The following is a 57,671-nucleotide window of genomic DNA, read 5'->3' on the forward strand; positions in this document are numbered from 1 at the left end:
AGAGTCCGTAGATATCTATAATCAAATGAGGCCTCATACGGCTTTAAAATACAAAACGCCCGATGAAGTACATCGAGCGTTTTAGTTAAAAAGTGTCAACCCATATCAGGACGGGTCATTGCAGCTTGGTTAGAAACGGTAGTTTGCTTGAACACCGATTAGCCAAACATTACCCGTAGTTTCGCCTACAAATTGGCCGCCGACTTGTTCTGCAGTGTCGTCTGACTTGTAACCACGAGACTCAACGATTGGTGCGTCTTTCGCAAAAATATAGGTGAAGCCAGCGTCTAGGCTGAAGTCTTTCGTCCAATCGTACGTTGCGCCAATACTTAGCCAAGTGCGGTCAGTTTCTGGAATAGTAATCGTGCGGTTTTTGTCGCTTACCGCTGAAGTATCGTATGCAATACCAGTGCGTAGCGCTAGCTTAGGATCAAGCTGGTAAGTAGCACCAACAGCAAAGCGATAGTTGTCTTCCCAGTTTTCTACTTTAACCATATGCGTGCCAGCAGTATTTAGACGTGCTTCCAATTTCTCGAAAGAGCTCCAATCCGTCCAGTTAACGCTTGCGTGTAACGCAAGTTGGTCTGTTACTTGGTGGAAGCTTGCCAACTCAGCCGTTGCAGGCAGGTTTAGATACATGTAGCCGTTGTCGCGTTCAGAAGTACCGAAGCCAAAACCAAGACCTTCAGCATGGCCTTCAAGCTTCAGTTCAACTTCAGATTTGTACGCGAAGCCGATACGGTTATTTTCATTGATCTGCCATGCTGTACCAACTTGCCAGCCCCAAGCGGTATCGTCACCTTCCATGTATTTTAGAGCGGTACCTTGAGGAACACTGATTGGTTGATTAGTTTCAGGATTTAACCCTACAACGTTATTCTTAGGAGCTGCTGCGCCAAAGCTGCCTTCGCCGATGATGTAACGGATACCACCACCAACGCTGATTGATTCATTGACTTTGTAAGCTGCGTTTAAGTTCGCTTCCATTGTCGTTACGCTTGCTTCGTTACCGAAGTGCGATGCACCAAAGCCTTTACCTAAATCGGTTTCCATGCCGTAGTTGGTGCCAAATGCCAAACCAATCGCGAATTTCTCATTATATTGGTGTGATAGGTAGAAGTTTGGAATGATTGCATCATGTGCGAAGTCATCTGAAGATGCAGAAGAAGTGCTACCGTGGAAGTTTACATCACCTTCAATATCAATATTTGGGTTCACATAGATTGCACCAACGGACACTTGAGTGCCTTCCAAATAAGTTAGCATTGCTGGGTTACGCCATTGTGCACTTGCGTTGTCAGCCATTGCAGCTTCACCAGCATATGCTCGACCTAGGCCTGTTGCAGAATATTCAGCAAGTTGGAAACCTGCTGCGTTAGCCATGCCCGTTGTGCCAAGTAGGCTTAATGCCACTGCTGTTGATAGAAGAGTCTTGTTGGTTTTCATTCGAATGTTCGCTGATTTGTTTATAACGTGGGACGAAAGTTTAAAGGTAGAGTTTTTACTTTAGAAATGAAAATCCAGCGTAAGTGGTCTTTTGAAATATTATCCTTTCAAATGTTATTTTTGCGGTTTAATAATCTAACTGTGAAAGGCTTGTAAACGGAATTCAGCGAACAGCTGTGCGTCCTAATTGTGAGATTTAGATACACGTGTTCACTCAAATTGAGTGAGCAATAAATCGCAGATATGAAAAAAGGCTGGAAATCCAGCCTTTTATATAAAGTATTTTTCTACTAACTAACAGCGAAGCGTTTAGAAGCTACGGCTGTATTGTAAGCCGAATAGAATTGCATCAGCATGAGTTGTTGCTGTTACACCGGTAGAAAGACCAGGAGCTAATTGAGTATTCTCATTAACTTTTACATCTTCACCTAACAAGTACGTGAAGCCAAAATCGATGTTTGAGCTATTATCAATATGGTAAGAGAAACCTGTGGAGAACCACTGGCGATCTGAGTCTGGTACCGAGATAGACGTTACTTTATCTTGAGCGCTTGTGTCGTACATGTAACCAGCACGAAGTGTCCAGTTGTTGTTTAGGTAGTAAGTACCACCAATTGCGTAGTGCCAGCCATCTTGCCATTGATAGTCTTTCGAGTAACCACCTTTAAGTAAACCCTGATTTAGGTTCTCAAAATCAATTTGGTCGAAATCTTTCCAACCGATGTATTGGATGCTGTAGTGTACAGCAAACTTAGTGTCTTGGATTTTGTGGAAACCAGAAAACTCGGCCATATCTGGTAGAGGTAGCGTGATTTCCTGACCTTTGTCGTCTTTTGCCGTAAATTCAGGGCTGTAACGATACGCTAGACCAAAACGGTTGTTTTCATCTAGTTCGTACACAGTACCTACGTTAAAACCAACAGCCCAACCATCAGCTTTATCTACGTCCAGAATTTTTTGACCGCCAACCCTTGGGACTGAAGAGCTAGTTGTACGCTTCATTGTGCCTTGGCCGTAGATTAAATCTAAACCAGCACCAAAGCTCCATTGTTCGTTTAAACGGTAAGAACCCGCCAATCCAAAGTTGAAGCTTTTTACATCCGTAAGACCACCGTACTCTGTTGCGGTGTAGTTATCTGAAAATTCAGTTTTAGTGCCGAAATTAGAGTATGCGTTTACGCCCCATGCAAACTTGTCATTTACTGGAACGATTAGGTGAATGTTTGGAGCTATTGACGTATCACCCACATCATCAGTATCAGCAACACTTACAGTATTGGAGCCCAAAGGAGTATTAACGTTATATTTCGCATCTTTCACTTCAATCATTGAAGTAATGCTTTCGAAACCTAGCGACAGTTCCATTTTATCAAACAGAGCCATTGCTGCTGGGTTACGAGCCATTACTGCTGCATTATCTGCGATTACTGCATCACCAGCAAATGCACGGCCGATGCCAGTTGCTGATTGAGCGTTGATTTGGAAACCCGCTGCCATCGATTGACCTGAGGCAAAAGCTACCGTTACTGCTAGGAGAGTCTTTTTAAACAGACGCGTGTTCTGAGTCATTTGTTTTTCCTTATTAGATTCGTCTCTTTGGACGATAAATTGAGCTTTTGCTCAGTGGCGCAGATAGTAGTATCAATAATTGCTTGGACAAATCCGACCATTGGATAAAATTGAATAAAAATTGCAGAAATGATGTCTAAAAGACGGGAAATTGCACTTAAAATGCATAATTTAGAGTTTAAGCTCTAAATGCGATAGGGGTGGTGAATGTTTTGTGTTCTATTTATACAAAAATGCCGCTAAATAAGATCATTTAGCGGCATTTAACCTTTTGAAGGCTGGAAATCGTCGAAGTTGTTACATCGGCTTAATCATTGATGCAAGAGTCGTAGCGATAGCATCAATATTTTCACCTTCTTCCCCGACTAAAATCAGGCTTGAACTCCCGACGGGCTGAACGATTCCGGTCATGCCATCCTTATTAAAGTCGGTACTTTGTTCGCTTGGAATACCAGTAATAAATAACGTTACTTTACCTTTTGGACCTTGGAACACCATATGCACCGCATTGGATTCACCAAAACCGCAGTGGTTTAGGTAGTAAACGTGATATGGAAAGTTTTCACTAAACTGGTAATGAAATGGCGACATTTTCGCATTAATTTGCGAGCTCGGTACATCCTCATCAAGATGACGAACAAACGGTTCTTCATGAATAACGTGTTTCATCGCGGTATCTGCTAAACTGGCTTGTGCTGGAGACACCAAAACATTTCCCCAGTTTACTTGACCAACTAATAACCCTGCGGTGAACGCAATAGAAGCAGCAAGTGCCATTGCTTTGCGGACAAAGTTTGGTCTTACGACCTTCTCTTCATCAAGTGCACTCGACGTCTGGCTAAATAAAATCTTATCTGCGAGATCTTCGGGTACATCCACATTCATGGCTTGTTTAATTTTTACATCGAGATCCAAAACGTCATCAACAAACTTATTGTTGGCGTCGCTACCAGCTAAAGCTTGCAGAATCTCTTCATCCTTTTGTTTTGGATCCGACAAAATACGACGACGAAATTCTAAATCATCCATTCTTTTGTCCTCTCTTGGTATCTTGAGAATCCAACATCTCTTTAAGTTGATTACGAGCGCGAAATAGTCGAGTCATCACTGTGTTTTTATTTAAATCAAGAATGTCGCCAATTTCTTCTCCACTGAAACCACCGACAACTTGGAGAAATAAAGGCTCACGATATTCAACATCGAGCTTCATGATCTGTGCCTGCAGCCATTCTTGCTGATGATGTGAGTCATCGCTGACTTTAGCATCATTGCCGTAATCATCGATATCAACTAAATCAAATTGTTTACGTTCGAAGCGGCGCGCATTTTCTCGTCTCAATATTGTGATGAGCCAAGACTTGGCAGCTTTTTCGTCTTGGAGGCTATCGAGTGACTTCCAAGCTCTAAGACAGGTTTCCTGAACTAGATCTTCCGCGACCGCTTTATCTTTGCACAACCAATATGCGTAGCGGTACAAGTCACGATGATACCCTCGGACGAGCGCTTCGTATTTTCTTTGCTTGTCCATATCAGAGTTGACCGGACTGTTGGAATTTTTCTTTCCAAACATTTTTAATATGGCCACAGGAGCCTCCATCCTCGCTCTGTGAGTTTCTTATTTGTTCTGAGCATGACTTTACTTGCTTCATCGCTTAGCGGTTTTGGTTGCAGGATTTGTCATGCAACCCCTTTGACACAATAAGCCATGTGGTTACCTAAAAGTGTATACGCAAATGTCAGATATCATCGAACACGAATTGATATATATTGTTAACAATATCATCATTAGTAATCAATGGCTTGGATAAGTTCACTCGATGGAGCATTAAAAGGGACTTCTGATGGTGGATTCTTGAATTATTTTGAATCAATAATCGCTCTAGGTGAGCTTAAAACTCGTAAAATCACTATAAAATTGATCTATTTCAAAATATCAAGCAGTGAAGGGGTTATAGTACACCTTGTCATCTCGTTAGTCATTGCGACTAACATGTTGAGCAAGATGACACTTCCTTTTGAAGGCTGACTTTACTTTCTCCTAATCAGGAAACTGATTACTTTTCAATTGGCGTAAGTTAATTGTTTTATAGATATTCCGACCACACAGTTATGTGTGGTTTTTTTTTGCTTCGATTTTACTTTCCGTATACCTCTTACCGTTTTAACTCTCTATAGTTAACCATTAGTAATCGCATAAGAATCAAAGAAGTAGAGTAATTGAACTACTTGCTTCACGTTTATTTAAACGCACGTTTGATAAATTTAACAAATTCATTACAATGCATCAGGTCAGACCTCTTGTATTTAAGGAGAAACAATGGGCAAGCAGGAAGTAAAAACACGCAATGGTGAGCGTGTCGCTATTGTCGCGGGGCTTCGAACTCCCTTTGCTCGTCAAAGCACGGAATTTAGCCAAGTGCCAGCGGTCGATTTAGGGAAAATGGTAGTAAGCGAAATGCTTGCTCGAACAGATATTGATCCGAAGCTAATCGAACAAGTGGTATTTGGACAAGTAGTACAAATGCCTGAAGCGCCAAACATCGCACGAGAAATCGTGTTAGGCACTGGTATGAACATCCATACTGATGCATACAGTGTGACTCGAGCGTGTGCGACGAGTTTTCAAGCGGCGGTTAATGTCGCAGAAAGCATCATGGCGGGAACCATCGATATTGGTATTGCTGGCGGTGCAGACTCTTCTTCCGTCCTGCCTATTGGCGTATCAAAGAAACTGGCCGCTAATCTGCTTGCTCTTAGTAAGACAAAAACAATGGGTCAGAAGCTTAGTATCCTCAAAAACTTGAGCTTTAAAGACCTGATGCCAGTGCCACCAGCAGTAGCAGAGTACTCTACGGGTTTATCCATGGGACAAACTGCAGAGCAAATGGCTAAAACACATGGTATTTCTCGCGCAGAACAGGATGCGCTTGCACATCGTTCTCATACGCTGGCTTCTCAGGCTTGGAAAGAAGGAAAAATCCAAGATGAAGTGATGACGGCTTTCCCTGAACCATACAAAAAATGGATTTCGGAAGACAACAATATCCGTCATGACTCAACGGTTGAGGGATACGCGAAATTGCGACCTGCGTTTGATCGTCAGTATGGCAGTGTTACGGCAGCGAACAGTACGCCATTGACTGATGGTGGTGCGGCAGTGATGTTGATGCGAGAAGGTAAAGCGAAAGAGCTCGGAATGGAGATCCTTGGTTACATCCGAGGTTATGCATTCTCTGCTATCGGCGTGGAAAAGGACATGCTGATGGGGCCGACTTATGCCACAGCGAAAGTGCTTGAAAATACAGGCTTGGAACTGTCAGACCTGACGTTGATCGACATGCACGAGGCCTTTGCTGCTCAAGCATTGGCGAATGTGAAGATGTTTGCTTCCGATAAGTTTGCTCAAGAAAACCTTGGTCGCTCAAAAGCGATTGGTGAAATTGATATGGATAAGTTCAACGTGCTTGGCGGATCAATTGCTTATGGTCACCCATTTGCTGCGACTGGTGCGCGTATGATGACGCAAACCCTACGAGAGCTAAAACGCCGTGGCGGTGGTATTGCATTGAATACTGCATGTGCTGCTGGTGGTCTTGGTGCGGCAATGATTCTGGAGGTTGAGTAATGAGCGAGCAAAAAGCATTTAGTCTAAAGGTTGATGAGCAAAATATTGCTTGGTTAGCCATCGATGTTCCTAATGAAAAAATGAATACGCTGCAGGCGGCTTTTGCTGACGAAATGAAAGAAATTTTTGCTCAGCTAAAAGACTCCAGTGGTATTAAAGGGATGATCATCCACTCCCTAAAACCGGACAATTTTGTTGCGGGTGCTGATGTTCGAATGCTAGAAGCATGCACCACAGCAAGTGAAGCGGAAGCCTTAGCAAGGCAAGGTCAGGAGTTGTTCCAGCAGCTATCGGACTTACCTTATCCTGTCGTTGCGGCTATTCATGGCCCATGTTTGGGCGGTGGTTTAGAACTGGCTCTTGCATGTGATTATCGTGTTTGTACGGATTCTGACAAAACGCGTTTAGGTCTGCCAGAAGTACAACTTGGTTTATTGCCAGGTTCTGGTGGTACTCAGCGTCTGCCACGTTTGATTGGCCTGTTACCGTCGTTGGACTTGATCCTGACGGGTAAACAACTTCGTGCGAAGAAAGCTAAAAAATTGGGCGTTGTGGACGCCTGTGTACCTGACACCATTTTGCTCGACGTAGCAAAACAGTTTATCGACAAAGGTAAAAACAAGGGCACGAAAAAGCTATCGACGAAAGAAAAGGTGATGTCTGGTAGCGGGCTAGGGCGCAAGTTTGTATTTGAGCAAGCTGCGAAGAAAACGAATCAAAAAACTCGCGGTAACTATCCAGCAACGGTTGCAATTCTAGAAGTTATTCAACATGGCTTAGAGAAAGGCTTCGCTAAAGGTCAAGAACTTGAAGCGAAGCGCTTCGGTGAGCTTGTGATGAGCTCAGAGTCAAAAGCGCTCCGTTCGATCTTCTTTGCCACAACAGAAATGAAGAAAGAAAATGGCACGGATGCGAAACCAGCACCAGTTCATAAAGTTGGTGTGCTTGGTGGTGGTCTGATGGGCGCCGGAATCAGCCATGTGTCTGTTGCAAAAGCAAAAGTACCTGTTCGCATCAAAGACGTTAGCAACGATGGCGTTTTAAATGCGCTCAACTACAACTACAAGTTATTTGAGAAACAGCGCAAACGTCGCATTCTATCCAAGGCCGATCTGCAAGCGAAAATGCTGCAACTGTCTGGTGGTGTCGATTTTACCAGTTTTAATCATATTGATATCGTAATTGAAGCCGTTTTTGAAGACTTAGATCTTAAGCAAAAAATGGTGGCGGACATTGAAGCAAACGCTAAGACAGAAACTATCTTTGCGACCAATACTTCTTCGTTGCCTATCCACAAAATTGCAGAAAAAGCGGAGCGTCCAGAAAACGTAGTGGGTTTGCATTACTTCAGCCCGGTAGAAAAAATGCCGTTGGTGGAAGTGATTCCGCATGAAACGACGTCAGATGAAACCGTTTCAACAGTTGTTGCACTTGCTAAGAAGCAAGGTAAAACCCCGATCGTAGTGAAAGACAAAGCGGGCTTTTACGTGAACCGCATTCTTGCTCCATACATGAACGAAGCGGCGCATATTTTGTTGGCTAACGAACCGATCGAAAAGATTGATACGGCGTTGCTTGATTTTGGTTTCCCTGTTGGCCCGATTACCTTGTTGGATGAAGTTGGTGTCGACATTGGCGCGAAAATTATGCCGATCCTGGTTAATGAGTTAGGTGACCGATTCAAAGGGCCGGATGTGTTTGATATCTTGTTAAATGATGGACGTAAAGGACGCAAGAGTGGTAAGGGGTTTTACACTTACAAGGGCAAGAAGAAAGATGTCGACAAATCGGTTTACAAACTGCTTAAGCTCGACCCTGAATCTAAGCTAAGCGATAACGATATTGCGTTGCGCTGTGTGCTGCCAATGCTGAATGAAGCGGTACGTTGTTTGGATGATGGCATCATTCGCTCGCCACGTGACGGTGATATTGGCGCGATATTTGGTATTGGTTTCCCACCGTTCTTGGGTGGCCCGTTCCGTTACATGGACCAATTTGGTATTAAGGAGCTCGTAGAGAAAATGAATGAGTTTGCATCGAAATATGGCGATCGTTACGCGCCATGTGATGGTTTGCTTACTCGAGCTGGTGAAGGGACAACGTTCTATTAAAGGTTGCTTCGGTAGAGAAAAAGGCTTGCCAGTGGCAAGCCTTTTTCATAAAGAAGAAATGGTTACTTCTTCTTGTCTTTCTTATCTTTATTGTGGCCTTTACCAGGGTTGTCGTCCCCATGAACGCTGCTATTACCTTTTTTGTCTTTATCATTCCACTGTTTTGAAGAGCAATCATCTGATTTGATGGATACATTGTCTCCGCTAAGGCGCACACAGTCGTCACTTAGTTCGAAACCATCGCCTTTGACTGAGATTTCAGCGTGAGCAGATGCCAATGGCAGTATAAGAGCCACAAGTAAAAGTGCTTTTTTCATGATTACCTCATTAAGTTATTTTTAGTGCGGTAATTAGAGCATAAGCCGCAATGGCGCAATTTCAATTTTCTGCCAATTATGGTGCCGATTCAATCTATGAGACCGACAACCTAATGGGTTTGTAGGTTCATTCTAGTAATCGACAATTTTATTTCTGCGCAACTAGATCACCCCAAGCCGCAATCTTTTGGCCGAAGTTGGAACTCTTCAATCGATCCTATTTCTTGTCCTAGATGGATGCGCGGAGCCTCCGAATGCGCTTGACCTTGAGAGTGCATGATCAAACGATTTGCAGTACGAGGTTTCAATTCGTTCACAACGAAGCGAATCATGTCTGCGCGCGTCAGCTTCTTCAACTCCGCCAGTACCTTGTCACGTTGGTTAAACTCAGTGTCCTTATTTCCTATCGCAACCCAAAGACGTTGAGCCCGTCCTCGAAGTGTGGTGTCCGGCGTTGCTATTTGGTTCCACAAGCCGCGCTTACTGCTGTGCCATTGGTAATCGTTTAACTCTAACAGCACCATATAAAAGGCATTTAAAAACTCATCGATTGAGGTAACCAGCTCGGCAGGTGCTGCATTAGGTGACTGCACATACAGTACAATACCAGGGTGACGATTTAGCGGCATATTGCCAGTGCCTACCATGTAACCTAATTGCTGCTTGGTACGGATTTCGTGGAAAAACGTTGCCGACATAAGGTGATTGGCCAATGAGTATAGCGCGATACTACGAGGCTCAATATCCTCGCACTGGTGGTAAATAACGACCGCGGAATCTTGCTGGTTACAATGCACCTCACGTTGAAAACTGCCATTTTTACCTAGCATAATGAGCGGACGAAGTGCCTCTTCATAACGTTGCTCGTTAACTCTTAGAGCATCCTTCAAGGTCGTAGCCATGTCATGGGCTTGCTGGCGTTGCCAGTCTCCGTAAACAAACATTTCAACGTGCAGTTCTGCAAGAATGGATTCTACGAATACCGAGAGTTCATCGACTTCGATTTCTTCTAGCGCTTCGACTAAGGTTGCGAAAGGCGGGTTATTGGGTTGAAGTAACCCAGTAAGTGCGTTAAACAGCTGCGAAATAGGGCGATCTTGTGAAGCATTTCTCCAGTTTCGTAACAGTTGTTGTTTGATGGTTTCAAAGCGAGCAGGGCTGAAATCTCGAGAAGCAAAACGGTGCAGAATCATTTCTAGCAACTGAGGCAGCTTTTGACTGAACCCTGAGAGGGTTAAGGTCACGCCACCTTGGTGAGCGTACATGTTGTAACCCATCCCTGCGATTTCTGCTTGATAGGTTTCTTTTGCTAGCGAATCGAGGAACATCTCTACACATAAGCGCGTTTTGACGATGTTCTTTGGTGATGCAACGGCATGAGAGCTGTCGATAGCGACATAAACGACACCTTTAGGCACGCGAAATTCGTCATCTTGCAAATGCCACAGCCGAAACCCTTCGAGATCCTCAATCAACTCTGGCAGCGAATCACCATTTTCGAGTGGCATGGGGTCGAGGTCGTAGCAAATATAAGGGTTCTTTTTCGGTAAGACGAATTGCCAGCTTGGGTCGATTTGTTGATAGAAACGACGTTGGTCTTCACTAAAAGGTGTGACGGAGTACGGGGTAAAGTACCATTCGGCAGTACGGTTGTATTCCAGGCCTTTAGCAATCAAAGTGACGCGCACATTATCGATGGTTAAGTATCGCAGCAATGAATGCTGTAACTCCTCATCGTAGCCCGCCATTTTGTAGTCACCATAAACCGTGTCTTCCGGTTGATAGTGCTGCATGTTGATCACCAGATGGCTGACGAGATCCATTGGGCGCGATGGCTCTTGGAAGCGGAAAGCCGATTCTAATACCGCTTGTTTTTCGAGATAGCGCCATTCATCTAACCCGTCTTGTTTGATCATCGAGAGGTATTGAAAAACCGCTTGAACGATATCATCAACATGATCTAAGCCGTTTGGCGTCAGGGTGCAGCTTACGGTAAAGTCTCGGTAGTTACTGCCACTCGCGCCGCCGCCCGCTGAGAGAGAGGTAATCCAGCCTTTTTCTTTGAGTTGAAGCATCAAACTGCCTTCTCCTTCATAACCCAACAGGTGAGCAAAGTAGGAGAGTGGCTTCACGCTATAATGCGCATCCATTCCCGGCATGGGGAATGTGAGAATCAGTTTACGGAACTCTTTGAGCGGCTCGACTTGAACCAAAATGCCCGTGCTTTCCTCAGTGCCTATCGGTACATCAATCGATTTTCCACGAAGGTGGTGATTTGGGATGTCGGCAAACATGGTTTCTACCCAAGCTTGCAGTTCATCGAGCGACTGTGGCCCAAATAGAGTCAGTGTCATCAAATCGGCGGAATACTGAGAGTGGTGAAACTCCACAATTTCGTCGCGGATGGATTTACCATCTCGGTCGCCAAGAGTATCTAAGTTTCCGACAGAGAATTTTGAAAACGGGTGCTCTGGATTGATGACTTCTTTGTTAACTTGATACAGGCGACGAGAATCATCATTGAGTTTGAGCTTGTATTCGGAGTCGACAGCCTGGCGTTCTTTGTCTAATGCTTCTTCGTTAAACAAAGGTGCGGTAAAAAATTGGCTAAATCGATCTAAGGCACTTTCAAAGGCATTTGGAGCAATATTGAAAAAGAAACAAGTGTGCTCTGTACCAGTCCAAGCGTTGTTTGTTCCACCGTGTTGGCTAATATAGCTTTGAAACTCGCCCACTTTAGGGTATTTTTCCGTACCCAAAAAAAGCATGTGTTCTAAATAGTGTGCCAGACCTTGGCGATCGTTTGGGTCGTCGAAGTGTCCAACGTTCACTGCCAGAGCAGCTGCCGACTGTTGAGCTGTATCGGAATGAATCAGCAGTACACGCAGTTCATTGCTCAAGGTAATGTAGCGGTATTGATTTGAATCGTTAGGACTTAGATGCACGATGCGTCTCCAGATTTCGCATTACAGTAATTTAGGCTCCCCTCGCGGGGGGCGCAAAGTTTGCGTTTCGACAAATACTGCTTGCCGTATTTTTGTTATTCGTAGACTTCTGCACAGGCCCATCGCGTTTGCGTATGGGGAAGAACTGTTTGAGTGAATGCTCTGAACTCATTGCACAGTTAAATAGTGTGATGAACTGAGTACATTCTTTTAATAGATTGTTAAGAAAGTCGCTATCTTTAACAAGCGAATTGGTATAATGAACAGATAATTATATCAGTATTTTTGTTTCGTCATTGTTAAAGTTAGCCCCGTCTATCTAATAAAGATAGCAGTCAACCTTTTGGTAGCGTTAGCTATCCCTAGGAAATAACATGAAAATATTCATCATGCGTCACGGTGAAGCCGAGCATTTTGCAGATTCAGACGCAGCACGACAATTGACCCCAAGAGGCAGAGTCGAATCAGAAGCGGTTGCGAGAGCCTGTAAAGAACAGGGTTTTGCGCAATTCGATAAAGTGTTGGTGAGTCCGTACATTAGAGCTCAACAAACTTGGCAAGAGATCAGTGCGTATTTCTCTGCAAAAAGCATTGAAACTTGTGAAGATATTACACCTTATGGCCAGTCCGAGTATGTCTTCGATTTCGCAAGTGCGTTAATCGAAGTCGAACAATTGGACTCGCTTTTGTTCGTATCGCATTTGCCTTTGGTCGGTTATTTGACTTCAGAGTTTGTAAAAGACATGACACCACCGATGTTTCCTACATCAGGGCTAGTGTGCATTGAATATGATTTACAAACACAAAATGGTGAAGTGCTATGGCATATTACGCCATAAGTGTCTAAACCAAAATAAGCGTTTGCAAATTAGAGACAGAATAAGAAAGGCAGGAGATCCCTGCCTTTTCGTTTCGTCGTGTCTACAGCAAGCTTGTTACTTTTCAGGAATTGAAAGCAACACTAACAACGCACCATCACCACCAAATTCTAGTGGCGCTTGGTGAAAAGCCATAACGTCAGGATGCTGTGCTAACCAAAGTGGGGCTTTCTGTTTCAGGATGTGTTTCCCAATACCATGTTGCACACACGCACAATGAATCTCGTTTTTGATGCAATAGGCTATCATCGCACCAAGCTCGCGTTTTGCTTCTTGCTGTGTCATGCCGTGCATATCGAGGAACACGTCCGGTACATACACTCCACGACGTAGACGTTTGACTTCATAAGTGGAGACGTCGTCACGTGCATAACGAGTTGGACCTTCATCGTTTAATAGAGGGACAAACTCGTCTGAAAAGTAAAATTCAGAGTCACTCGCTTCACGGTTGGAGCGCTTGATTTCTTTTTGCTTAGTATTTTTTTTTGGTTGCTGGATTATGGTATCCTGTCGCAACTTTTTTACGCCCTGTACTGCTTCCTGAAACAAGGCGAAATCGTCATCGTTCTCGGTGTCTTTTTTGCTCATTAGGTAAACAATTTCATTAATAAACTTTATTGGCAGTATTGTAGCGCTTTTCGGAGGCAATTTTGGATAAGATTTTTGTAGAAGAAGCGGTATCGGAGCTGCATACCCTTCAAGATATGATTCGTTGGACGGTAAGCCGCTTTAATGCAGCGAACCTGTTTTACGGTCATGGTACTGATAATGCGTGGGATGAAGCAGTTCAGCTTATCCTGCCAACCTTATACTTGCCGATTGATGTGCCTCCGCACGTATTGAACTCTCGCCTAACGACAAGCGAGCGTCTGCGTATTGTTGAGCGCGTAGTAAAACGCATCAACGAGCGTACGCCAACAGCATACCTAACAAACAAAGCATGGTTCTGCGGTCTTGAGTTCTTCGTTGATGAGCGTGTACTTGTGCCACGTTCTCCTATCGGCGAATTGATTCAAGCGGAATTCCAACCTTGGTTGGTGGAAGAAGCTACGCGCATCATGGACCTATGTACGGGTTCTGGTTGTATCGCGATTGCTTGTGCGCACGCTTTCCCTGAAGCAGAAGTGGATGCGATCGACATCTCTACAGATGCTCTACAAGTGGCTGAGCAAAACGTACAAGATCATGGCATGGAGCAGCAAGTGTTCCCAATTCGCTCTGATTTGTTCCGTGATCTTCCAAAAGAGAAATACAATCTAATCGTGTCCAACCCACCATATGTGGATGAAGAAGACATGAACAGCCTGCCAGATGAGTTCACGCATGAGCCTGAGCTTGGGCTAGCTGCGGGTACGGATGGTCTAAAACTAGTGCGTCGTATTCTTGCTAACGCGCCAGATTATCTGACAGATAACGGCATTCTTATTTGTGAAGTCGGAAACTCAATGATTCATATGATGGAACAGTACCCAGAGATTCCATTTACTTGGATTGAGTTCGAGAACGGCGGTCATGGCGTATTTATGCTAACGCGTGACCAGCTGGTTGAGTGTGCAGAAGAGTTTAAACTGTACAAAGACTAATAGAGTCTTGCACTAAACATCAAAACACCGAGCTTTATGCTCGGTGTTTTTTTTATGCATACCTCGCCGATATTAACTCTTTACATCAAAACGTAATAAAGCCACTATGAATCCACGAAGAATTGGAAAGCAGCTATGCTCTGTTTTGAGAGAGCGTGGCGATAAAAACTTGAGGAAGTAATGGCAGGAAACAGTATCGGACAACATTTCCGAGTGACGACATTCGGGGAAAGTCACGGTATCGCACTGGGATGTATCGTAGACGGATGTCCTCCGGGGTTGGAAATTACAGAAGCAGATCTACAAATCGATCTCGACCGCCGTCGTCCAGGCACATCACGTTACACCACACAACGTCGTGAACCGGATGAAGTTAAAATTCTTTCTGGCGTTTTTGAAGGCAAAACCACGGGCACATCGATCGGTTTGCTAATTGAAAACACCGATCAGCGCTCAAAAGACTACTCTGACATCAAAGATAAGTTCAGACCGGGTCATGCTGATTACACTTACCACCAAAAATATGGCATCCGCGACTATCGCGGTGGCGGCCGTTCTTCAGCTCGTGAAACCGCAATGCGTGTGGCTGCTGGTGCAATCGCGAAGAAATACTTAAAAGATGAGTTTGGTGTTGAGATTCGTGCTTACTTGTCACAAATGGGTGATGTATCTATCGACAAGGTAGATTGGAACGAAATCGAGAACAATGCATTCTTCTGCCCTGATGCTGACAAAGTAGAAGCATTTGACCAACTTATCCGTGACCTGAAAAAAGAAGGCGACTCTATTGGCGCAAAAATCCAGGTTGTGGCAACTAACGTGCCTGTTGGTCTTGGGGAACCCGTATTTGACCGTTTGGATGCAGACATCGCGCACGCACTAATGAGCATCAACGCGGTGAAAGGCGTGGAAATCGGAGACGGTTTCGAGGTGGTAAACCAAAAAGGCAGTCAGCACCGTGATACGCTTGCTCCTGAAGGTTTTGGTAGTAATCATGCGGGTGGCATTCTTGGTGGTATCTCTACTGGTCAAGACATTGTCGCAAACATTGCGCTTAAGCCAACATCAAGTATCACTGTGCCGGGTGAGACCATCACAAAAGAAGGTGAACCAACTCAATTGATCACCAAAGGTCGTCATGACCCATGTGTGGGTATTCGTGCTGTGCCTATCGCAGAAGCGATGCTGGCAATTGTGGTGATGGATCATTTACTACGCCACCGTGGTCAAAACCATGGCGTAACAACTGAAACACCGAAGATTTAAGAGCTTTGTGTCATTCCAGCGAGCTATAGCGAGACTAGGAATCTAATTTCAGCGCGATGAAAAGAGAAAGAAACATCTCTGACAACAGAGTGCTCGGATAATAGATCCTGAATCATGTTCCTTCGTCGCTGTTCAGGATGACTGAATATAAAATTATGCCACTCACTGAATCGCGGGTGGCACAATTGTATCAGGCAACCTTTTTTGTTTAAGTAGTTTTTGCTTAATGAATCGAGCCTTCGGTTTCCAAATGGAAAGAAGGCAGACGCCACTTAAAGCGTACCGCAGCCATACGCAACATGTAACCAGTAACCAGTGTAATAATAGTGGCAGTGACATCGGGAACATTGAACTCTAATAGCGCTAAGTACATTCCTGATGCGATAAGAGCGACAGAAGCGTAAAGCTCTTCATGCAGTACCAATGGTGTTTGGCGACAGATTAAGTCGCGAAGTAGCCCACCGAATACACCCGTTACTAACGCTGAAACCATACAAATACCAGGGTGCAAGCCCATGCCCATCGCAATTTTTGTTCCGATGATGCTGAATACGATTAGACCTAACGCATCAAGGCGAATGAACAGGCCTTTTAGCTTAATCACCCATTTCGCTAAACCTGTTGTTAGCACACCTGCAACACACGTAATTGCAAGGAACTCTGGGTTTTTTACCCAACCAAGAGGGTAGTGGCCTAATAGAATGTCACGTACGGTGCCACCACCAATGGCCGTTGCGCTGGCCACCAACATAACACCAAACCAGTCCATCTTTCTTCTACCAGCACTTAACGCACCTGTCATGGCTTCAGCCGTGATACCAATGATATACAACACACTTAGCAACATAGGGAAACACTCAACGTAAAAAGTCACTACGTTCTACGAGAATCAGCGTAGGCGAAGTAACAACACTTACAAACGGTTCTATCTCTCTTAAAAAGTGATTAAAACCAGCAACATGCTTGTAATCAAACGGCTTAAAAATAGCGGTTTGAACGGCATCAAAATAAGGCGAGAGTGTAGTGGTAAATAAGTACGCTGACGAATGAGAAATTGTATGGAGAAAGCGATGTTCAGATAAATTCAACTAATAACCAAAAATGTGGGGTTGCCTTTACCTCATAGCTAAAAACAGCGACAATATGCAGCGCATGTCAAACTGAAGTACAAACTCGACGATGACCCACGAATACCAAGACTTAATCACCATTTTTAATGACACCTTTTTAGAACAATTTAATACGAAATTAGAGTTAGATGGTGATGAGCCTATTTATCTTCCTGCTGATGATGAACACCCTCATCATCGGATTATTTTTGCTCGGGGTTTTTACGCCTCTGCTTTACACGAGATTTCGCATTGGTGTGTGGCTGGTCCAGAGCGTCGTTTGCTGGAAGATTTTGGCTATTGGTATGAACCCGATGGGCGAACAGCAGAAGTTCAAGCGGAGTTTGAGAAAGTTGAAGTGCGACCTCAAGCTTATGAATGGATTCTGGCACAAAGCGCTGGCTTCCCTTTTACGGTGAGTTGTGACAATCTACACGGCGATTTTGAACCAGATAGGCTCGGCTTTATGCAAAAAGTACATAAAGAAGTGCTGGGTATTTTGGACGTAGGCTTGCCTTTGCGAGTGAAAATGCTTTCTGATGCCCTGCGCGCATTTTATCAAACTAAGCCACTGGAAGCGTCGGACTTTTGCGTTAAATAACCATTAATAACCTCAGAGATACACCATGATTATTGAATTTGAAGAAAAACTACTGGAACTGATTGATGCTCGAATTGAAACAGCATCTGACGATGAATTGTTTGCTGGTGGTTATTTACGTGGTCACATCTCTTTATCCGCGGCGTCTTGTGAAGAAGAAGGGATTAGCGATATTACTGAGCTGAAGTCACGCATTGAGAGCAGCTTAGAAAATGCGCGTACCGAGTTAAGCCCGGCCGATCGCGTGATTGTCAGTGATTTGTGGCAAGAGCTCCAGGCTCAGGCTTAGTCCCTAAGCAGCGTTCTCCCTTTATTTAATCCTAGTCATTTACTACTTCGAAAAATTCGAACCTCTTCATAAAATTTTTGTGGTTGTAGCGAAACTGTTCAACTTTTATTCTGATCAGCACAAAACGTGAACAAAGGATTACAACCATGAAAATTGTCGCATTTGGTGCATCTACCAGCTCTACCTCAATCAACAAACTACTTGCTACATACGCAGCAAATCAAGTCGAAGGCGCTCAAGTGAATGTTCTAGACTTAAACGATTATCAAGCGCCAATGTTTAGCGAGGACAAAGAGAAAGAAATAGGTCAAGCTGAAGGGGCTGTCGCGTTTTTACGTGACTTGGCGGAGGCTGACGCTATCGTTGTTTCCTTCGCAGAGCATAACGGTTCGTACCCAGCGGCCTATAAAAACTTGTTCGATTGGGCGACGCGCATTGAGCGTAATGTATTTCAAAACAAACCTGTCGTTTATTTAGCAACTTCCCCAGGTCCCGGTGGTGCACAAAGTGTTCTTGCGGCGGCGACAGGTTCTGCACAATTTTTTGGCGCGGATGTAAAGGCATCGTTATCTGTGCCGAGCTTCTACGAAAATTTTGACGTGGAATCGGGTAAGGTTGTAAACCCAGAAGTGGCAGAGCAAGTGAAACAGGCAGTTGCACTGCTGAAGTAATCTCAGTACGAGCAACTTAGTGAGTTAGCGATTCCCGACACGTATCTGTGTCGGGAATTAAAACGAGAGAATACTCTTACAGCTCGGTAATGGCTTTGCCTTTTCTTAGTTTACGAACCCACATTCGACTTGGGTGAAGTTCGGTCAATACATCAACCGGTAATGGCAGCGGGTCCCCACAGATCTGGGAGGCCAACACTTCAGCTAATAATGGTGCAGAGCTCAGTCCACGAGATCCTAAACCTAAGAAGCAGAATAGGTTAGGGTACTGATGAATGGTTTCTACCTCTTCTGCTTTTTGATTTTGTAAGTTGGCATATTGCGTTTTGATCGTCTCAAAGTCACCCACATTCCCGACAAATGGTAAGTGATCTCGGCTAACACAACGAATACCTTGGCGAGATTGATTACCAGTGATATCTACCTCTTTTGCCCATGTTTGATTCGGTACACATTTCACTAGCTTTTCCGCATTATCTTTTTGGGCGTTTTCATCAAATTCGTAGTCAAGGTGACTGCGGTCGTAGCTTGCACCGATACACAAGTGTTGATTACTTGGGTTAACAGGTGTCATGTAACCGTCGTAACACAACACCGTTTTCAGCTGACTCAGCATTTCGGTTGCTGGCGCATGACTGACTTGTCCTTTCACTTGTCCCATTGGTAGGGAAGCGGTTTGACTCAATGTCTGGAACTCATGGCCGTTCGCAATTACAACCGTTGAGTGCTCAAATGTTTGACCACTCGCCGTTAGTAGCCAGAGCTGACGCTTTTCATCCCAATCTAATGCCTCAACAAGATGTTCAAACTTCGTTGAGAGTAACGACGTCTTCTCCAATTGTTTAATTAACCCGCGAGTTAACTCGGCAGGGCACAGCCACCCTCCCATTGGGTAGTGCACAGACGCCATATCAATAGGTAACCCGATAGTGTTCGCAGTTTCCTCGGCGGACAGCTTTTGAATGAGCTCTGGAGTGAAGTTACCCGCAAGCATTTTCTCCAGTTTGTCTGTGGATTTGTCATCCCACATCAACTGAGTTACGCCACACCAGTCATGATCAAAATCGATCTCTTGTGCTGCTTGTTCAACAAACTGACGTGCGAACAAAAATGCAGGAGCAAACACACGCGAAACGCCCGTGTGCGGGCCATTAAGCAGTGGATAAACGGCTCCTTGTCGATTGCCTGAAGCTCCTTTGGCTGGTTGTTTGTCTTTACAGTAAAGGGTGACGTTTTGGCCACGACGAACTAACGTTTTCGCTAACGCCGCGCTAGCTATACCACCACCAATGATGGCAATCGAATCAAGATTGCTAGATGCTGAGCGATTGAACCAAGGGAGATGGTTCGATTGCTTTTCACGTTGCTCCATAGAGCCGGCGATCATTTCTCGCTTAGTGCCGAAACCTTTCACCTTTTTCATTGTAAAGCCAGCTTCGTTCAAACCACGACGTACAAAGCCTGCTGCGGTAAACGTGGCAACTGTACAATCTTGCTTGGCTAGCTTTGCCATGTTGTTGAACAGGCCTTGGTTCCACATTTCTGGGTTTTTGCTTGGCGCGAATCCATCTAAGAACCAAGCATCAATCAAACCTTGTTCGTTGTATGGAACTTGCGGCATGCAGTCTTTAATGTCACCAAACCAAAGGTCGAGTGTGATTGCGCCGTCTTCTAAAACAATGCGATGACACTCCGGCACAGCGGCAGGGTAGTGCTTTTGTAACTTTTCCGCGTATTCAGCTAGCTCAGGCCAAGCTTCATGCGCCTTCTTTAAATCGGCTTTGCTTAATGGGTATTTTTCAAAGCTAATAAAATGCAGCTCTTTCAATGTTGCGTCCGGATGCTGACGACGAAACTCACTAAACCACTGGCATACTGCTAAGAAGTTTAATCCCGTGCCAAATCCGGTTTCACCAATGACAAAACGTCTTTGGTCAAATTCCTGCCATCTTTCTGGGAGATGATTTTGTTTTAAGAAAACGTAGCGTGTCTCTTCAAGACCGTTTACGTTAGAGAAGTAAACATCATCAAATTGGTCTGAAACCGGAGTACCAGCTTCGTTCCAACCAAGTTCTGCGTTTTTTATTGAAGTCATAATGGTGCAAATTTGTGATTTGGCGCGGTAAGAATGGGGCGATTGTACGAATTTATGGGAAAGCTGACCACTTTTGTTGACTATCTTAGTTATCATCTAGCGGATTTTTGAATTATAGGAATGTCATAATGAAACGAGTCGTAATCACCGGTATGGGTATTGTTTCAAGTATCGGTAACAACGTCGAAGAAGTTCTAGCGTCTCTTAAAGCGGGCAAATCTGGCATCACTGCATCTGAGCAGTTCAAAGAACACGGTCTTCGTTCGCAAGTATGGGGTGATCTAAAAATCAACCCGGCGGAACACATCGACCGTAAGCAGATGCGCTTTATGGGTGATGCGGCTGCTTATGCATACCTATCAATGGAGCAGGCAATCGCAGACGCTGGTCTTACAGAAGAACAGGTTTCAAACGATCGTACCGGTATCGTTGCAGGTTCTGGCGGTGCTTCTGCATACAATCAAACGGTAGCGACAGACACGATGCGTGCAAAAGGCGTAAAGCGAGTTGGTCCTTACATGGTTCCTCGTACTATGTCTTCTACTGTTTCTGCTTGTCTTGCTACGCCATTTAAGATTCGTGGCGTGAACTACTCAATGAGCTCTGCATGTGCAACATCTGCACACTGTATCGGCCATGCTATGGAGCTTATTCAACTAGGCAAACAAGATATTGTTTTTGCTGGTGGCGGCGAAGAGCTAGATTGGTCTCAAACTATGATGTTTGATGCGATGGGCGCACTGTCAACCAAATACAATGACACGCCAGACAAAGCATCTCGTACATACGATGCAGACCGTGACGGTTTTGTTATCTCGGGCGGCGGCGGCATGCTGGTTATTGAAGAACTAGAGCACGCACTGGCACGTGGCGCGAAAATATACGGTGAAATCGTAGGTTACGGTGCGACATCAGATGGCTACGACATGGTAGCGCCATCAGGTGAAGGTGCAATTCGTTGTATGAAGATGGCGATGCAAGACGTTGATGGTGTGGATTACATCAACACGCACGGTACATCGACACCAGTTGGTGACGTGAAAGAGCTTGGTGCTATCCAACAATTGTTTGGTGAGAACAGCCCTGCAATCTCTGCAACAAAAGCAATGACTGGCCACGCACTCGGCGCAGCGGGCGTGCACGAAGCAATTTACTCAACACTTATGCTAGACAAAAACTTCATTGCTCCAAGCATCAATATTTCAAACTTGGACGAAGCAGCACAAGGTCTGGACATCGTGACAGAAGCACGTGATGCAGAGCTAACGACCGTAATGTCAAACAGCTTTGGCTTTGGCGGCACAAACGCAACTTTGGTTATTAAAAAGTACCAAGGTTAACTGAATTTGTTGGCGCCTTGCGAGAGTACTGTAAACGCCAACAATCCAGTTTCCAGAGCTTGATCAGTCACACTGATCGAACAGACGCAGACTCTATCCCATGGAGAGCGGGATAGGATCCTTTTGTTCTGGAACTTTGCCCGGCTATTTAGCCGGGCTTTTTCTTTTCTCTGTTTCTGCTTTTCTCTAGGCTTCCCGTCAATCGATTCTATAGGAGTTACCTCCTTGAGGTTTATTGGTGTTATATCTTGAGATTTTTCGGGAAAAGGGCACAATCGCTTTAGTTTCGCATCTTGCGAATAAACGAACTCTTACAAATGGATGTTAGAACGCTGGCGCTATGAAAATTATTGTTGATGAAAATATGCCGTATGCTGAAGAGCTATTCAGCCAACTCGGTAACGTAATTCTAAAACCAGGTCGTACACTGACCGCCGATGATTTAGTGGATGTTGATGCCCTAATGATTCGCTCAGTCACCAAAGTGAATGCTGACCTGATCAGCAAAGCAAACAAGCTGAAGTTTGTTGGTACGGCCACGGCAGGCATGGATCATGTTGACCAAGCACTCTTAAAAGAGAAAGGCATTTTCTTCACTGCTGCGCCAGGGTGTAACAAAGTGGGTGTAGCGGAATACGCGTTCAGCGTGATGATGGTGCTCGCTCAGCAACAAGGTTTCTCGGTATTTGACAAGACGGTAGGTATTATTGGTGCAGGCCAAGTAGGTAGCTACCTAGAGAAATGTTTGAAAGGCATGGGTATTAAAGTTCTCATCAATGACCCATTCAAACAAGAGGCTGGTGATCCTCGTAGCTTTACTCCGTTGACAGAACTGATTGAAAGCTCAGACATCATTACACTACATACGCCAATCACCAAAGATGGCCCATACCCAACGCATCATTTGATTGATGAGAAGGTGTTAAATGGTCTCCGCAGCGATCAAATTTTGATTAACGCGGCTCGAGGTCCCATCGTTGACAACGCTGCTTTGAAGCAACGTCTTTTGAAAAACGATGGCTTTACAGCGGCACTTGACGTATTTGAATTTGAACCAGAGGTTGATATGGAGCTTCTGCCTCTGCTAGCATTCGCAACCCCTCACGTTGCAGGCTACGGCTTGGAAGGGAAAGCTCGCGGTACGACGATGATTTTCAACAGCTATTGTGAGTTCTTAAATAACGAATTACGTGCGCATGCCAGCGATTTACTGCCAACCGCGCCTGTTCCTACTATGGTATTGGACAGAGCTTGGGACGAAGCAACACTGCATAACATCACGCAGTTAATCTATGATGTGCGTAGAGATGACGCTCTTTTCCGCCGTGAAATCAGTAAGCCAGGCGCTTTTGACCTGATGCGTAAAAACTACTGGGATCGCCGTGAATACAGTGCTGTCACGCTAGTGGGTAACAAAACATGTAACCTTGCTCCATTAGCAGAACTAGGTTTTCAGATTGAGGTAAGTCAATGAGCCAGCAATATAATGTTGCCATTTTAGGTGCGACCGGTGCGGTCGGTGAAACAATTTTGGATGTGCTTCAAGAGCGCAAATTCCCAGTAGGCGAAATCTTCCTACTCGCGAGTGAGCGCAGCGAAGGCAAGACTTACCGCTTCAATGGTAAAACGGTACGCGTTCAAAACGTAGAAGAGTTCGATTGGTCTCAAGCGCATATCGCACTGTTTTCTGCTGGTGGTGAGCTATCAGCCAAGTGGGCTCCAATTGCCGCTGATGAAGGCGTGATTGTTATCGACAATACATCACACTTCCGTTACGAGTACGACATTCCTCTTGTTGTGCCAGAAGTAAACCCAGAAGCGATTGCAGAGTTTCGTAACCGTAACATCATCGCGAACCCGAACTGTTCAACCATCCAAATGCTGGTGGCACTAAAACCAATTCACGATGCGGTGGGCATTGAGCGTATTAACGTATCAACTTACCAATCGGTATCTGGTGCAGGAAAAGCGGGTATTGATGAGCTAGCAGGTCAAACGGCGAAGCTGCTAAACGGTCTGCCTGCAGACAAGAAGCAATTCTCTCAACAGATCGCGTTTAACTGTATTCCACAAATCGATCAAATGATGGAAAACGGCTACACCAAAGAAGAAATGAAAATGGTGTGGGAAACACAGAAGATCTTTAACGATCCATCAATCACAGTCAATCCAACGTGTGTACGTGTTCCTGTATTCTACGGTCACGCAGAAGCACTCCACATTGAGACTCGTTCACCTATCGATGCACAAGAAGTCGTTAACTTGCTTGAACAAACTGACGGTATCGAAGTGTTCCACGGTGAAGACTTCCCTACACAAGTTCGCGATGCGGGCGGTAAAGATCATGTAATGGTTGGCCGTATCCGTAACGATATCAGCCATCATAGCGGAGTAAACCTGTGGGTTGTTGCTGACAACGTGCGTAAAGGCGCGGCAACTAACGCGGTGCAAATCGCAGAAGTTCTGATCCGCGATTACTACTAAGTCGTTTACAATTCATTTCAAAGCCTCGCACAGTGCGAGGCTTTTTTGTACGAACGAAACAAAATAGTGTGAGATTAGTACGAATATGGCGAGAGCCACACATTTTTTATTCTCAACGCTATAGTTTTGCATGCGATATCCGATATATTTAACCGATCACCATTTCAAATTGTATTTAGCACAAAACTGAGCCTTCTATGCGTCAAAATTATAAGCGTTTGTTAGCAGCCCTTGTGTTGATGAGCGCGACTCAGACATCATCAGTGGTTCAAGCCGAAGGAATTCGTCTTGTTGGACCGTCTGGTGAAGTGCAATCATCTCCGAGCTATGCTGAAGATATTGAGCGAGCATTACCTGCTCCTCCTGCAAATACTCAGCCGTCACGTTTCTTTGGTCCGACTGGTGAAAATCAAACACTATGGTCGATCGCTTCAGAGTTACGACCTTCACGCGGTGTTACCGTTCAACAAACGCTTCTTGCCATTTATCGAATTAACCCTCAAGCGTTTGAGAACCAAAACATTCATGAGTTGATCCCAGGGAGTCGACTACGAGTACCGTCTCTAGAGCAAGTGCAAAGCGCGACTACAGAGCAAGCTGTTGCGATTATGAAGGCGCACGAGGCTAAGTTAAAACAGCCGAAGCCGACAAATAGAGCCACGCCAGCGCAACGCGTCACCGAGCAACCAAAGCCACAAATAAAAGTAGAACCCAAGCCTGTTGCTCCTAAGCCAGAAACTACTGTAGCTGCGGAACCAAAACCGGTTCAAAAAACAATACCAGTTATTCCTGCGCCACCTGTGAACACCTCTCCGCAGGGTGAAAAGCAGGTCAGTGCGTTAAAAGACAAACTTCAAGGCTCACAAAGTGAATTAGAGTCATTGGAAGAGAAGAACCATCGTCTTCGCTTAATGTTGTCAGAAGTGCAAAGCGAAGTTGAAACCTTGAAAAATGAGCTGAATGACGAAGAACGCATTCGCTCGGAAGTCGAGAAACTGCTTGCTGAAGAGCGCCAGCGCCTTGCTGAGCAACAACGCATGCAGCCAAGTACGATTGACAAGATTTTGTCTAATGGTTGGCTTGTCGGCTTAGCGGCGCTTATTCCAGGTGCATTGCTGGCACTGTTGGTTGTGATGTTGCTTGGTCGCCGTTCTAAAAACAAAGAGGAAGAGCCTGCTGAGCAATCGCCGCAGGAAACCGATCCATTAGCTGCGCCAATTGGTTTAGCGGCGACGGACGAGCTGGATGAAGAACTCACACTTGATGATGAGTTGTTCGCAGATGAAGATATTAGTACTCAGGCTACACAAGAAGAGAAGCCAGATTTAGAAGAAGACGTCTTTGCCAACCTTGACGATGAAGAACTGGATTTCAACCTAGAAGGGGATGATGACCCATTTGCGGGTATCGGTGATGACGGTGACCTAGATGTTGGTCTGGATGAGTTTGAATCATCGAACAATGGTATCCAAGTCAACGGCGAAGAAAAAGCGCTTGGTTTAGAAGAAATGGAGCGAGCCTTAGATGAGGTTGCTCCAGAACTAGAAGTGCTCGATGACGATGAGTCTGGCTTCGATCTTTCGGATGATACGAATGAGAAATCAGACTCACTTTCAGACGACGCATTTGCCGAGTTACTTGCAGCCGATGAGCCGTCAGAAGAGTTACCAAGTGACACTGTCGACCAGGATATGCTTGATGACTTGTTTGCTGAACTTGGCAACGATGACTTCGATTTAGATACTGATGAGCCTGAGTTAAAACAGCCCGTTTCGGATGATGACTTTAGTGTTGGAGAGGCATCTGACGACGATATCGATAAGCTATTGGCCCAGTATGAACAACCGGCTAGTGAATCGGAAGTTCGAGAAGCTGACGCCAATGAAGGTCCTGTTCTAGATGAAAACAGTACAGAGCTACTCGATGAACTCATTGATTTTGATGAAGATGACACAGACGAGTTTGATCCACTAAACGAGCTAGAAGCAATCTCTGGTTTTGAAGGTGATGACTCGATCGAAGAGTTAGACGCAGATAGCACAGACTTACTGGATGAACTCATTGATGATGTTACCTCTGAACTTGATGAAGAGACTGAAGCTGATTTAGATCCGTTTGATGATCTGATTCGAGAGGACGAGAGCCCAGAGCAGAATAAATCGGAAGAGGAAGAGTTACTGAAATCACTTGGTTTTGGTGAATCAGACGCCGACGAAAAGCCATCTTCCGTAGTTGAGTCAGAACAAACTCATGAAGATCAGGACATTGAGTCTGGATTGGACATCGACGCTTTATTAAGTGAAAGCCAACCAGACGCTGCAAAAGATCAACCATTAACCGAGCCAGAGGCTGCTTCAGAGCCATTTAGCAGCGATGAATTTCTTGGTGATTTAGAGGACCTCTCACCAGAGAATGATCCTTTAATGAGCGAGCTAGACGACCTATTTGAGTCAGACAGTGAAGAACTTCTGCCAACAGAACAAGAAAAAGCGGATTTTTCTGCTGAACTTGACGCTCTATTTGATAGTGAAGATGACTTACCGCAGCAAGTTGAAAAAACACAAGCTGAGATAGAGGAAGCTTCATCACTACAACAAGAGGCTACCGATACTGATTCAACACAAGAACCATCCGTGGAGTCCGATGCTGAGGTACAGCCTCACGTTGAGCAAGAGGAAGACATTCCAGCCTTCACACCGACACCAAATACAATAGAAAATGAATTCGGTGTTCCACAAGAAGAAGATTGGCTACTGGATGAACCTGAATTGGAGCCGGAAACTGAGTCGACCAACGATTCAGAAGAAGAATTCAATTTTGATGAGCTAGATCTTCCAGAATTCAGCGAAGAAGATGCTCTAGCATCTATGGCTGGCGAACCTGCGTTAGAAACGTCCGAGTCCGTTGAACCAGAACAAATTGAAGCCGACTTGCCAGCTGAGTCCGAAGAAGAGTTCAATTTTGACGAGCTGGATCTTCCTGAGTTTAGTGAAGAAGACGCATTGGCGTCTATGTCGGATGAGCCGGAGTTAGAAACGTCCGAGTCTGTTAAACCAGAGCAAGTCGAAGCTGACTTACCAGCTGAGTCCGAAGAAGAGTTCAATTTTGATGAGCTGGATCTTCCAGAATTCAGTGAAGAAGACGCATTGGCGTCTATGGTGGATGAGCCGGAGTTAGAAACGTCCGAGTCCATTGAACTAGAACAAGTTGAAGCCGACTTGCCAACTGAGTCCGAAGAAGAGTTCAATTTTGATGAGCTCGATTTGCCAGAGTTCAGCGAAGAAGATGCCTTGGCGTCGATGGAAGAAGAGCCAGAATTACCGAGCTCTGAGACTGCAGATATAGAACCAATCTCCGGTGAGGATGAAGAGTTAAGTTTTGACGACCAAGATCTTCCAGAGTTCAATGAGGAAGATGTTCTCGCGTCAATGAACGAGGGTGCGTCAGAGAGCCCTAAGGTTGAAGCAGAGACATCGAGACCAGCTATTCAAGCCGATAACGATCATGATGCTTTGTTTGAAGTATTTGCGCAGCAAAACGGCTTTGATACTGACCCAGAAGTGCAGCCAACAGCGACAGAGGGTGAGCCGCTCAGTAATTTGGATGATGAATCATCAATGGCTAACCTTCTTGCGGAATACGCAAACTCAGAAGTATTTGAAGGTAAACTAGACAGTGACACCATCGCAAGTGCAGGTATGGATTTTGAAACCATGCTTGATGTTGGAGATGATTGGGATGGCTTTAAACCCGCTGCTGATAACGTAAGTTCTACTGAAGAAGTGCCTGAGGACCAGCGTGATGTTTGGAATTCGAGTGATGCACTAAGTCAGCCAGAGATCGCGCAAGAAAACTGGGCAGAGCAAAGCGACTTGGATGACTTCGACCCGAAGAAAAATCAATTTATGACGATTGATGAATTGATGGCTCAGGTCGACAGAGAAGGTGGTGAGTTCGAAGAAGAAGACCTTAAGCTCGATGTCGGATTGAACGAGTTTCCAGATGTTATCGGCGAGATCGGCGATATTGACGTAGATAACAATGCTGAAGCGGCTGGGAAACTGGATTTGGCTAAAATCTATCTCGAGATGAACGATTCTCAAGGGGCGATTAAACTACTAGAAGAGGCGATTGTTTACGGTGAAGATGATATTCGCCGCGAAGCAAAAAGCCTGATTGACGCCATTAATGGCCGATAAACCGAAACAAAAGGGTAGCGTTTGCTACCCTTTTTGTGTCCCGTTAGTAGGATGCTACCTTTATGTCACCCTTGGTGAAACTGGCAACTTGAGGTGACTTGAGTATATACTTCCCGCCCCATTTTAGAGTTCGAAGGTTAAGATGAGAATCGCATTAGGTATCGAGTACAACGGTACAAACTACTTTGGTTGGCAGCGCCAAAGAGAAGTGAAAAGTGTCCAAGAAGAGCTAGAGAAAGCATTGTCCGTCGTCGCTAATCACCCAGTTGAAGTTCAGTGTGCTGGTCGGACAGACGCAGGCGTGCATGGCACGGGACAAGTTGTGCACTTTGATACCAACGTTACTCGAAAAATGGTAGCTTGGACCATGGGCGCAAACGCGAACATGCCAAGCGATATAGCGGTTCGTTGGGCTAAGGAAGTTTCAGATGATTTCCATGCAAGATTCTCAGCGACAGCTCGCCGTTATCGTTACATTATTTTCAATCATGCTTTACGTCCAGGCATCTTAAACTCGGGGGTTAGTCACTATCATGGTGAGCTCGACGAGAAAAAAATGCATGAAGCAGGGCAGTTCCTACTTGGCGAAAATGATTTTACGTCGTTTCGCGCGGCGCATTGTCAGTCTCGCAGCCCATTTCGAAACTTGATGCATCTGAACGTTACGCGCCATGGGAACTATGTGGTTATTGATATTAAAGCTAATGCGTTCGTGCATCATATGGTTCGTAATATCACGGGTAGCTTGATAAAAGTTGGACGTGGCGAAGAGAGTCCTGAATGGATCAAGTGGTTATTAGACGCCAAAGATCGCAAACTAGCGGGTGCGACAGCGAAAGCGGAAGGTCTGTACCTGGTAGATGTAGACTACCCAGAAGAGTTTGGGTTACCTGAAGTGCCGATCGGTCCACTGTTTTTACCAGATAATTTGAACTAATTTTACAAACTTATTTCAAAATATCGGTAGTGTTTACATTGAATGTGAACGGAAAACATACGCTATTTACGATATCAAAAATAGGTACAACCAGTTTTTTATCTACAGTAGCTGCAAGATATGGTTTAATCCGTCGGTATTATGTCGAATTTATATCTTTCGCAATGAAGCGGAAGAGTTGAGAGAAAAGGTCTTCCATGAGTTGGCTTGAAAAGATTTTAGAGAAAAGCAATCTAGTAAGTTCACGCAAAGCTTCTATCCCAGAAGGTGTGTGGACTAAATGTACCTCTTGTGAACAGGTTTTATACCATGCTGAACTAGAGCGTAACTTAGAAGTTTGTCCAAAGTGTAACCATCACATGCGTATGAAAGCGCGTCGTCGTTTGGAAACATTTTTAGATGAAGGTAATCGAGTTGAATTAGGTTCTGAACTTGAGCCACAGGATAAACTGAAATTTAAAGATTCTAAGCGATACAAAGAGCGTATCTCTGCTGCACAAAAAAATAGCGGTGAGAAAGATGCGCTAGTTGTGATGCAGGGTGAATTGCTTGGTCTGCCGCTTGTGGCGTGTGCGTTTGAATTCTCCTTTATGGGTGGTTCAATGGGTTCAGTCGTTGGTGCTCGCTTTGTGAAAGCAGTGGATGCAGCCATTGAAAATAACTGCGCGCTTGTTTGTTTCTCAGCAAGTGGTGGTGCTCGTATGCAAGAGGCTTTAATGTCTCTTATGCAAATGGCAAAAACCAGTGCTGCGCTTGAGCGTTTATCAGAAAAAGGTCTGCCGTTTATTTCTGTTCTAACTGACCCTACAATGGGTGGTGTATCAGCAAGTTTGGCTATGTTGGGTGATATCAACATCGGTGAACCTAAGGCCCTCATTGGCTTTGCTGGTCGTCGTGTAATCGAGCAAACTGTACGTGAAGATCTTCCTGAAGGTTTCCAGCGTAGTGAGTTCCTACTTGATCACGGTGCTATTGATATGATCGTTGACCGTCGTGAAATGCGTCAGCGTGTGGGTGGTCTTATCGCTAAGATGACTAACCACAAGTCTCCTTTGGTGGTTTCGGTTAACGAATCTCCAAATGAAGAGCCATATTCTGTACCAGAAGCGGACGAAAAAGGGTAAAGTATCAACTAACATAAAAACCAAAGAATTTAATGGTTAAAGTTAGATGACCCAAAACCCAATTCCTCAAGCCACATCTTCATTAGAGATGTGGCTTGATTATTTAGCAAATATTCATTCCTCAGCAATTGATCTAGGCTTAGACCGTGTCCAAGCGGTAGCAAACAAAGCCAATCTTACCAAACCAGCTCCAACCGTAATCACCGTTGCCGGAACCAATGGCAAAGGCTCAACGTGTGCGTTAATGGAAGCCATTTTACTTGATGCTGGCTATTCAGTCGGTGTTTATAGTTCTCCGCACCTGATTCGTTACAACGAGCGTGTACGCATTAATGGCGTTGACGTTGTAGATGCCAAGCACTGTGAAGCATTCGATTATGTAGAAAAGCAGCGTGGTGATGTTAGCCTTAGCCTCTTTGAATTCGGTACGCTTGCTGCGCTACGTATTTTCCAAGTAGAGAAAGTTGACGTTGTCTTACTTGAAGTAGGACTTGGCGGCCGTCTAGACGCCACTAACGTTGTTGACCATGATGTTTCTGTTATTACGAGCTTAGCGATCGATCATGTGGATTGGCTTGGTGATGACATCAATGTTATTGGTTTTGAAAAAGCGGGCATTTACCGTTCAGGGAAGCCAGCAATTTGTGGTCAACCGACGCCACCAGCGACCGTGGCGGCTCATGCTGACGATATTGGTTCTGAGTTCTTCCAAGTAGGTATTCAGTACGATTACCAACTAACTGATAATGGTTGGAAATGGAGCAGTGGGGCATTTGAGTTAGAGGATTTACCAATCCCATCGCTACCATTACAAAATGCAGCCACTGCACTGATGGCACTAGGGGCTTCGGAATTGCAAATCACTGACATAAATATTGTCAATGGCTTGAATAATGCGCGTTTGGCGGGGCGTATGCAAGTACTGCATCACGAACCTGAAATAGTCCTTGATGTCGCTCATAACCCGCACTCTGCTGAGTATTTGGTAGAAAGAGTGAAGCAACAATATCTGGGTAAGAATATCCATATTGTGGTTGCAATGCTGCATGACAAGGACATTAAAGCAACCATTGAAGCGCTAACTCCAGTTGCAACACAATGGTATCCAGCGTCGCTTACTGGACCGAGAGCGGCGACCGCTGATGAATTGTGCCAATACTTACCTGATGGGCAAGTTCATTTTGAAAACCCTGTTGACGCCTTCGAGAGTGCGAGAAGCCACGCAAAGACAGGAGACGTTATTCTGGTGGTTGGCTCATTCCATACCGTCGGAGAGGTATTGGAACATTGGCAATCAAATAATAAATAAGTAAAGGTATTTTGATGGCAAGTAAATTCCAAAGTCGTTTAGTCGGCACCATCATTCTAGTCGCAGTCGGAGTCATTGTTCTTCCCGATGTGCTAGATGGTAAGAAACTGCACTACAAAGAAGAATTTGCCAGTATTCCTATCAAACCAGAACTTGATAGTGATGTGGAAAACTTCGAAATATTAGAGCCAGTGGAAGACGACATTACGTTACCGGATTCTCCGGTTGAAGCTGTAGTGCAAGAACGTGAGGATGCTCAAGTAGCCGTTTCTGAGCCCGAGCCAGCGCCAACATCTAAACCTGAGGTCATCAAACAACCAGAGCAAGTTGAGGTTGTCACTCGTCCTGTTCAAGAGAAAAATCAATATGAAGATTCAGCTTGGATCATTCAGTTGATGGCACTTAAGAATCACGAAAATGCTGTCGCGCTTGTCGCGGATTTGCAAAAGCGTGGTTATCAAGCTCACACAAAGAAAGAAAACGAGTTTACGAGAGTGATTGTTGGCCCTGATGTGTCAAAAAGTAAACTTGAACGACAAGTTCAAGAATTACAAAAAATTACAGGTTCAAAAGGTCAATTGCTTAAATTTAAGCCATTAAATCCATAAGAAAACGTTTGCGTCAGCATTTTTTCTGTTAAAATGCGCGCCAACTTAAGATGAAGAAAAGATGAATTGGATAGATTTTATCATTTTAGGTGTGATCGGATTTTCAGCTCTGATCAGTTTAGTTCGCGGTTTTGCTAAAGAAGCTTTGTCTTTGGTGATTTGGTTTGGAGCGTTTTTTATCTCCAGTAATTACTATGCCAAATTGGCGGTGTACTTCACCAACATCGAAGATGATATGTTTCGTAACGGAGCGGCGATTGCGGCGTTATTTGTCGCAACCTTGGTAGTTGGTGCAGTGGTGAATTACGTCATTGGTCAACTGGTACAAAAAACAGGGCTATCAGGTACGGACCGAATTCTCGGGATTGTATTTGGTGGTCTACGCGGAGTCTTAATTGTTTCTGCGGTGCTGTTTTTTATGGATGCGTTTACTGCATTCCCAAGCTCGGATTGGTGGAAAGATTCACAGTTGATCCCTGAGTTCAGCCGTATCATCGCCCCATTCTTCGAGCATTTACAAGCAACATCAAGTTTTCTGTCTGGCACTATCTAGTAGTGCCAGCTACTGTCGCAAATCGAGGATTAGGACATGTGTGGTATTGTTGGAATCGTGGGCACAACGCCTGTAAACCAGTCTATTTATGACGCGTTAACGGTGTTACAGCATCGTGGCCAAGATGCCGCTGGTATTTGTACCATAGAAAGCAATCGTTTTCGTCTGCGTAAGGCGAACGGTTTAGTCAAGGATGTATTTGAAGCAAGACACATGCAACGCCTGCAAGGCGAGGTCGGAATTGGTCATGTTCGTTACCCTACAGCAGGCAGTTCAAGCGCTTCAGAAGCTCAACCTTTCTACGTAAACTCTCCTTTCGGTATTACACTTGCCCACAACGGTAACTTGACCAACGCTAACGAAGTTCGTCAGAAGCTGTTTGAAAAAGATCGCCGTCATATCAATACCACTTCAGACTCCGAAGTGTTACTAAATGTACTGGCGCACGAAATTGACTCAGTAAAAGGAAATGTCACGACCGAAGACGTATTCCGCGCAGTCACCAATGTTCATCGCACAATTCGCGGTGCTTATGCTGTGACCGCCATGATCATTGGTCATGGTATGATTGCATTTCGTGACCCACACGGTATTCGCCCGCTGTGTTTAGGTAAGCGTGAAGTTAACGGCAGAGCAGAGTACATGGTTGCGTCTGAATCGGTGGCATTGGATGCGGTCGGTTTTGATTTCGTCCGTGATGTTGCACCTGGTGAAGCGATTTACGCAACGTTTGACGGTGAGCTTTACACGAAGCAGTGTGCAGATAATCCTAAGCTTAACCCTTGTATTTTCGAGTTCGTGTACTTTGCTCGTCCGGATTCGTTCATCGATAAAATTTCGGTATACAGCGCTCGCGTTGAAATGGGTAAAAAGCTGGGCGAACGTATTCGTGAAGATTACGCAAACCTTGATATCGATGTTGTCATTCCTATCCCTGAAACGTCTTGCGACATTGCACTGCAAATCGCTCAAGCGATCGATATCCCTTATCGCCAGGGTTTCGTGAAAAACCGTTATGTTGGACGTACGTTTATCATGCCTGGCCAGCAACAACGTAAGAAATCAGTACGTCGCAAGTTGAATGCTATTCGTTCGGAATTCAAAGGTAAGAATGTGTTGCTGGTGGATGACTCTATTGTTCGAGGTACAACGTCAGAGCAGATTATTGAGATGGCTCGTGATTCTGGTGCCAAGAAAGTGTACATGGTCTCAGCGGCTCCTGAAGTTCGTTTCCCGAACGTATACGGCATTGATATGCCAAGTGCTACAGAGCTTATTGCCCATGGCCGTGACAACGATACAATTTGTAAGCAGATTGGTGCCGATGCGCTTATTTATCAACGTCTAGAAGATTTGGTAGAGGCTGTAGGTCTTGGAAACCAAGACATTACTCAGTTCGATACTTCCGTGTTTAACGGCGAATACGTAACGGGTGATATCGACCAACAATACCTAGATTTCTTAGATGGTCTTCGTAATGATGATGCGAAAACACAACTTGAAATCCAACAGGATTTAGCAAACCTAGAGCTTCATAACGAAGGCGCATAGGATGCGCTTTCTTAAGTCGTAAAAAAACCAGAGCTTCGGCTCTGGTTTTTTGTTTTCGCTATCTAGTTAGTGAATGTTATAAGCGATCACAAAGTCAATAAAGAGGCGAACTTTCTCTGGCAGGTGGTCTTTGTGGTTGTAAAGCATATAAATGTCGCGCGGGTTTGCACTCCAATCTGGCAGTACGCGTACCAAATCGCCGCTCTCGATGTACTCTTTGATCATGACATCTGGCATTAGTGTGATGCCTAAACCTTCGGAACAAGCGCTGCGCACCACATTGAGCGCGTTTGCTTGAAAACGACCACGATCAACATTCACCACAGACTCGCCTTTGCTATTAATCAAGGTCCACTTAATAAGTGGGTACCCTTTTAGCAATGAATGGTTAGATAGCTCTTCTGCATGGTGTGGCGCAGGATTCGAGGTTAGATAGTCAGGGCTTGCAACGAGAATATCCTTCACTTCGCCAATCTTACGCGCGATGAGGCTAGAGTCGCGTTGCGGTCCCACTCGAAAAATTACATCCCATTCAGTAGGGTCAAGCTTGTCCGCATTATTCTCTGTCGTTAGCTCAATGTTGATGTCCGGGTACTGCTTCATAAAGCTGTTGAACATCGGCATCATCATTCGTTTAGTTAAGTTGTAAGGCGCGGATATCTTAATCTTGCCGGATGCTCCTCGGCAGTCGTCAGTGATTTCCTCTGCTGCGGTTGTTAGCCTTTGTAGTAAAGGAGAGCACTCATGGTAAAAACGTTCCCCTGCTTCAGTGAGCGAGAGTTTGCGAGCATGACGGTTCAATAGTCGAAGATTGACAGAGTCTTCTAGCGCTTGAATGCGTCGGGTGATGGTCGCAACCGGGATCATGGTTTTTCGCGAAGTTGCGGTGTAGCTCCCATTTTCGACAACCAGTCGAAACAGGTTTAAGTCATCTAATTTCATATTTCCAGACACATTAAATTACCGATTACGGTTAATTTATAATTAACTTTGTGATCAAAGCTTGCTTTAAGTCAACATGTTGCATCATTTGAACACAGCAACCCTGTTTGAGTAAATACTGTTATACGCCGTAATATTTGTATTAATGCAGTTTCCGAGCTAAGTTTTATAACAAGGCGAAGCGGCCTCAGGTCTTGCTGTGACACGTTTTGCTGGAAGTAAACACAACAAAAATAATGACTTAATAATAAATCTGTTTTTTTGACTGAGCTTTGTGAGGGATAAAGGTATGTTTAAGACTCACAGTCAAACGGCAATGGTCTCGGCACAGGAAGTGATTAATCAAAAACTAATAATGTTGGTGGACGATGATCCAATATTTCGTAAAGTAACCAATGCCTATTTAGAAAGTCAGGGTTTTAAAGTAGTAGAAGCAGAAAACGGCCTAGAAGCGCTTCAACAACTCAGGGAATGCCAACCCGATCTTATCTTATGTGATTTATCGATGCCGGTCTTAGATGGTATCGAGTTCGTCGAAGAAGTTAGTCTCGAATATCCATATATGCCGCTTATCGTGGTATCAGGCACGGATGAAATGTCCGATGTCGCGAAAGCGTTGCGATTTGGTATTAAAGATTTTCTTCCTAAACCGATAGGTAATTATGAGCACCTATCTCAGGCGATAGAGAATACGCTAGAAGATACCGATAGCCACTTCTCAGAACAACGTGACTTTTCAAGTCAGTGGTTCAGGGTTGATGATGGTGGTGAAATCCCAGATGAACAAGAGCTGTATTGGCATCTGGAATATTTACAACAGAATCCGAGTGCGGCAAGAGATTTACTGCAAGCGCTATTGCCAGAGAAGGATGCTGCTCAGGGAGATTGGCGCTGCTCGTACCGTTTATTGCAATCGACGGATGTGATGCCCTTGGTTTTCGATTATCGTTGGTTAATGAATGGTCAATTTGCGTTTTATCTCGTTGATTCTGCTTCCCAAGCTAATGATGGAGTTGCGACGACATTGCTCGTTAGGGCATTGTTTGACGATTATCTCCGTAACTTGAAAAGTTTCAGTGCTGATCTCAAGGACATGGTAGGGATCATTGAAAAAGGAATTGAGTGTTCGGAGTGTGCGGGTGCAGTCAATGCTGTGTTTGGTGTCGCCGACCTCGCTTCATCCTCGGTCTCTATATTGCCTGCGGGTTTAGATAGCCATTGGTCTGACGGAAATACGAATCAACACATCGCAGCAGGTAACCGTTTAGGGGGAGGAAGTATGAAAAACTTCATCACCCGCGATTTACCGCTTAGTGTTGCAGGACAGTTGTCCATCGGGTGTTTAGGTTCTTCAAGTTTTAGTTTAAGTATTACCCGGAAATCCCGACTAGTATAATTATGACTTGCAAACCAATAAGCAGCGTCCTGACGCTGCTTATTATCTTTTTAGAACCACCAAAACAACATACGTTTAGTTCAATAACCTTACTTTTTACTGGTGTTTAGATTTGGCTGTTTAATGTATAGTCAGCGCTTAAAACAATAATGACCCATTTGTGCAACGATAATTTAACGCTGTGCCTTGGGAGAAGCAAAGTCAACTAGTGAGAAGACACATCATGGCAGACAAAGATTTTAAAGAGCCTTATAATATTTTTTACTTTTTAGGTTTTATTGCAGTTCTTTTGATCCCAACACTTCCTGCAACGCTAACCTGGCTTCGTGTAATGAATGGTTACGCAGGCTTTTAATCTAGCTATTTTGTACCGGAGTTCACCATTCGTATTAAGCGTTACTTTTTCAATACTGTTGGTGGACTCTGTATTGTGCTCGGCATAGCCGGCATAGCCCTTCCACTTTTACCCACCACACCTTTTATTTTGCTTGCTAGCGCATGTTTTATGCGTGGTAGCCCCGCATTTCATCAATGGTTACATAACCACAAAACGTTTGGACCCATTCTCGACAATTGGCATAAGCATCGGGCTGTTACTTCAAAAGTAAAAAAGCGTGGTGCGATTTTTATTGCGCTTAGTTTCATGGTTTCAATCGTTGTTGTCCCCCTCGTTTGGGTAAAAATTGGTCTTTTAGTGATGCTAATCGTTTTACTCAGCTGGTTTATGCGTCTGCCTGTGATTGAGTTGGTTGCTGACCGAGAAGAAAATCACTAAGATTGTAGAGAATAGTGTGCCCGCTCTTCGAGTGGGCGTTTGTATTTTCAGCGCCTGTGACTTTTACGAAAATAAGCACATAGTGGTGAAAACCTATTGTTCGTTGCCCTCGTGATACTGCGATTAGAGAGGGCGATGAGCCAATCTAAGTAAATCGGTATTATGACTACAGAAACAATTTCACTGATCAAATCTAGCATCAAAAGCATCCAAGACTACCCAAAGCCAGGCATTCTATTTCGTGATGTGACGAGCCTTCTTGAAGACGCGAAAGCATACCAAGCAACGATCAACTTACTTGTTGAACGTTACAAAGATATGGGCTTTACCAAGGTTGTGGGTACGGAAGCTCGTGGCTTTCTATTTGGCGCGCCTTTAGCGCTTGAGCTAGGTGTTGGTTTTGTACCAGTGCGTAAACCAGGCAAGCTACCACGCCCTACTGTTGCTCAATCTTATGAGCTTGAATACGGCGTTGATACACTAGAAATCCATACAGATGCCATCGTTGAAGGCGACAAAGTACTGGTTGTCGACGATTTATTGGCAACGGGCGGTACTATTGAAGCGACGACTAAGCTGATTCGCCAACTGGGTGGTGAAGTTGAGCACGCTGCGTTCGTTATCAACCTACCAGAAATCGGTGGCGATAAACGTTTAGAAGCACTAGGTCTAAACGTGTACAGCATCTGCGATTTTGAAGGACATTAATACATTCAATGAGTTATTTAGCTTTAGCGCGAAAATGGCGTCCTAATCAGTTTGACCAAGTTGTCGGACAAAAACATGTCCTGACGGCGTTGGAAAACGCACTGGCGCAAAACCGTTTACACCATGCTTATCTGTTCAGCGGGACTCGTGGTGTGGGTAAAACGAGTATCGGTAGGCTGTTTGCCAAAGGCTTGAACTGCGAAACCGGCATTACCGCGACACCTTGTGGTAAGTGCGATATTTGTCGTGAAATTGATGAAGGTCGCTTTGTCGATCTTCTTGAAATCGACGCAGCATCACGTACTAAAGTTGAAGACACTCGTGAACTGTTAGACAACGTTCAATACAAACCTGCTCGTGGACGTTTTAAAGTGTACCTCATCGATGAGGTGCACATGCTATCGCGTCACTCTTTCAATGCGTTGTTGAAAACCCTGGAAGAGCCGCCAGAGTATGTGAAGTTCTTACTCGCAACAACTGATCCACAAAAGCTGCCTGTCACTATATTGTCGCGTTGTCTTCAGTTTCATCTGAAACCAATCAGCGTTGATGATATTCACCAGCAACTTGATTACATCCTAGGTCAAGAGCAAGTTTCAGCAGAGCCAAAAGCGTTGGGTATGATCTCACATGCTGCAGATGGCAGTATGCGTGATGCTCTTAGCTTGACTGATCAAGCAATTGCTTTAGGTAACGGTGCGGTGCAAACCGATATTGTCAGCCACATGTTGGGGACGATTGATACCGACCAAGCGATTCACTTACTAGAGTCAATCAGCAGCAAGCAACCTCAACAAGCCATGGATAAAATCCAGCAATTAGCAGCAAATGGTGTCGAGTGGGATGGTTTGTTGCAGCAAGTCGCAACACAGTTACACCGAATTGCGATGTATCAAGCGTTGCCCGCATCGTTAGACCGAGCCCAACCAGATGCAGAGAAAATTGAGCTGTTGAGTAAAGCTCTAAGCCCGCAAGACGTTCAGCTTTACTATCAAATTGCATTGAAAGGTCGTGAAGATTTGACCCTCTCGCCAAATGGGCGAGTCGGTTTGGAAATGATTGTGCTGCGTATGATGGCGTTCCGCCCATCAAATAACAGTGGGGCAAATGTTGTTTCTAGTAACTGCGAGCCAGCGTCATCTCCGGCTCAAAGTACCAGTCAACCAAAGGCTGCGCCAGCTCAGACAGTAGCAGCTCCTCGAGCTCAGCAGCCGAGTCCAGCACAAAGCTCACCACAAGTGGCGCCTCAACCTTCATCCAATTCACAACCTGAATATCACGCGAGTGGATATGAGAGGGTTCCGCCACAGTATGATATGGCGCCGCCGATGAGCGAAAACCCTGCACCGCAGCATGAAACGCCACCTCAACAAGTGCAAGAGAGCGTTTCAACACCGGCGCGCGGTGGTCTAAGCGGTTTACGTCACCAATTACGTTCTCAGCGTCAAGGCCTACAACAGAACACTCCTCAAAATGGTGGCTCAAAAAAGCCTAAAGCGGCATCTGCACAACCAGAATCGGTTATCGACCGAGTAGCGCAATTGCATGGCAATTCCGCGCAGGTGTCGCCAAACTCAGCTCCGAAGTCGACGGAGCCACAAGTTGAGGAAGCGTATCGCTGGCGTCCAAGCAAGCCTGTTGAGACAAAAGTAAATACAAAACTGACACCTACGCAGCTCAAGCAGGCACTTGAGCATGAGAAAACGCCTGAAATGGCACAAAAGCTCATCGATGAGTCATTAGAACATAATGAATGGGCGAAGCTCATCAGCTTAATGGAGATCCCTAAGCTGGTAGAGCAACTTGCGCTAAACTCTCATTATAGTAAGGAAGGAACAACCGTTTCGTTACTATTGAGAAGCAGCCAAGCTCATTTGAATACTGATAGAGCTCAAGCCGAATTGCTCAAAGCACTTAATACCGTGTTAGGTGAAGAGTGCCACATGAGCATCGAAATAGGGGAGAGTGGAGAAACACCACTTGAACTGAGAGATAGGCTCTACCAAGAGAAATTACAGCAAGCGCTGAACAGTTTAGAAAACGATCCAAATGTTCAATTTATTGAACGTCGTTTTGCTGCAGAGCTTGATAAAGATAGTGTGCGCCCTATCTAATAATCGAATGGAATGGGGTTGAAAACCCAAAGGTATAACCCCATTAATTGATGCAACACCTCATTAAACCAGAGAGATAAACATGTTTGGTAAAGGCGGTATGGGCAACCTAATGAAGCAAGCCCAGCAAATGCAAGATCGCATGCAAAAGCTTCAAGAAGAAATCGCGAATATGGAAGTAACTGGCGAGTCTGGTGCTGGCCTAGTTAAAGTTACTATCACTGGTAGTCACAGCGTACGTCGTGTTGACATCGATGAAAGTTTGATGGAAGACGACAAAGAAATGCTTGAAGATCTGATCGCTGCGGCGTTCAACGATGCAGCCCGTCGTGTTGAAGAAACTCAAAAAGAGAAAATGGCTTCTGTAACTGGCGGTATGCAACTACCACCAGGCATGAAAATGCCATTCTAATCTGCTGATATTTAATTAAGCGGACTTTTAATGCGTACCAGTCATATGCTGGAGCAATTGATGGAGGCCTTACGTTGTCTACCTGGGGTTGGCCCCAAGTCAGCGCAGCGTATGGCCTTTCATTTGTTACAGCGCGATAGAAAAGGCGGTTTGCAGCTTGCAGATGCGCTGAGTCAGGCAATGACAGAAATAGGTCATTGTACTGAGTGTCGAACCTTCACCGAAGAAGAAGTCTGTCACATTTGTACCAACCCAAAACGCCAAGAAAATGGTCAAATTTGTGTGGTAGAAAGCCCGGCAGACATCGCAGCCGTTGAAGCAACAGGCCAATATTCTGGTCGGTATTTTGTTCTTATGGGGCATTTGTCGCCATTAGATGGTATTGGTCCAAGTGATATTGGATTAGATGTCCTTGATTACCGCTTACGTCGCGGTGATATTACCGAAGTGATTTTGGCGACAAACCCAACAGTTGAAGGTGAAGCCACTGCCCACTACATCGCAGAGCTATGTAAAGAGCACCAAGTTGATGCCAGCCGCATCGCGCATGGTGTGCCTGTCGGTGGGGAGCTAGAGCTTGTTGATGGCACGACGTTGTCACATTCGCTATTAGGTCGACACAGAATTTAATAAAAAGCCGCTGAATTCAGCGGCTTTTTTGATTTTGGGAGTTAGGAACGATTAATCGTTCGATTCTTTACCAAGAAGATTTTTGTAGATAACCGCACCAAGCACGCCACCCACAATAGGAGCAATCCAGAACAGCCATAGCTGAGAAACCGCCCAGTCACCCACATATACTGCGACTGCCGTGCTACGAGCAGGGTTTACTGACGTATTGGTGACAGGAATGCTGATCAGGTGAATGAGAGTCAAACACAGGCCAATTGCGATAGGTGCAAAGCCTTGTGGCGCACGTTTGTCTGTTGCACCCATAATGACAATCAGGAACATCATCGTCATGACAACTTCAGTCACAAGTGCAGCGATCATCGAGTATTGGCCTGGAGAGTGTTCACCATAACCATTGGCGGCAAAGCCAGAACCCACAACATCGAATCCTGCTTGTCCAGATGCAATAACGTAAAGCACGCCACCTGCGATAAGCCCGCCGATAACCTGTGAGATGATGTAGGGAGCAACGTCTTTTGTCTCAAAACGACCGCCAGTCCAAAGGCCAACTGTCACTGCAGGGTTCAAGTGACAACCTGAAATATGACCGATAGCAAATGCCATCGTCAGAACGGTTAAACCGAATGCCAAAGAAACGCCCAACAGACCAATACCCACTTCAGGGAAACCCGCAGCCAACACCGCGCTACCACAGCCGCCTAACACTAGCCAGAACGTGCCAACAGCCTCAGCCAAATACTTATTCATGTTCTTTCCTGATCTTTAATTAAATGACCCGCTGAACATAGTCGAGAATTGTCAATAAATTGTGAGGGAGATCGCGCGAAAACCGCAAATGGAACGCTATGTGGCAAGAGTTCTCAAGGGTGAGATAAAAAGCAGAGGGGGAAAGTGCTAAATCTTGAGTTTGCTTTGATTACTGCCGCGGAGAGAAACAACCGAGGTACTAACTTTAAACGTGTGGTCTAGAGTCGCATTACGTCAATTGTTCTAATTCAGTGATGTTGTCGAGTGCTTCTTGATTGGTGTTGCCGCATACAATCGGACACGGTTTAAAATCGTGACAGACTTTAGGGCGTTCAGGCTTACCAAATAGCTTGCACAAATTGTCGTCGTTGAGTTGCACACAACGAACACCTGCAGGTTTGCCCTTGGGCATTCCTGGTATTGGTGAAGAGATACTTGGCGCAATACAGCACGCTCCACATCCTAATCGACAATCCATAATGTAAACCTCTTAAAAATTAAGGGGGCAATTATGGTCATTTTGACGTGGATTGGAAGAGTGAAGAAAGAAAAAAATAAAAGGGCGCGCTTAACATTACGCTCCCTTTTTGGTTTTTTGCTTTTAAATCATCGTGATTATTTTAAGAAACGGTTATAAACAAACAACAGAATAAATGCGCCTAGTGTTGCGGTAATGATACTACCAATGTTGACGCCAGTGGCTCCGCCGAAACCGAGAATGCCGCCAAGGAAGCCACCTACAAATGCCCCTGCAATACCAAGTAACATTGTTGCAATCCAACCGCCCCCATCTTTTCCTGGCATGAGCCATTTAGCAAGTGCGCCGGCGATTAAGCCCAAAATAATCCAAGAAATAATACCCATGAAAACTCCTTAATGCCTTCTTGATCAATTGAGTAATGGAAACTTGTTTAAGGATAGAACAGTAAAACGAAAGTAGTTGAATATCTCCACCGTTATGTGGGAAGGATGCAAGATCTTCTCAAAACTTGAACTTTTGCGTTGAGAAGAGTATAAATCGCCCCCTAAATTCCCTTGGTGAGACTTGAAGTATGAGCACTCCATTTTGGCAAAGTAAATCGTTAGAGCAGATGACAGAAGAGGAATGGGAATCTCTCTGTGATGGTTGTGGCAAATGTTGTTTGCATAAGCTTATGGATGAAGATACCGATGAAATCTACTATACCAATGTGGCTTGTAGCTGGCTGAACAGTAAAACGTGTTCGTGTAAGGATTACCCAAACCGTTTCACTTCGGGTGAAGAGTGCACCAAGCTGACCCGAGAAGACATTGACGATTTTACTTGGCTGCCACACACGTGCGCTTACCGTCTGTTGGCTGAAAAGCAGCCTTTACCAGAATGGCATCCGTTGATTACCGGCTCTAAGTCCGCAATGCATGCGGCAGGGGAAAGTGTCCGTAACAAAGTTGTTTACGAGATTGATGTGGTGGATTGGGAAGACCATATTTTAAATCATCCCAACCGTCCTTAGTCGAATAAAAACAAGCCTTTCATTGATTAAATGAAAGGCTTGTTTGCTATTGGGGCTCCCAACTTTGACGTCTCGCTAACGAAATGCTGCTCAGTTTATTATTTAGTGTTGTAAACTTAGGAGTATGATTTCAACGCTTTACACTTCTATTCCTGATTGTTTTGATCAGGATTGTTCCCTATGAGGTAAACATGACGTTTCATTTCCCCCAGAAACTGCGCCTGACATCTTGGGTGACATTATTCGCACTTGCCGTCATTATGTTCTCCCCAATGGCTGTTCATGCGACTGCTACTGACGATATCCAAGAGCCTTCTGCTGCCGAAATCTCGATTGACAACTTGAACCGAGAGATTGTGGATTTATCCCAAAGCCTCTCGCAAGCGAGTGGCGACGAGCGTGATGCCCTTCAACTGCAACTATTCCAAAAGAATGAAGAATTAAGAAGCCAGTTAGCGTCAGCGATTGAACGTGAAACTATCTCTCGCGACAAGCTGATCTTGCTAGTTAAAAAACAAGAACAATACTCTGAGGACGCAACGAACTATCTATCGGAAAAAATAAAGAAAGTCGTCGAGGATTTAAATAAGGCTAAGGATGAAGAGAAGCTTGCTCTTGTTAATGATTATCGAGAGCTACAGCGTTATCTTGATGTTAGCTTCGATTCGAGCTGGCAAAATCTCGCTTGGTTGAAGGAGCTAGGGGCCCAAAACGAGCGCGCAGAAGCGGAACTAAAAGATAAAATTGATAAACGTATGCGCTTACTGTCTGCTTCAATTGAGTACTTGAGTCAGCAAAGTGAGATCATTGGCTCCCAACTTTCGTCTAGCCCAGAGTCGGAAAAAGCGTCGTTGCAACTTAGTCAGCTCATTACTAAACAAAGGCTAAATATTGCGACAGAAAGCTTACGCAACCTGATTTCAATTGGTGATAAAGTCGGTTTAGAAACGTCTGAATACAAACGCCAAATTTTTGAAGTGACGGGTAATATCACCCATGATTTACTAAATACCAAAGTTGTGTGGTCAATACTGAGTCACTGGTCCAACTCGGCACTGGATTGGTTTGCCGAGAATGCACCGCAGCATATCTTCCAGTTGTTTGTTTTTGCGCTGATTTTATTGATCGCTCGCGGACTGGCTAAGTTAACGCGCAAAGTGGTCCGTAAGGCAGTTGCATCGAAAAACTTAAAACTTTCCCACTTGATGCAGGACTTCTTTATCTCGATGTCCGGCAAATTCGTGTGGGTGATCGGTATCATGGTGGGCTTATCTCAGCTTGGCTTGAACCTAGCGCCAATCCTAACCGGTTTCGGTATTGCTGGTGTGATTATTGGTTTCGCGTTGCAAGACACGTTATCCAACTTCGCGGCGGGTATGATGCTGCTTATTTATCGTCCATTTGATGTTGGTGATTTTGTGTATGCTGGCGGTGTGGATGGCAAGGTAAGCCATATGAGTTTGGTGAACACCACAATCCGTACGTTTGATAACCAAATTATTATTGTGCCTAACAGCAAAATCTGGGGAGATGTTATTAAGAACGTCACGCATGAACGCATTCGCCGCGTGGATATGGTGTTTGGTATTGGCTATGCGGATGACCTCTTAAAAGCGGAGTCAGTATTGTCTGATATCATTACCTCTCACCCTTCGGTACTTCGCACTCCAGAGCCAATGATCAAAGTTCATACATTAAATACGTCTTCTGTAGATTTTATTGTGCGTCCTTGGGTAAAAACGGATGATTACTGGGATGTATACTGGGATGTGACAAAAGAAGTGAAACTACGCTTCGACCGAGAAGGTATTTCGATTCCTTTCCCACAACAAGATGTGCATTTGCATATGGTGGAGAAGCAAGACGCTTAATCACAGGTCCCAACAAGTGAAAGGCACTCTAGGTAGAGTGCCTTTTTTGATCTTCGGTTAGCGCTATAGTTACAGTTCGTCGAAGAACACCAGTTTCGGCTCGCATTCTAACAAGTTGTCGATCTGGCTAATCAAAAGAGCAAAGTGTTCTGTTTTACCATGAAGCTCAAACGCTTGTTGGTCTTTAAATTGCTCCTGAAAAACGAAGTGGCATGCATTGTCTTTATCTTGGAACAATTGATAACGAACGCAACCTTCTTCATTGCGAGTAGGTTCAAGCGCTTGGGTAAGTACCTCTTTCAACTCTTGTTCTTTTCCCGGTTGTGCATGAAAGGTAGCCGTCAAGTGAATCATAATGTTTACTCTTTTTGTTATAGGTAACGCCCTTGGCGTTGCAAGAACTCAATTTTGTAACCATCAGGGTCGGTTACAAAAAAGAACGTTGCTAAATGCTTTTGTTGATGGTCAAAGGCTTTGATGTCACCAGTTTCAATGCCGAGAGATTTAATGCGTTTGTGGGCTTGTTCAATGTCCTCCACGCTGACGGCAAGGTGGCCGTAACCTGAGCCGTGAGTGTAGGGCTCACTTTGGTCGTGATTGTGCGTCAGTTCCAATTCAAAGCCAGTTTCTTGGTTGGCTAGATAGGTTAGAGAAAAGCCATCAAAGATGTATTGATCAGCGACTTCTAGTTCAAGTACGTCACAGTAAAATTGTAGAGAGCGGTCCAGATCACTTACTCGGATCATGGTGTGAATCATTTTTGTCATAGGTACTCCTTGATAGTCCGCACAGGTTAGCGATTTCAAAAGGAGTCTGGGTAGTACTCTAGTACGACAAATTAGAAGATGCTCAAGGGTTTATAATACGGATGCATAGCCTAGGATGGTTATTGCTCGGTTGGTTGCTATTAACTGTTAAGTTGCGCAAGTGCTTGACGAGTGGTCTCTTGAGGTTGGCGGGCGTAAGTGAGGCAAGCGCATCGAAGTAAGGAGGCAAAGTTGTTCACTTCACCATTGTATTCGAGTGCTTCTTGATAAACAGTGCTTATGAATTTAGGAACCGTCATGTTTTGAGCACTAGCGATTTCCTCAAGAATTGTCCAAAAGCTCGCTTCAAGTTTTACACTGGTCGCGTGACCATCAATACGGATAGAGCGGGTGATGAACTGATAGTTGTCTTGGGGTTGCTTAGCAAAGATTTCGCACATTTTCTTTATTCATATAATTAAAGACCCATAATTATTGTGGTGTACGATTTAAAACGTCAACTGTTTTCATGCATAAAAAAACGCTCCCTTGCGAGAGCGTTGAAACATCACGAGTCGTGAAGTAAGTGCAAGTTGATTATTTAATTTGTTGTTTCAAGTACTCGCCTAGTTGCGAGTGGTGCATGATTTTTGATACCGGAAGGATAGTTTCTGCAGGTCCCCAAGCAAATACGTTGACAGGAGTATGCGTATGAGTACCCGTCCCCCATACTGTGTTTTGCTTTGTTGCATGCTCACGCGCTAGCAAGTTGCCACGGTCGTTGTAAGGAAAGAAAGCATCAAAGTCATTGATTGTCGGTACGTTCTCTTCGCTTAAGTATTTGTGTCCAGCGAGTCGGTATGGATTTGGTTTACTTGCTAATACGCGTTCTGCTTGCTCAGGCGTAATCGAAAAATCGCTATTTGCGTTCACGACTTCCGCAAACTTCTCTGGAGTTTGCTCTTTCTTATCAAGCGCTTGGAATTCACTGATCATGCCGTAGTAACTTTTCTTTTGGTTGTATAAGCCATCGAGGATCTCGAACTGACCAAAGTTGAAGTTTGGCGCGTAATCCTGATTTTTGAATGCTTCGCCGTCGCGTTTTTGTGGTTTAGGCAAGTTTGCTGATGAGTAGCTAAAGCCAAAAGAGCCGGTTTCGTGGTCTGCAGTAACAATGATCAGGGTGTCATCACGGCCTTTTGCCCACTCATAAACTGAGTTTACCGCTTCATCGAATTTAAGCATTTCATGCAGCATCGTACCTGCATCGTTACTGTGGCCAGCCCAGTCAATTTGGCCGCCTTCAACCATCAAGAAAAAACCGTCTTTGTCTTTTGAAAGAATGTCGATTGCTTTGGTGGTCATTTCTTTCAGCGATGGCTGCGTGCGTTTTGGATCGTTTTTGCTTTGACTGTAGGCAATACCATCGTTCATGCCCGAGTAAGCAAAAAGTCCAAGTAATTTGTCACCTTTAGCTTGTGTGAGCATATCGCGGCTGAAAGCTAAGCTATAGCCTTGGTCTTGCGCTTCGGCAAGCAAGTTGCGTTCGTCTTTGCGTTTCGATTTTAGGTAGACATTACCTTGAGTGAGCTTTTCAAGTTGCTCGTATGTCTCTCCCTTGTCGTTTGTCGACTTTGGAATCCAATGACGAAGTCCACCAGACATCATCACGTCTACGCCTGTTTCGAGCATATCCGCCGCAATACTGTTTTCTAGGGAGCGATGTGGTTGATGAGCGGCAAATGCTGCTGGCGTTGCGTGGGTCATACGCGTATCAGAGACGAGCCCTGTCGCTTTACCTTTACTTTTGGCTTTTTCCAAAATAGTTTCGACATGGTTGCCTTGGCTATCAATGCCAATGACTTCAGAAGCAGTAGGGATTCCTGTCGCTAGCATCGTAGCTGAGCACGCAGAGTCGACGACAATTGCGTCTTCTGGATTGGTCAGTGATGATCCAATCACACCTTCTTGAGCGAGTTTGTATAATGCTGTGCTTTCGCCTTTGTAAACCGAGTTAGGTGCGTGTTTTGCGTAGGTCTCGAGTAAACCTACTTGTTGAGGACCCATGCCGTCGCCGATCATCAAAATGACGTTTTTGATTTCAGCTGAGAGTGCGTTGAAAGAGAGGGTAGATGCAGCCACTGCCGTAACGATTGGAGATACTAAGCGCTTCATTATATTTTCCTTGTTTATTGAAAGCGCAGGCATTAAAGCAATGATTTATGAAGGTTTTGTGTCGGTAATAAAAGTTTAACCAAATTGTCGTTTTTGTTTGGTTTTGCAGAAAAAATGAGTCGCTCTGTAACGTTCGTTAGTTTGGAAAGAAGAAAGCCCACAAACGTGGGCTTGGATTACGCTTAGGAGTTGAAAGCATGGACTAAAGTTATCCATTCAGTGCCTTCACAAGAAACCTAGTTTAGGGAGCAATAAACGAGCATGTATTATCGGGCCACAAGAGCGGTCGAATTCACTTACGTTTGCATCATATCGTTCTTTGGCTTATTAAATTATGGGCTGCAATAAGTGTTTGGTTCAAATAGGATTTGTTGTCGTGACGATTATCAGACTGGTTATCAGACTAATGCCAGTATGATGCCACCAACGGTAAGTGCCGCAGAAAGGTATTGACCCGCAGAATATGAGCCATCCTCTTCTTTCTCGATTTTATCGGGGTGATCCATGCCAAGCGCACCATGCGTGAAAGATTCGACCTTTTCACCAACAGATTTATCTTCTGCTTCTATTTTCTTGCTGTCGTGCTCGATTTGTTGCAGAGCGGCAAGTAGCGCTTTGCCTTCGGTCGAAAGCGTCACCTTATTGTGTTCGACTTTCAGCGGCGAAGCACTAGTTTCTTCTTGTGCAATACTTGCTTGTTTAGAGACGACAGATTGTTTGGCATAGCTATTAACAGAAGTGCTTCCTACTGGATTCATCGAATACTCCTTGGAACATCGACACTCGGTCACTGAGTGCGGGTAAAAAGCAGTTATATTTTTATCGGCGGCAAAGTTTATTTCTGAAGCTATTTGGATAAAAACAGGTCTGCTTTTGCCGCTTCTAGTTTCTATTGGTGATCTTTAGCAAAAAATAGACCAGCAGGAAGCAGACCGTTGTCACTCTATGAACTCGGAGCGGTGTGATGATGCAACGCAACGACAAGGTAGTAACTTAAATTGAAGACCAGCTACTTACATTGAAGATCGTTATTGCGTTTAGTTAGATGTTGATATGCCGCCATGCGGTGAGCATCTTGTACATACCGTACTGGTGGTGCGAGAACCTCTAACTGATAGTCTGTATTATCAGAAAGCACGTTATCTGTTGGGCTAATTACAACCACTTTTAAGCTCGGGTTGCGGCTTAAGATTGATGCTGCCGTACCCAACCCTTGCTCGGTGTGAAACTTGCCCGCAACATGGACAATCTGAGCGCCTGGGTTGTCGTCTAGGTAGCTAACGATAGATTCCGCCATAGTTTCATCCCAAGTAACTTGAGCTGCAAACTGTTTTTCCGTCTGCTCTGGCTTACCGTGATGCATGGATGCCATGAACTTTTCTTTGTACGGACTATTACCAGTGTTGATGGCTTGTGCAATGAACATCCGCTGATCATCATCGAGCTTGTTAATGTAATCTAGCCCTTGTCGACCAATGCATCGAACAATGCTCTTTGGTGCATTTGCTGCAATGACCGGGAGATTTTTCTGCTTAGCAAACTCCACGAGAGGGCGATAGTCGCTTTCATAATTGGGCCACGCGTTGGCTTGTTTCATTAAGTACTGTTCGCCGATCTCCCCACGTAGGTAAGCGTCAACAACAGGTTGTTTGTCGCGGGTAAATTGTTCCATAGATAACGCGAGTGAGCGGTCGTAGGACGTAAGTTGTTTGAGCATATCGGTTTGAAAGCGATGAACGCCGGCGTGTGTGTGCCATTCACCAATAAGAATGACATCTGCTTGTTGCAGCTCAATTGGCAGTTTGCTTAGAGCGATGTGCTCGCCAGAAGGGGTGTATAGTTGGTAGTCGTAAAAACTAGTGACTTCCGCTGAGGTTGCGTGAGAGTTGGTGTGCGTATATGAAGAGCAACCAGTAAGTAAGCCTGCAAAGAGCAAGCTCAAAGTAGAAAAGCGCATTGAAAAGCCTCCAAAAATGTCCGGATGATATTAATGGAGGCTGAGCAATGAATCAATATAAATGATAACTATTTGCGTTTGTTGTTTTTTTTGACTTATTAATTGAGTGTTTTTTTGCGATATACACGCAACATAAAATCAGCCTCACATTGGAAAAGTGTAGCGGATTTCAACTCTTCACGAAGAGCATCGGTTGCTTTCCATGCGAATGGCGTCATTTGCAATAAATCGATTGCGGCTCCGTTTTTCAAGTCCATAACATAGTTAAGATGCTGCTGGTGCTCTAATTCAAACCCTTCAATATGTTCTGGTTCTTCATTGTGAAGACGAACTTCTTGATAAATGCGCTCACGCAGTTGGTATAAGTGGCGGCTAGCAGGAGTAACCGTGACAACAACGCCGTCGTTTTTTACAACGCGCTGCAGCTCCTCAGCTTTACACGGGGCATAAATGCGCAAAATGGCATCTAAGGATTCATTTGCGAAGGGAAGTCGGTGACTAGAAGCCACACTAAAGTTGCAGTGCGTGTAACGCTTCGCCGCGTAACGAATGGCAACTTTGGAAATGTCTAAGCCATAAATCGTGGCATGGTTCGCTTGTGTTTCTATCGTCTTTTGTACTTGATCTGTGTAGTAACCTTCACCACAACCAATATCTAATAATTGATGGGTGCTCCCCTCAGTGTATGTTGCACACAGCTGCGCCACTTCTTGGCGCATTGGGTTGTAGTAATCTCCTTCAAGGAATCGACGACGAGCTTGCATCATCTCTTTGTTGTCACCAGGATCTTTAGAACGTTTGTGGTGCGCTGGCATCAAGTTAACGTAGCCTTCTTTTGCTAAGTCAAACTGATGATTGTTTTCGCACTTAAACGTTTTTTCATTTAACGCTAGAGCTTGGTGGCATAGAGGGCATTGATAGTTCATGACGATCTCGAACAGAAAGTAGGGCGGCAAATTCTATCAAAAAGCATGGTCTCAAGTGAAACAAAAAGAGCCGACTGGGTCGGCTCTTATTAAGTATTAGTGGAAGAAGTCGACTTGTTCTTTCAAGTTTCGTGCTTGTTGTTGAAGTTCAATGGCACTTTGCGAGGTTTTTGCGCTCGTGTTGCGGCTTTCTCGGTTAAGTTCACTGATAGAATGGGCATTTGCTGCAATTTCTTGTGAAACTTGAGCTTGTTCTTCTGAAGTCGCTGCAATGGCGTCGGCTTGAGAGGCTATCGACTGCACTTGTACTGCGATGGCTTCTAATGCTGTGCCCGCGTCTTGTGCTTTGTCCAAGACCTGGTTTGCACTGCGTTGGCTGTCTGTCATCATATTAACTGCATTATGAGTCGACCCTTTTAGTTTCTCGATAATTTCCACGACATCTTGAACTGAGCTTTGGGTTCGGTGCGCAAGTGTGCGCACTTCATCTGCTACAACTGCGAAGCCACGGCCTTGCTCACCTGCTCGTGCTGCTTCAATGGCGGCATTCAAGGCAAGTAAATTGGTTTGCTCAGCAATTTCATCAATCATTTTAGTGACGGTTTGAATACTCTCGCTATCGCGATTTACTTGCTCGATAGCCGTTGCTGATTGATCCAATTGATCGTTAAGTTGAGCAACGTCGATACATACGCCTTCAACAATCGCGAGACCAGACTGGCTATCGGTATTTGCTGAGCGTACGTTTTCCGCAATGCTTTCGACTTGTTGTGCGACAGATTGAGCGGAAGAGGCCATTTCTTCAATCGCTGTCACAACTTGCTCGACTTCTTGTTGTTGTCGGTCGGCTTGGGTCAAATTGCTATGTGCATCGTTGGCAACGCTGGTAGAGTTGCTCTCCACTAAGTCGCTTGTTGAACGGATCTTACCAACAAGTTCATTGAGCTGACTTGCCATACTGGCGACACCCGAGCTCAGGTTCGTAATTTCATTCTTTGATGCTTTACGAGACGCTGGGATGCTCAAGCTGACTTCGCCGCCGGCTAAGCGAGTCATGTATGAGTTTAGAGTCGTGAGAGGTTGTAAGCTGCGATTCAAGAAAAGTGTCAGTACAACAAAAGTAATGATTGCCGCTACCGAAGAAATGATGGCAATGAGTGTGAGAAGCGTGTCGCTACCTTTTGTCACTTCTTTGATAAACGTACCACCTAGCAGTTTCCAGTTCCAACCTGGAACCTCTGTGTAGACAAGATACTTTTCGCCTACGTTACCTTGGTACTCGAAAGGGTAGCGAATTAATCCACTAGATTGTTCGAAAATCTGACCAAAAGGCTTGTGACCATTGTAGTCGGCGACTTCTAGTATTGACGAATCTGAGCCGCTTTTTGCTGGATGAAGTAGGTACTTACCAAGATTGTTGTCGTCGTTATCAACGATAATGGTGTAACCAGTGTCGCCCCATTTTATCTCTTCGAGTGCATCGAATAAGGTTTGTGTCGCTTGGTCTACTGGTAAGCCAATAAACGATAGGCCTGCTACCTTTCCTGTCGCATCTTTGATTGGGGCATAGTAGGTAATGTAGCGCTCGCCATACAATTTAATTTGAGCGTAATACGGTTGTCCTGCTTTAAGTTGCTGATAACCAGGATGGTTGATGCCTAGCGTGGTTCCGACCGCTCGTTGACCTTGTGGATCTTTTAGGGAGGTGGACACCCGAATAAAGTCGTCACCCAATGGTGCGAATAGCGTTGCTATAGCGCCGGTATCACGTGTGAAACTGTCGACCAACTTGGTGTCATTAATTAAGCTTTCACTGTATTGAGTGATGTTTGGTACTTCATGTCCCATGAAGTCAACCGTGTAATTTTCGACATAGACACCGGCAAGGTAGCCATTGCGAAAAGTAGATTCGAGGACTTTAGCTGTGTGCAGGTAAGCATCGAATTGGCCAGCAATGGTTTTTGCCATTGATTCTACTTTAGATTGGTGTTCTTTCAGTGTGCTTTCCAATAGAACATCGGAAGCGTTGCGGTAAACAAGCGCTGCAATACTGCTGAAAGCAATGAATAGACACAAAGTGATCACCAGTTTCAACTGGAATCCGACACTTTGATTTCGGTATCTCTCTAACATAGACTAATTCCTGATATTTTTATTATTTATGAGTTTTGTATCGGTATGCTATCGGTTTATATGATCAATTTTTTTGATATTTATTAATGAAACCGTCAAAAGTGACCAGTAACCAATAAGTTAGTAAAGATAGGACCATCTAAGCAGAGCTTTTATTACAAAAAAAGCCGGGTATCCCCGGCCTTTATATGGTGATTCTTACTGCGCTGAAATGGCAGTGACAAGTTCATGTGTTTCACCTGGTTGGAGCGTTTGACCTTGCTCAATACTTGGTGCATGAACAGCAGACTCCACACACAACATGGTTTGATAACCATCGTCAGCCATGTCACCCATGTTTTGCGCACCTTCTGCCCAAGGGTTCCATAATACTGCTGAGTTGTGGCCTTGATTGTGTACGCTTAGCGTACGATCCAATACCGGGTCTTTTACCAAAATTTTTGCTTCTGGTTGCGTGTAAACGCGATCAATGGTGTCAGTTAGTTGTAGAACATTACCACCTTGACATACCGCATCAGCTTTCAAGCTATCAATGTACTCGGCACCCATGCCTGTCGTTTGTGCTTGCTTAATGTCTCCAACGTTTAGGTAAGTATGTAATGCGCCAGAGAAGGTCCAAGCCTCGTCATCAATGTTCATGACTTTGAGCGTCACTTTTAGCTCATCGCCCACTTCAATCACCAAACGAGCGTCAAACATATGGGGCCAAATATCGTGGATTTCTTCTGTCGGGAACAGAGCAAGTTCAACAATCACACCGTTATGGTTCTCACGATGTTCAACCAACTCCCATTCTGCGGTGCGGGCAAAGCCGTGAGCTGGAGCAGCGATACGCCCAAACCAAGGCCAACAAACCGGAATACCACCGCGAAGAGCAGCTTTACCATCGAAGACAGCTTTTTCGCTCATCCAGATCAGATCTTCTTGACCTTCAGGCGTGAACGACACGACATGACCACCGTGTAGCGAGATGCCTGCCGTCGCTTTGTCATGAATCACGCGGACGATTTTTATCTGATCAACTTCAACGATAGTGACGTTATCAGATAGCACCGTTAGGGCTGGGAGAGTTTTTAAATCCATGTGTATTTTCCTATCGCTGGGGGAGAGCTTTTAGACGCGCTTCGCACATTAAATGCAACATCGAGTCTGCATTCTCTCAAATTCCAGATACAAAAAAGGCGACTCTAGAGCCGCCTTTTCTTTAACGAAGTTATTCGCTAATTGCTAACTTTCTAATTACTTAGAGATGTGAGCGATTAGGTCTAGAACTTTGTTTGAGTAACCGATTTCGTTGTCGTACCAAGATACAACCTTAACGAATTTGTCAGTTAGCGCGATACCAGCTTTAGCATCGAATACTGAAGTGCAAACTTCGCCGATGAAGTCTTGAGATACAACTGCATCTTCAGTGTAGCCTAGAACGCCTTTTAGTTCGCCTTCAGAAGCTTCTTTCATCGCTTTACAGATGTCTTCGTAAGAAGCACCGTTAACTAGGTTAACAGTTAGGTCAACTACAGAAACGTTAGCAGTTGGTACGCGGAAAGCCATACCAGTTAGTTTGCCGTTTACTTCTGGAAGTACAACGCCTACAGCTTTAGCAGCACCAGTTGAAGATGGGATGATGTTTTGAGAAGCACCACGACCACCGCGCCAGTCTTTAGCAGAAGGACCATCTACAGTTTTTTGAGTTGCTGTAGTTGCGTGAACTGTAGTCATAAGACCAGATTCGATACCGAACTTGTCGTTAAGAACTTTAGCGATAGGCGCTAGACAGTTAGTAGTACAAGAAGCGTTAGAAACGATGTCTTGACCAGCGTAAGTGTCGAAGTTTACGCCGTTAACGAACATTGGAGTAGCGTCTTTAGAAGGACCAGTTAGTACAACTTTTTTCGCGCCAGCAGTGATGTGCTTACGTGCAGTCTCGTCAGTTAGGAAAAGACCAGTTGCTTCAGCTACAACGTCAACACCGATTTCGTCCCATTTTAGGTCTTCAGGGTTGCGCTCTGCAGTAACACGTACAGTTTTACCGTTAACGATTAGGTTACCGCCTTCAACTTCAACAGTACCGTTGAAACGGCCGTGAGTTGAGTCATACTTAAGCATGTATGCCATGTAATCTACATCGATAAGGTCGTTAATACCTACTACTTCGATGTCGTTGCGCTCTTGCGCTGCACGGAATACGAAACGACCGATACGGCCAAAACCGTTAATACCTACTTTGATAGTCATTATAGTTGCTCCACAACTTAATTTCTGATTAAAGATAACTGGTAGTAAAATTACAGAATCCAGTAAACATCTGCAAGTGATAATCGGACTTAACTTGTTTAAAGTCAAAAAAAAGCGACGCTTTTTTTAACAATTCTTTGCAAATGTACGTTTTTTAAACTTTTAACTGATTCTTCTGTAGCCCAGTTGGCGTAATATAACTGGTGAGATAAGTGCTCTTATCAAATTAATTACGCATGGTGTCCTGGTGAGAAAGTATGTGCTACAACTGTTAAGAGAAGCAAGTTTTTTGCTAAAAAAGTCAATACTAAGAACAGTAAATAAGGAGCCGAAAGTCGTGGAACAAAGCGGGAAAAAAGTGACGAAGTCAGATGAACAGTGGCGTGAGCAACTGTCTGATGAAGAGTTCCGTATTTGCCGAGAGCAAGGTACAGAGCCTCCTTTCAGCGGTAAGCTACTGCATAATAAGGAAACTGGTGTTTATGCTTGTACTTGTTGTAATGCCCCTCTCTTTGTCTCTGATAACAAGTATGACTCTGGCTGCGGATGGCCAAGTTTTGATGCGCCTATCAACGATCAAGCGGTGCGCTATTTAGAAGATCTAAGTCACGGAATGGTACGTACAGAGATTCGTTGTGCAACGTGTGATAGCCATCTAGGGCACGTTTTTGAAGATGGCCCACAGACCACAGGAGAGCGTTTTTGTGTTAATTCTGTGTCGTTAATTTTCAACAAATCAGAATAATAACGACAAAATTGTGCTCGAGATTGTTTTATCCTTTCAGGATGATTCATGCTCAACAGTGATCTGAGTGTCGCTCGACTTAAATAAAAACTCCCGCTCATTGCGGGAGTTTTTCGTTTATATCTCACTGGGTATCATTGCTGGGGAATAGATACCTTTCTCTATGGCTTTCGCCACCGATTCGGCTAATTCATCCAACTGCTTATATCGCTCTGGATGACTGAAATTGAACATACGTTGGAGCTGCTTTTCATCAGCAAGCGGTACGTCGAATCTCTTCGCGACCATTGCCCATAGATACGCTTGCTCTTTGTCTCCAAGCCCCTGATGAATACTTGCCATTGACTTGAGAATGACCGGATTGATGTTGTCTTCATCAGATAAAGACAACGCGTTATTAAGAAGCTCCAGGGTTTTCTTGGTATCTCGGTTGGTATAAAAAGTGGCTAATGCATATTGCATCTCAGCATTATTTAATTGGGGAGACCCTTCCATTTGTAAAAATGCGCGCCGAGCTTGAGTATCTCCCGTTTGAGACCATAAGAAATACAAAGTAGCCGGGTCTTCTGAGCCTTTTAGCTCGTTTACAATGCGCTCTAGCTCATCAATACTGTGTACCAATGCATTAAAGCGTTGTCTTTTGAGAGCACTTTGATCAATAGGGGTGATCTGGGAGGCGAGTTCTAAGCATTTCCTATATTCAGCGACCAGACCGTATTCGATGATTTGGTTTGCTTCCGATGGGTTTTTCAATTGCTCAAACCGATGCCAAACCAAATTTGTTCTTGGAATTCGACATTGGCCGTCATCCATATTGAGCTGCTCGCAACGCAGTTCTGGTGTTTTTTGGCACAACTCTTCGGTTGTCACGTTACCTTCAAAACAGCCCGATAGCACAAAACATGCGAGGCTGAGAAGTAACCAGTTTGTTCTTTTCATGGCTTTGCTTGTGATCCGTTACACCAATTCATTTTCGTATTCTTGACTCAGTTTCTTAACCCGTTATGTTCTGTAAATAGAATGTAATAAGAAGGTACACTATGGACGCAGAAC

54 protein-coding genes (1 of these 54 running past the window's edge) are annotated in these 57,671 nt (G+C 44.7%); 30 read left to right on the forward strand and 24 right to left on the reverse strand.

Annotated elements, in window-relative coordinates:
• Positions 1 to 85, forward strand: an 85-nt coding sequence (locus NL626_RS21030; protein ID WP_213874525.1) for an integrase core domain-containing protein, incomplete at its 5' end; no start/stop codon positions are given.
• Positions 86 to 129: 44 nt separating this feature from the next.
• Here NL626_RS21030 and NL626_RS21035 read toward each other — a convergent pair.
• From NL626_RS21035 to NL626_RS21050, 4 genes are all read right to left on the reverse strand, one after another.
• Positions 130 to 1,446, reverse strand: coding sequence for an outer membrane protein transport protein (locus tag NL626_RS21035; RefSeq protein ID WP_005380525.1), 1,317 nt, complete (start codon positions 1,444 to 1,446; stop codon positions 130 to 132).
• A gap of 309 nt (positions 1,447 to 1,755) precedes the next feature.
• Entirely contained in the window at positions 1,756 to 3,015 is a 1,260-nt protein-coding gene (locus NL626_RS21040) for an outer membrane protein transport protein (RefSeq protein ID WP_005384451.1), read from the reverse strand.
• 297 nt (positions 3,016 to 3,312) lie between these two features.
• Entirely contained in the window at positions 3,313 to 4,044 is a 732-nt protein-coding gene (locus tag NL626_RS21045; protein ID WP_005380527.1) for a DUF3379 domain-containing protein, read from the reverse strand.
• Positions 4,037 to 4,612: a sigma-70 family RNA polymerase sigma factor gene (locus tag NL626_RS21050; protein WP_005380528.1), complete on the reverse strand. Its 576-nt coding sequence runs from the start codon at positions 4,610 to 4,612 to the stop codon at positions 4,037 to 4,039. Before NL626_RS21050 ends, NL626_RS21045 begins: the two co-directional genes overlap by 8 nt.
• Before the next feature lie 720 nt (positions 4,613 to 5,332).
• Here NL626_RS21050 and fadI point away from each other — a divergent pair.
• Together fadI and fadJ are read left to right on the forward strand one after the other, a co-directional pair.
• Positions 5,333 to 6,640: an acetyl-CoA C-acyltransferase FadI gene (gene fadI / locus NL626_RS21055; protein WP_005384447.1), complete on the forward strand. Its 1,308-nt coding sequence runs from the start codon at positions 5,333 to 5,335 to the stop codon at positions 6,638 to 6,640.
• Positions 6,640 to 8,751, forward strand: a complete 2,112-nt coding sequence (gene fadJ, locus NL626_RS21060; protein WP_253657702.1) for a fatty acid oxidation complex subunit alpha FadJ — start codon at positions 6,640 to 6,642, stop codon at positions 8,749 to 8,751. Before fadI ends, fadJ begins: the two co-directional genes overlap by 1 nt.
• A gap of 62 nt (positions 8,752 to 8,813) precedes the next feature.
• Here the strand turns inward: fadJ and NL626_RS21065 are convergent, their stop codons facing one another.
• Together NL626_RS21065 and NL626_RS21070 are read right to left on the reverse strand one after the other, a co-directional pair.
• Positions 8,814 to 9,068, reverse strand: coding sequence for a hypothetical protein (locus tag NL626_RS21065; protein WP_005384444.1), 255 nt, complete (start codon positions 9,066 to 9,068; stop codon positions 8,814 to 8,816).
• Between the two features lie 167 nt (positions 9,069 to 9,235).
• Positions 9,236 to 12,013 carry an insulinase family protein gene (locus tag NL626_RS21070; RefSeq protein WP_253657703.1) on the reverse strand — a complete coding sequence of 926 codons (2,778 nt, stop codon included), beginning with the start codon at positions 12,011 to 12,013 and terminating at the stop codon, positions 9,236 to 9,238.
• A gap of 374 nt (positions 12,014 to 12,387) precedes the next feature.
• Between NL626_RS21070 and sixA the strand changes: the two genes are divergently transcribed.
• Positions 12,388 to 12,852, forward strand: a complete 465-nt coding sequence (sixA, locus tag NL626_RS21075; RefSeq protein ID WP_253657704.1) for a phosphohistidine phosphatase SixA — start codon at positions 12,388 to 12,390, stop codon at positions 12,850 to 12,852.
• 96 nt (positions 12,853 to 12,948) lie between these two features.
• Here sixA and smrB read toward each other — a convergent pair whose 3' ends face one another.
• The gene (gene smrB, locus NL626_RS21080) at positions 12,949 to 13,479 is read right to left on the reverse strand and encodes an endonuclease SmrB (RefSeq protein ID WP_005380539.1); all 531 of its coding nucleotides are present in this window, start codon (positions 13,477 to 13,479) and stop codon (positions 12,949 to 12,951) included.
• Positions 13,480 to 13,541: 62 nt separating this feature from the next.
• Between smrB and prmB the strand changes: the two genes are divergently transcribed.
• Both prmB and aroC read left to right on the forward strand, forming a co-directional pair.
• Entirely contained in the window at positions 13,542 to 14,474 is a 933-nt protein-coding gene (gene prmB, locus NL626_RS21085; protein WP_253657705.1) for a 50S ribosomal protein L3 N(5)-glutamine methyltransferase, read from the forward strand.
• A gap of 180 nt (positions 14,475 to 14,654) precedes the next feature.
• Positions 14,655 to 15,740, forward strand: coding sequence for a chorismate synthase (gene aroC / locus NL626_RS21090; RefSeq protein WP_031780893.1), 1,086 nt, complete (start codon positions 14,655 to 14,657; stop codon positions 15,738 to 15,740).
• Between the two features lie 223 nt (positions 15,741 to 15,963).
• Here the strand turns inward: aroC and NL626_RS21095 are convergent, their stop codons facing one another.
• Entirely contained in the window at positions 15,964 to 16,587 is a 624-nt protein-coding gene (locus tag NL626_RS21095; protein ID WP_005380544.1) for a trimeric intracellular cation channel family protein, read from the reverse strand.
• A 332-nt stretch (positions 16,588 to 16,919) separates the two neighbouring features.
• Here NL626_RS21095 and NL626_RS21100 point away from each other — a divergent pair, with 332 nt between their 5' ends.
• The 3 genes from NL626_RS21100 to NL626_RS21110 all read left to right on the forward strand — a co-directional run bounded on the left by NL626_RS21100 (position 16,920) and on the right by NL626_RS21110 (position 18,410).
• Complete coding sequence (locus NL626_RS21100; RefSeq protein WP_253657706.1) at positions 16,920 to 17,450, forward strand: elongation factor P hydroxylase; 531 nt, start codon at positions 16,920 to 16,922, stop codon at positions 17,448 to 17,450.
• Positions 17,451 to 17,475: 25 nt separating this feature from the next.
• Positions 17,476 to 17,739, forward strand: a complete 264-nt coding sequence (locus NL626_RS21105) for a YfcL family protein (protein WP_017635933.1) — start codon at positions 17,476 to 17,478, stop codon at positions 17,737 to 17,739.
• Between the two features lie 146 nt (positions 17,740 to 17,885).
• Entirely contained in the window at positions 17,886 to 18,410 is a 525-nt protein-coding gene (locus NL626_RS21110) for an NADPH-dependent FMN reductase (protein ID WP_053349557.1), read from the forward strand.
• A gap of 76 nt (positions 18,411 to 18,486) precedes the next feature.
• Here NL626_RS21110 and mnmC read toward each other — a convergent pair whose 3' ends face one another.
• Complete coding sequence (gene mnmC, locus NL626_RS21115; protein WP_253657707.1) at positions 18,487 to 20,505, reverse strand: bifunctional tRNA (5-methylaminomethyl-2-thiouridine)(34)-methyltransferase MnmD/FAD-dependent 5-carboxymethylaminomethyl-2-thiouridine(34) oxidoreductase MnmC; 2,019 nt, start codon at positions 20,503 to 20,505, stop codon at positions 18,487 to 18,489.
• 128 nt (positions 20,506 to 20,633) lie between these two features.
• On the opposite strand from mnmC, the gene fabB reads away from it, so the two are divergent.
• The 10 genes from fabB (at position 20,634) to purF (ending at position 34,610) form a co-directional block, all read left to right on the forward strand.
• The gene (fabB, locus tag NL626_RS21120; protein ID WP_005380557.1) at positions 20,634 to 21,845 is read left to right on the forward strand and encodes a beta-ketoacyl-ACP synthase I; all 1,212 of its coding nucleotides are present in this window, start codon (positions 20,634 to 20,636) and stop codon (positions 21,843 to 21,845) included.
• A 340-nt stretch (positions 21,846 to 22,185) separates the two neighbouring features.
• Positions 22,186 to 23,319, forward strand: coding sequence for a 4-phosphoerythronate dehydrogenase (locus tag NL626_RS21125; RefSeq protein ID WP_005380560.1), 1,134 nt, complete (start codon positions 22,186 to 22,188; stop codon positions 23,317 to 23,319).
• Positions 23,316 to 24,329, forward strand: coding sequence for an aspartate-semialdehyde dehydrogenase (locus NL626_RS21130; protein WP_005380562.1), 1,014 nt, complete (start codon positions 23,316 to 23,318; stop codon positions 24,327 to 24,329). The genes NL626_RS21125 and NL626_RS21130 overlap by 4 nt, the downstream gene beginning before the upstream one ends.
• A gap of 197 nt (positions 24,330 to 24,526) precedes the next feature.
• A complete protein-coding gene (locus NL626_RS21135; RefSeq protein WP_253657708.1) occupies positions 24,527 to 28,528 on the forward strand; it encodes a FimV/HubP family polar landmark protein in 4,002 nt (1,333 codons plus the stop codon).
• Between the two features lie 142 nt (positions 28,529 to 28,670).
• Positions 28,671 to 29,465, forward strand: a complete 795-nt coding sequence (truA, locus tag NL626_RS21140; RefSeq protein WP_053304165.1) for a tRNA pseudouridine(38-40) synthase TruA — start codon at positions 28,671 to 28,673, stop codon at positions 29,463 to 29,465.
• 197 nt (positions 29,466 to 29,662) lie between these two features.
• Positions 29,663 to 30,589 carry an acetyl-CoA carboxylase, carboxyltransferase subunit beta gene (gene accD, locus NL626_RS21145; RefSeq protein WP_005380583.1) on the forward strand — a complete coding sequence of 309 codons (927 nt, stop codon included), beginning with the start codon at positions 29,663 to 29,665 and terminating at the stop codon, positions 30,587 to 30,589.
• Between the two features lie 46 nt (positions 30,590 to 30,635).
• Positions 30,636 to 31,898 (forward strand): bifunctional tetrahydrofolate synthase/dihydrofolate synthase, encoded by a 1,263-nt coding sequence (folC, locus tag NL626_RS21150; protein ID WP_017820798.1) that lies wholly within the window; start codon positions 30,636 to 30,638, stop codon positions 31,896 to 31,898.
• Between the two features lie 14 nt (positions 31,899 to 31,912).
• Positions 31,913 to 32,506 carry an SPOR domain-containing protein gene (locus NL626_RS21155; protein WP_017820797.1) on the forward strand — a complete coding sequence of 198 codons (594 nt, stop codon included), beginning with the start codon at positions 31,913 to 31,915 and terminating at the stop codon, positions 32,504 to 32,506.
• 61 nt (positions 32,507 to 32,567) lie between these two features.
• A complete protein-coding gene (locus NL626_RS21160; protein WP_005380590.1) occupies positions 32,568 to 33,059 on the forward strand; it encodes a CvpA family protein in 492 nt (163 codons plus the stop codon).
• Between the two features lie 36 nt (positions 33,060 to 33,095).
• Entirely contained in the window at positions 33,096 to 34,610 is a 1,515-nt protein-coding gene (gene purF / locus NL626_RS21165) for an amidophosphoribosyltransferase (RefSeq protein WP_005380592.1), read from the forward strand.
• 66 nt (positions 34,611 to 34,676) lie between these two features.
• Here the strand turns inward: purF and NL626_RS21170 are convergent, their stop codons facing one another.
• Complete coding sequence (locus tag NL626_RS21170; RefSeq protein ID WP_005384959.1) at positions 34,677 to 35,552, reverse strand: LysR family transcriptional regulator; 876 nt, start codon at positions 35,550 to 35,552, stop codon at positions 34,677 to 34,679.
• 289 nt (positions 35,553 to 35,841) lie between these two features.
• Here NL626_RS21170 and NL626_RS21175 point away from each other — a divergent pair, with 289 nt between their 5' ends.
• The 7 genes from NL626_RS21175 to recR all read left to right on the forward strand — a co-directional run bounded on the left by NL626_RS21175 (position 35,842) and on the right by recR (position 41,587).
• Positions 35,842 to 36,948, forward strand: coding sequence for a response regulator (locus tag NL626_RS21175; protein ID WP_005380606.1), 1,107 nt, complete (start codon positions 35,842 to 35,844; stop codon positions 36,946 to 36,948).
• A gap of 223 nt (positions 36,949 to 37,171) precedes the next feature.
• Entirely contained in the window at positions 37,172 to 37,303 is a 132-nt protein-coding gene (locus NL626_RS22975) for a hypothetical protein (protein WP_005380608.1), read from the forward strand.
• A 27-nt stretch (positions 37,304 to 37,330) separates the two neighbouring features.
• Positions 37,331 to 37,723 carry a YbaN family protein gene (locus NL626_RS21180; RefSeq protein WP_031779047.1) on the forward strand — a complete coding sequence of 131 codons (393 nt, stop codon included), beginning with the start codon at positions 37,331 to 37,333 and terminating at the stop codon, positions 37,721 to 37,723.
• Between the two features lie 162 nt (positions 37,724 to 37,885).
• A complete protein-coding gene (gene apt, locus NL626_RS21185) occupies positions 37,886 to 38,431 on the forward strand; it encodes an adenine phosphoribosyltransferase (protein ID WP_005380615.1) in 546 nt (181 codons plus the stop codon).
• 8 nt (positions 38,432 to 38,439) lie between these two features.
• Complete coding sequence (gene dnaX / locus NL626_RS21190; protein ID WP_253657709.1) at positions 38,440 to 40,545, forward strand: DNA polymerase III subunit gamma/tau; 2,106 nt, start codon at positions 38,440 to 38,442, stop codon at positions 40,543 to 40,545.
• An 82-nt stretch (positions 40,546 to 40,627) separates the two neighbouring features.
• Entirely contained in the window at positions 40,628 to 40,957 is a 330-nt protein-coding gene (locus tag NL626_RS21195) for a YbaB/EbfC family nucleoid-associated protein (protein WP_005380618.1), read from the forward strand.
• Positions 40,958 to 40,987: 30 nt separating this feature from the next.
• The gene (gene recR / locus NL626_RS21200) at positions 40,988 to 41,587 is read left to right on the forward strand and encodes a recombination mediator RecR (protein WP_005380619.1); all 600 of its coding nucleotides are present in this window, start codon (positions 40,988 to 40,990) and stop codon (positions 41,585 to 41,587) included.
• 51 nt (positions 41,588 to 41,638) lie between these two features.
• Here recR and aqpZ read toward each other — a convergent pair whose 3' ends face one another.
• The 3 genes from aqpZ to NL626_RS21215 all read right to left on the reverse strand — a co-directional run bounded on the left by aqpZ (position 41,639) and on the right by NL626_RS21215 (position 43,201).
• On the reverse strand, positions 41,639 to 42,337 hold the full coding sequence (aqpZ, locus tag NL626_RS21205) for an aquaporin Z (protein WP_253657710.1): 699 nt from the start codon (positions 42,335 to 42,337) through the stop codon (positions 41,639 to 41,641).
• Between the two features lie 229 nt (positions 42,338 to 42,566).
• Complete coding sequence (locus tag NL626_RS21210; RefSeq protein WP_017820793.1) at positions 42,567 to 42,815, reverse strand: YkgJ family cysteine cluster protein; 249 nt, start codon at positions 42,813 to 42,815, stop codon at positions 42,567 to 42,569.
• A 137-nt stretch (positions 42,816 to 42,952) separates the two neighbouring features.
• The gene (locus NL626_RS21215) at positions 42,953 to 43,201 is read right to left on the reverse strand and encodes a GlsB/YeaQ/YmgE family stress response membrane protein (protein WP_005380625.1); all 249 of its coding nucleotides are present in this window, start codon (positions 43,199 to 43,201) and stop codon (positions 42,953 to 42,955) included.
• A gap of 188 nt (positions 43,202 to 43,389) precedes the next feature.
• Between NL626_RS21215 and NL626_RS21220 the strand changes: the two genes are divergently transcribed.
• Positions 43,390 to 43,830, forward strand: a complete 441-nt coding sequence (locus NL626_RS21220; RefSeq protein ID WP_005384948.1) for a YcgN family cysteine cluster protein — start codon at positions 43,390 to 43,392, stop codon at positions 43,828 to 43,830.
• Between the two features lie 191 nt (positions 43,831 to 44,021).
• Positions 44,022 to 45,701: a mechanosensitive ion channel family protein gene (locus NL626_RS21225; RefSeq protein WP_005380681.1), complete on the forward strand. Its 1,680-nt coding sequence runs from the start codon at positions 44,022 to 44,024 to the stop codon at positions 45,699 to 45,701.
• A gap of 69 nt (positions 45,702 to 45,770) precedes the next feature.
• Here the strand turns inward: NL626_RS21225 and NL626_RS21230 are convergent, their stop codons facing one another.
• The 10 genes from NL626_RS21230 to gap form a co-directional block, all read right to left on the reverse strand.
• The gene (locus NL626_RS21230) at positions 45,771 to 46,055 is read right to left on the reverse strand and encodes a putative quinol monooxygenase (RefSeq protein ID WP_065274732.1); all 285 of its coding nucleotides are present in this window, start codon (positions 46,053 to 46,055) and stop codon (positions 45,771 to 45,773) included.
• A 17-nt stretch (positions 46,056 to 46,072) separates the two neighbouring features.
• Positions 46,073 to 46,468: a VOC family protein gene (locus tag NL626_RS21235; RefSeq protein ID WP_005380685.1), complete on the reverse strand. Its 396-nt coding sequence runs from the start codon at positions 46,466 to 46,468 to the stop codon at positions 46,073 to 46,075.
• 140 nt (positions 46,469 to 46,608) lie between these two features.
• The gene (locus NL626_RS21240; RefSeq protein WP_005384938.1) at positions 46,609 to 46,908 is read right to left on the reverse strand and encodes a ribbon-helix-helix domain-containing protein; all 300 of its coding nucleotides are present in this window, start codon (positions 46,906 to 46,908) and stop codon (positions 46,609 to 46,611) included.
• Between the two features lie 136 nt (positions 46,909 to 47,044).
• A complete protein-coding gene (locus NL626_RS21245; protein ID WP_047104402.1) occupies positions 47,045 to 48,622 on the reverse strand; it encodes an alkaline phosphatase in 1,578 nt (525 codons plus the stop codon).
• Between the two features lie 398 nt (positions 48,623 to 49,020).
• On the reverse strand, positions 49,021 to 49,380 hold the full coding sequence (locus NL626_RS21250; protein WP_213866413.1) for a hypothetical protein: 360 nt from the start codon (positions 49,378 to 49,380) through the stop codon (positions 49,021 to 49,023).
• Positions 49,381 to 49,631: 251 nt separating this feature from the next.
• Complete coding sequence (locus NL626_RS21255) at positions 49,632 to 50,579, reverse strand: ChaN family lipoprotein (protein WP_130545934.1); 948 nt, start codon at positions 50,577 to 50,579, stop codon at positions 49,632 to 49,634.
• Between the two features lie 98 nt (positions 50,580 to 50,677).
• Positions 50,678 to 51,505, reverse strand: a complete 828-nt coding sequence (gene rlmA / locus NL626_RS21260) for a 23S rRNA (guanine(745)-N(1))-methyltransferase (protein WP_005380691.1) — start codon at positions 51,503 to 51,505, stop codon at positions 50,678 to 50,680.
• Between the two features lie 96 nt (positions 51,506 to 51,601).
• A complete protein-coding gene (locus tag NL626_RS21265) occupies positions 51,602 to 53,638 on the reverse strand; it encodes a methyl-accepting chemotaxis protein (RefSeq protein WP_154205121.1) in 2,037 nt (678 codons plus the stop codon).
• 198 nt (positions 53,639 to 53,836) lie between these two features.
• Positions 53,837 to 54,721, reverse strand: coding sequence for a D-hexose-6-phosphate mutarotase (locus NL626_RS21270; protein ID WP_213868049.1), 885 nt, complete (start codon positions 54,719 to 54,721; stop codon positions 53,837 to 53,839).
• Between the two features lie 156 nt (positions 54,722 to 54,877).
• The gene (gene gap, locus NL626_RS21275) at positions 54,878 to 55,873 is read right to left on the reverse strand and encodes a type I glyceraldehyde-3-phosphate dehydrogenase (protein WP_005380697.1); all 996 of its coding nucleotides are present in this window, start codon (positions 55,871 to 55,873) and stop codon (positions 54,878 to 54,880) included.
• A 337-nt stretch (positions 55,874 to 56,210) separates the two neighbouring features.
• On the opposite strand from gap, the gene msrB reads away from it, so the two are divergent.
• Positions 56,211 to 56,618, forward strand: coding sequence for a peptide-methionine (R)-S-oxide reductase MsrB (gene msrB, locus NL626_RS21280; RefSeq protein WP_042522504.1), 408 nt, complete (start codon positions 56,211 to 56,213; stop codon positions 56,616 to 56,618).
• 117 nt (positions 56,619 to 56,735) lie between these two features.
• On the opposite strand, the gene NL626_RS21285 is transcribed toward msrB, so the two are convergent.
• Positions 56,736 to 57,557 carry a DUF2989 domain-containing protein gene (locus tag NL626_RS21285; protein ID WP_005384926.1) on the reverse strand — a complete coding sequence of 274 codons (822 nt, stop codon included), beginning with the start codon at positions 57,555 to 57,557 and terminating at the stop codon, positions 56,736 to 56,738.
• Between the two features lie 101 nt (positions 57,558 to 57,658).
• Between NL626_RS21285 and NL626_RS21290 the strand changes: the two genes are divergently transcribed.
• A protein-coding gene (locus NL626_RS21290) for a YeaC family protein (RefSeq protein ID WP_005380700.1) crosses the window boundary here: on the forward strand, positions 57,659 to 57,671 show its 5' portion. Its footprint extends 272 nt past the window's final position; the window shows 13 of its 285 coding nt (coding positions 1-13); the start codon lies at positions 57,659 to 57,661; its stop codon lies beyond the right edge, outside the window.

This window comes from Vibrio sp. Y58_MX_L22 (assembly GCF_024181865.1).
Lineage (GTDB): Bacteria > Pseudomonadota > Gammaproteobacteria > Enterobacterales > Vibrionaceae > Vibrio > Vibrio alginolyticus.

Excerpts from the sequence above, each read along its gene's own strand:
- NL626_RS21035 (WP_005380525.1), bottom strand. The coding sequence starts at position 1,446 with ATGAAAACCAACAAGACTCTTCTATCAACAGCAGTGGCATTAAGCCTA.
- NL626_RS21040 (WP_005384451.1), bottom strand. The coding sequence starts at position 3,015 with ATGACTCAGAACACGCGTCTGTTTAAAAAGACTCTCCTAGCAGTAACG.
- NL626_RS21045 (WP_005380527.1), bottom strand. The coding sequence starts at position 4,044 with ATGGATGATTTAGAATTTCGTCGTCGTATTTTGTCGGATCCAAAACAA.
- NL626_RS21050 (WP_005380528.1), bottom strand. The coding sequence starts at position 4,612 with ATGGAGGCTCCTGTGGCCATATTAAAAATGTTTGGAAAGAAAAATTCC.
- fadI (WP_005384447.1), top strand. The coding sequence starts at position 5,333 with ATGGGCAAGCAGGAAGTAAAAACACGCAATGGTGAGCGTGTCGCTATT.
- fadJ (WP_253657702.1), top strand. The coding sequence starts at position 6,640 with ATGAGCGAGCAAAAAGCATTTAGTCTAAAGGTTGATGAGCAAAATATT.
- NL626_RS21065 (WP_005384444.1), bottom strand. The coding sequence starts at position 9,068 with ATGAAAAAAGCACTTTTACTTGTGGCTCTTATACTGCCATTGGCATCT.
- sixA (WP_253657704.1), top strand. The coding sequence starts at position 12,388 with ATGAAAATATTCATCATGCGTCACGGTGAAGCCGAGCATTTTGCAGAT.
- smrB (WP_005380539.1), bottom strand. The coding sequence starts at position 13,479 with ATGAGCAAAAAAGACACCGAGAACGATGACGATTTCGCCTTGTTTCAG.
- aroC (WP_031780893.1), top strand. The coding sequence starts at position 14,655 with ATGGCAGGAAACAGTATCGGACAACATTTCCGAGTGACGACATTCGGG.
- NL626_RS21095 (WP_005380544.1), bottom strand. The coding sequence starts at position 16,587 with ATGTTGCTAAGTGTGTTGTATATCATTGGTATCACGGCTGAAGCCATG.
- NL626_RS21100 (WP_253657706.1), top strand. The coding sequence starts at position 16,920 with ATGACCCACGAATACCAAGACTTAATCACCATTTTTAATGACACCTTT.
- NL626_RS21105 (WP_017635933.1), top strand. The coding sequence starts at position 17,476 with ATGATTATTGAATTTGAAGAAAAACTACTGGAACTGATTGATGCTCGA.
- NL626_RS21110 (WP_053349557.1), top strand. The coding sequence starts at position 17,886 with ATGAAAATTGTCGCATTTGGTGCATCTACCAGCTCTACCTCAATCAAC.
- mnmC (WP_253657707.1), bottom strand. The coding sequence starts at position 20,505 with ATGACTTCAATAAAAAACGCAGAACTTGGTTGGAACGAAGCTGGTACT.
- fabB (WP_005380557.1), top strand. The coding sequence starts at position 20,634 with ATGAAACGAGTCGTAATCACCGGTATGGGTATTGTTTCAAGTATCGGT.
- NL626_RS21125 (WP_005380560.1), top strand. The coding sequence starts at position 22,186 with ATGAAAATTATTGTTGATGAAAATATGCCGTATGCTGAAGAGCTATTC.
- NL626_RS21130 (WP_005380562.1), top strand. The coding sequence starts at position 23,316 with ATGAGCCAGCAATATAATGTTGCCATTTTAGGTGCGACCGGTGCGGTC.
- NL626_RS21135 (WP_253657708.1), top strand. The coding sequence starts at position 24,527 with ATGCGTCAAAATTATAAGCGTTTGTTAGCAGCCCTTGTGTTGATGAGC.
- truA (WP_053304165.1), top strand. The coding sequence starts at position 28,671 with ATGAGAATCGCATTAGGTATCGAGTACAACGGTACAAACTACTTTGGT.
- accD (WP_005380583.1), top strand. The coding sequence starts at position 29,663 with ATGAGTTGGCTTGAAAAGATTTTAGAGAAAAGCAATCTAGTAAGTTCA.
- folC (WP_017820798.1), top strand. The coding sequence starts at position 30,636 with ATGACCCAAAACCCAATTCCTCAAGCCACATCTTCATTAGAGATGTGG.
- NL626_RS21155 (WP_017820797.1), top strand. The coding sequence starts at position 31,913 with ATGGCAAGTAAATTCCAAAGTCGTTTAGTCGGCACCATCATTCTAGTC.
- NL626_RS21160 (WP_005380590.1), top strand. The coding sequence starts at position 32,568 with ATGAATTGGATAGATTTTATCATTTTAGGTGTGATCGGATTTTCAGCT.
- purF (WP_005380592.1), top strand. The coding sequence starts at position 33,096 with ATGTGTGGTATTGTTGGAATCGTGGGCACAACGCCTGTAAACCAGTCT.
- NL626_RS21170 (WP_005384959.1), bottom strand. The coding sequence starts at position 35,552 with ATGAAATTAGATGACTTAAACCTGTTTCGACTGGTTGTCGAAAATGGG.
- NL626_RS21175 (WP_005380606.1), top strand. The coding sequence starts at position 35,842 with ATGTTTAAGACTCACAGTCAAACGGCAATGGTCTCGGCACAGGAAGTG.
- NL626_RS22975 (WP_005380608.1), top strand. The coding sequence starts at position 37,172 with ATGGCAGACAAAGATTTTAAAGAGCCTTATAATATTTTTTACTTTTTA.
- apt (WP_005380615.1), top strand. The coding sequence starts at position 37,886 with ATGACTACAGAAACAATTTCACTGATCAAATCTAGCATCAAAAGCATC.
- dnaX (WP_253657709.1), top strand. The coding sequence starts at position 38,440 with ATGAGTTATTTAGCTTTAGCGCGAAAATGGCGTCCTAATCAGTTTGAC.
- NL626_RS21195 (WP_005380618.1), top strand. The coding sequence starts at position 40,628 with ATGTTTGGTAAAGGCGGTATGGGCAACCTAATGAAGCAAGCCCAGCAA.
- recR (WP_005380619.1), top strand. The coding sequence starts at position 40,988 with ATGCGTACCAGTCATATGCTGGAGCAATTGATGGAGGCCTTACGTTGT.
- aqpZ (WP_253657710.1), bottom strand. The coding sequence starts at position 42,337 with ATGAATAAGTATTTGGCTGAGGCTGTTGGCACGTTCTGGCTAGTGTTA.
- NL626_RS21210 (WP_017820793.1), bottom strand. The coding sequence starts at position 42,815 with ATGGATTGTCGATTAGGATGTGGAGCGTGCTGTATTGCGCCAAGTATC.
- NL626_RS21215 (WP_005380625.1), bottom strand. The coding sequence starts at position 43,201 with ATGGGTATTATTTCTTGGATTATTTTGGGCTTAATCGCCGGCGCACTT.
- NL626_RS21220 (WP_005384948.1), top strand. The coding sequence starts at position 43,390 with ATGAGCACTCCATTTTGGCAAAGTAAATCGTTAGAGCAGATGACAGAA.
- NL626_RS21225 (WP_005380681.1), top strand. The coding sequence starts at position 44,022 with ATGACGTTTCATTTCCCCCAGAAACTGCGCCTGACATCTTGGGTGACA.
- NL626_RS21230 (WP_065274732.1), bottom strand. The coding sequence starts at position 46,055 with ATGATTCACTTGACGGCTACCTTTCATGCACAACCGGGAAAAGAACAA.
- NL626_RS21235 (WP_005380685.1), bottom strand. The coding sequence starts at position 46,468 with ATGACAAAAATGATTCACACCATGATCCGAGTAAGTGATCTGGACCGC.
- NL626_RS21240 (WP_005384938.1), bottom strand. The coding sequence starts at position 46,908 with ATGTGCGAAATCTTTGCTAAGCAACCCCAAGACAACTATCAGTTCATC.
- NL626_RS21245 (WP_047104402.1), bottom strand. The coding sequence starts at position 48,622 with ATGAAGCGCTTAGTATCTCCAATCGTTACGGCAGTGGCTGCATCTACC.
- NL626_RS21250 (WP_213866413.1), bottom strand. The coding sequence starts at position 49,380 with ATGAATCCAGTAGGAAGCACTTCTGTTAATAGCTATGCCAAACAATCT.
- NL626_RS21255 (WP_130545934.1), bottom strand. The coding sequence starts at position 50,579 with ATGCGCTTTTCTACTTTGAGCTTGCTCTTTGCAGGCTTACTTACTGGT.
- rlmA (WP_005380691.1), bottom strand. The coding sequence starts at position 51,505 with ATGAACTATCAATGCCCTCTATGCCACCAAGCTCTAGCGTTAAATGAA.
- NL626_RS21265 (WP_154205121.1), bottom strand. The coding sequence starts at position 53,638 with ATGTTAGAGAGATACCGAAATCAAAGTGTCGGATTCCAGTTGAAACTG.
- NL626_RS21270 (WP_213868049.1), bottom strand. The coding sequence starts at position 54,721 with ATGGATTTAAAAACTCTCCCAGCCCTAACGGTGCTATCTGATAACGTC.
- gap (WP_005380697.1), bottom strand. The coding sequence starts at position 55,873 with ATGACTATCAAAGTAGGTATTAACGGTTTTGGCCGTATCGGTCGTTTC.
- NL626_RS21285 (WP_005384926.1), bottom strand. The coding sequence starts at position 57,557 with ATGAAAAGAACAAACTGGTTACTTCTCAGCCTCGCATGTTTTGTGCTA.